This is a genomic window from Modestobacter sp. Leaf380 (assembly GCF_001424485.1).
Taxonomy (GTDB): domain Bacteria; phylum Actinomycetota; class Actinomycetes; order Mycobacteriales; family Geodermatophilaceae; genus Klenkia.
Genome location: NZ_LMQC01000002.1, coordinates 57,672 through 106,563 on the forward strand (window position 1 = coordinate 57,672; position 48,892 = coordinate 106,563).

Annotated in this window: 46 protein-coding genes (1 of these 46 running past the window's edge); 23 read left to right on the forward strand and 23 right to left on the reverse strand. The window is 73.9% G+C overall.

The genetic code is table 11. The features are described 5' to 3' along the window. The 4 genes in view from ASG41_RS04340 to ASG41_RS04355 are tightly spaced (each overlapping or abutting the next) and all read left to right on the forward strand, a layout consistent with a single transcriptional unit that may run on beyond the window. A protein-coding gene (locus ASG41_RS04340) for a tripartite tricarboxylate transporter substrate binding protein (RefSeq protein WP_056290524.1) crosses the window boundary here: on the forward strand, positions 1 to 444 show its 3' portion. Its footprint begins 594 nt before the window's first position; the window shows 444 of its 1,038 coding nt (coding positions 595-1,038); its start codon lies beyond the left edge, outside the window; the stop codon is at positions 442 to 444. Then, positions 441 to 974 carry a tripartite tricarboxylate transporter TctB family protein gene (locus ASG41_RS04345; protein ID WP_056290528.1) on the forward strand — a complete coding sequence of 178 codons (534 nt, stop codon included), beginning with the start codon at positions 441 to 443 and terminating at the stop codon, positions 972 to 974. Before ASG41_RS04340 ends, ASG41_RS04345 begins: the two co-directional genes overlap by 4 nt. After that, on the forward strand, positions 967 to 2,625 hold the full coding sequence (locus ASG41_RS04350; protein ID WP_200938719.1) for a tripartite tricarboxylate transporter permease: 1,659 nt from the start codon (positions 967 to 969) through the stop codon (positions 2,623 to 2,625). Before ASG41_RS04345 ends, ASG41_RS04350 begins: the two co-directional genes overlap by 8 nt. Further along, positions 2,622 to 3,011: a universal stress protein gene (locus ASG41_RS04355; RefSeq protein WP_056290531.1), complete on the forward strand. Its 390-nt coding sequence runs from the start codon at positions 2,622 to 2,624 to the stop codon at positions 3,009 to 3,011. The genes ASG41_RS04350 and ASG41_RS04355 overlap by 4 nt, the downstream gene beginning before the upstream one ends. Before the next feature lie 43 nt (positions 3,012 to 3,054). Here the strand turns inward: ASG41_RS04355 and ASG41_RS04360 are convergent, their stop codons facing one another. Together ASG41_RS04360 and ASG41_RS04365 are read right to left on the reverse strand one after the other, a co-directional pair. Further along, positions 3,055 to 4,389, reverse strand: coding sequence for an ATP-dependent 6-phosphofructokinase (locus tag ASG41_RS04360; RefSeq protein ID WP_082556562.1), 1,335 nt, complete (start codon positions 4,387 to 4,389; stop codon positions 3,055 to 3,057). Positions 4,390 to 4,518: 129 nt separating this feature from the next. Continuing rightward, complete coding sequence (locus tag ASG41_RS04365) at positions 4,519 to 5,205, reverse strand: HAD family phosphatase (protein ID WP_056290534.1); 687 nt, start codon at positions 5,203 to 5,205, stop codon at positions 4,519 to 4,521. Positions 5,206 to 5,340: 135 nt separating this feature from the next. Between ASG41_RS04365 and ASG41_RS04370 the strand changes: the two genes are divergently transcribed. The 3 genes from ASG41_RS04370 (at position 5,341) to ASG41_RS04380 (ending at position 9,017) form a co-directional block, all read left to right on the forward strand. Continuing rightward, on the forward strand, positions 5,341 to 6,882 hold the full coding sequence (locus tag ASG41_RS04370) for a sugar ABC transporter ATP-binding protein (RefSeq protein ID WP_056290536.1): 1,542 nt from the start codon (positions 5,341 to 5,343) through the stop codon (positions 6,880 to 6,882). Continuing rightward, on the forward strand, positions 6,879 to 7,874 hold the full coding sequence (locus ASG41_RS04375) for an ABC transporter permease (protein WP_056290539.1): 996 nt from the start codon (positions 6,879 to 6,881) through the stop codon (positions 7,872 to 7,874). The genes ASG41_RS04370 and ASG41_RS04375 overlap by 4 nt, the downstream gene beginning before the upstream one ends. A 144-nt stretch (positions 7,875 to 8,018) precedes the next feature. After that, on the forward strand, positions 8,019 to 9,017 hold the full coding sequence (locus ASG41_RS04380) for a sugar ABC transporter substrate-binding protein (protein WP_056290542.1): 999 nt from the start codon (positions 8,019 to 8,021) through the stop codon (positions 9,015 to 9,017). A 69-nt stretch (positions 9,018 to 9,086) separates the two neighbouring features. Here ASG41_RS04380 and ASG41_RS04385 read toward each other — a convergent pair whose 3' ends face one another. Genes ASG41_RS04385 through ASG41_RS04405 form a run of 5 tightly spaced genes read right to left on the reverse strand, consistent with a single transcriptional unit; the run spans position 9,087 to position 13,165 of the window. Further along, a complete protein-coding gene (locus tag ASG41_RS04385; RefSeq protein WP_056290545.1) occupies positions 9,087 to 9,950 on the reverse strand; it encodes a MurR/RpiR family transcriptional regulator in 864 nt (287 codons plus the stop codon). A 32-nt stretch (positions 9,951 to 9,982) separates the two neighbouring features. Then, positions 9,983 to 10,945 carry an NAD(P)-dependent oxidoreductase gene (locus tag ASG41_RS04390; RefSeq protein ID WP_056290549.1) on the reverse strand — a complete coding sequence of 321 codons (963 nt, stop codon included), beginning with the start codon at positions 10,943 to 10,945 and terminating at the stop codon, positions 9,983 to 9,985. After that, complete coding sequence (locus tag ASG41_RS04395; RefSeq protein ID WP_200938720.1) at positions 10,942 to 11,901, reverse strand: shikimate dehydrogenase; 960 nt, start codon at positions 11,899 to 11,901, stop codon at positions 10,942 to 10,944. Before ASG41_RS04395 ends, ASG41_RS04390 begins: the two co-directional genes overlap by 4 nt. Before the next feature lie 5 nt (positions 11,902 to 11,906). Then, positions 11,907 to 12,560 (reverse strand): bifunctional 4-hydroxy-2-oxoglutarate aldolase/2-dehydro-3-deoxy-phosphogluconate aldolase, encoded by a 654-nt coding sequence (gene eda / locus ASG41_RS04400; protein WP_056290553.1) that lies wholly within the window; start codon positions 12,558 to 12,560, stop codon positions 11,907 to 11,909. Beyond that, positions 12,557 to 13,165 carry a glucose-6-phosphate isomerase family protein gene (locus ASG41_RS04405; RefSeq protein ID WP_056290556.1) on the reverse strand — a complete coding sequence of 203 codons (609 nt, stop codon included), beginning with the start codon at positions 13,163 to 13,165 and terminating at the stop codon, positions 12,557 to 12,559. Before ASG41_RS04405 ends, eda begins: the two co-directional genes overlap by 4 nt. A gap of 136 nt (positions 13,166 to 13,301) precedes the next feature. Here ASG41_RS04405 and ASG41_RS04410 point away from each other — a divergent pair, with 136 nt between their 5' ends. The 4 genes from ASG41_RS04410 to ASG41_RS04425 are packed head-to-tail and all read left to right on the forward strand — an operon-like array spanning position 13,302 to position 17,130. Beyond that, the gene (locus tag ASG41_RS04410; RefSeq protein ID WP_056290559.1) at positions 13,302 to 14,033 is read left to right on the forward strand and encodes an SDR family NAD(P)-dependent oxidoreductase; all 732 of its coding nucleotides are present in this window, start codon (positions 13,302 to 13,304) and stop codon (positions 14,031 to 14,033) included. An 18-nt stretch (positions 14,034 to 14,051) separates the two neighbouring features. After that, positions 14,052 to 15,545 carry a xylulokinase gene (gene xylB / locus ASG41_RS04415; protein WP_056290562.1) on the forward strand — a complete coding sequence of 498 codons (1,494 nt, stop codon included), beginning with the start codon at positions 14,052 to 14,054 and terminating at the stop codon, positions 15,543 to 15,545. Continuing rightward, positions 15,542 to 16,489, forward strand: coding sequence for a phosphotriesterase (locus ASG41_RS04420; protein WP_056290565.1), 948 nt, complete (start codon positions 15,542 to 15,544; stop codon positions 16,487 to 16,489). Before xylB ends, ASG41_RS04420 begins: the two co-directional genes overlap by 4 nt. Positions 16,490 to 16,530: 41 nt before the next feature. Then, on the forward strand, positions 16,531 to 17,130 hold the full coding sequence (locus ASG41_RS04425) for an SGNH/GDSL hydrolase family protein (protein ID WP_056290568.1): 600 nt from the start codon (positions 16,531 to 16,533) through the stop codon (positions 17,128 to 17,130). On the opposite strand, the gene ASG41_RS25035 is transcribed toward ASG41_RS04425, so the two are convergent. The 3 genes from ASG41_RS25035 to ASG41_RS04435 all read right to left on the reverse strand — a co-directional run bounded on the left by ASG41_RS25035 (position 17,127) and on the right by ASG41_RS04435 (position 21,550). Beyond that, a complete protein-coding gene (locus ASG41_RS25035) occupies positions 17,127 to 17,258 on the reverse strand; it encodes a hypothetical protein (protein WP_255352958.1) in 132 nt (43 codons plus the stop codon). The two genes, ASG41_RS04425 and ASG41_RS25035, sit on opposite strands and share 4 nt — an antisense overlap. Positions 17,259 to 17,612: 354 nt before the next feature. Beyond that, positions 17,613 to 19,478, reverse strand: a complete 1,866-nt coding sequence (locus ASG41_RS04430; protein WP_056290571.1) for a hydantoinase B/oxoprolinase family protein — start codon at positions 19,476 to 19,478, stop codon at positions 17,613 to 17,615. Next, entirely contained in the window at positions 19,475 to 21,550 is a 2,076-nt protein-coding gene (locus ASG41_RS04435) for a hydantoinase/oxoprolinase family protein (protein WP_056290573.1), read from the reverse strand. Before ASG41_RS04435 ends, ASG41_RS04430 begins: the two co-directional genes overlap by 4 nt. 71 nt (positions 21,551 to 21,621) lie before the next feature. Here ASG41_RS04435 and ASG41_RS24105 point away from each other — a divergent pair, with 71 nt between their 5' ends. The 4 genes from ASG41_RS24105 (at position 21,622) to ASG41_RS04450 (ending at position 24,843) form a co-directional block, all read left to right on the forward strand. After that, complete coding sequence (locus ASG41_RS24105; RefSeq protein WP_200938721.1) at positions 21,622 to 21,918, forward strand: DUF6882 domain-containing protein; 297 nt, start codon at positions 21,622 to 21,624, stop codon at positions 21,916 to 21,918. An 84-nt stretch (positions 21,919 to 22,002) separates the two neighbouring features. Then, entirely contained in the window at positions 22,003 to 22,443 is a 441-nt protein-coding gene (locus ASG41_RS24110; protein ID WP_200938722.1) for a hypothetical protein, read from the forward strand. After that, positions 22,440 to 23,378 (forward strand): diiron oxygenase, encoded by a 939-nt coding sequence (locus ASG41_RS04445; protein WP_056290576.1) that lies wholly within the window; start codon positions 22,440 to 22,442, stop codon positions 23,376 to 23,378. Before ASG41_RS24110 ends, ASG41_RS04445 begins: the two co-directional genes overlap by 4 nt. Positions 23,379 to 23,394: 16 nt before the next feature. Further along, the gene (locus ASG41_RS04450; RefSeq protein WP_056290580.1) at positions 23,395 to 24,843 is read left to right on the forward strand and encodes an FAD-dependent oxidoreductase; all 1,449 of its coding nucleotides are present in this window, start codon (positions 23,395 to 23,397) and stop codon (positions 24,841 to 24,843) included. A 37-nt stretch (positions 24,844 to 24,880) separates the two neighbouring features. Here the strand turns inward: ASG41_RS04450 and ASG41_RS04455 are convergent, their stop codons facing one another. The 9 genes from ASG41_RS04455 to ASG41_RS04495 all read right to left on the reverse strand — a co-directional run bounded on the left by ASG41_RS04455 (position 24,881) and on the right by ASG41_RS04495 (position 35,407). Further along, positions 24,881 to 25,702, reverse strand: a complete 822-nt coding sequence (locus ASG41_RS04455) for an SDR family oxidoreductase (protein ID WP_056290584.1) — start codon at positions 25,700 to 25,702, stop codon at positions 24,881 to 24,883. Positions 25,703 to 25,717: 15 nt separating this feature from the next. Next, complete coding sequence (locus tag ASG41_RS04460; RefSeq protein ID WP_056290587.1) at positions 25,718 to 27,442, reverse strand: class I adenylate-forming enzyme family protein; 1,725 nt, start codon at positions 27,440 to 27,442, stop codon at positions 25,718 to 25,720. A 205-nt stretch (positions 27,443 to 27,647) separates the two neighbouring features. After that, a complete protein-coding gene (locus ASG41_RS24115) occupies positions 27,648 to 28,904 on the reverse strand; it encodes a hypothetical protein (protein WP_200938723.1) in 1,257 nt (418 codons plus the stop codon). Positions 28,905 to 29,035: 131 nt separating this feature from the next. After that, positions 29,036 to 29,395, reverse strand: coding sequence for a DUF1707 domain-containing protein (locus ASG41_RS04470; protein ID WP_056290597.1), 360 nt, complete (start codon positions 29,393 to 29,395; stop codon positions 29,036 to 29,038). A 64-nt stretch (positions 29,396 to 29,459) separates the two neighbouring features. Further along, the gene (locus ASG41_RS04475) at positions 29,460 to 30,146 is read right to left on the reverse strand and encodes a carbon monoxide dehydrogenase subunit G (protein ID WP_056290599.1); all 687 of its coding nucleotides are present in this window, start codon (positions 30,144 to 30,146) and stop codon (positions 29,460 to 29,462) included. Further along, complete coding sequence (cutA, locus tag ASG41_RS04480) at positions 30,143 to 32,554, reverse strand: aerobic carbon-monoxide dehydrogenase large subunit (protein ID WP_056290604.1); 2,412 nt, start codon at positions 32,552 to 32,554, stop codon at positions 30,143 to 30,145. Before cutA ends, ASG41_RS04475 begins: the two co-directional genes overlap by 4 nt. Continuing rightward, the gene (locus ASG41_RS04485) at positions 32,551 to 33,069 is read right to left on the reverse strand and encodes a (2Fe-2S)-binding protein (protein ID WP_056290606.1); all 519 of its coding nucleotides are present in this window, start codon (positions 33,067 to 33,069) and stop codon (positions 32,551 to 32,553) included. The genes cutA and ASG41_RS04485 overlap by 4 nt, the downstream gene beginning before the upstream one ends. Continuing rightward, positions 33,066 to 33,935, reverse strand: coding sequence for a xanthine dehydrogenase family protein subunit M (locus ASG41_RS04490; RefSeq protein ID WP_056290609.1), 870 nt, complete (start codon positions 33,933 to 33,935; stop codon positions 33,066 to 33,068). The genes ASG41_RS04485 and ASG41_RS04490 overlap by 4 nt, the downstream gene beginning before the upstream one ends. After that, positions 33,932 to 35,407: a uracil-xanthine permease family protein gene (locus tag ASG41_RS04495; RefSeq protein WP_056290612.1), complete on the reverse strand. Its 1,476-nt coding sequence runs from the start codon at positions 35,405 to 35,407 to the stop codon at positions 33,932 to 33,934. The genes ASG41_RS04490 and ASG41_RS04495 overlap by 4 nt, the downstream gene beginning before the upstream one ends. Before the next feature lie 181 nt (positions 35,408 to 35,588). Between ASG41_RS04495 and ASG41_RS04500 the strand changes: the two genes are divergently transcribed. Both ASG41_RS04500 and ASG41_RS04505 read left to right on the forward strand, forming a co-directional pair. After that, on the forward strand, positions 35,589 to 37,082 hold the full coding sequence (locus tag ASG41_RS04500) for an FdrA family protein (RefSeq protein WP_056290615.1): 1,494 nt from the start codon (positions 35,589 to 35,591) through the stop codon (positions 37,080 to 37,082). Then, complete coding sequence (locus ASG41_RS04505; RefSeq protein WP_056290619.1) at positions 37,079 to 38,488, forward strand: DUF1116 domain-containing protein; 1,410 nt, start codon at positions 37,079 to 37,081, stop codon at positions 38,486 to 38,488. The genes ASG41_RS04500 and ASG41_RS04505 overlap by 4 nt, the downstream gene beginning before the upstream one ends. A gap of 86 nt (positions 38,489 to 38,574) precedes the next feature. Here ASG41_RS04505 and ASG41_RS04510 read toward each other — a convergent pair whose 3' ends face one another. Then, the gene (locus ASG41_RS04510) at positions 38,575 to 39,396 is read right to left on the reverse strand and encodes a mycofactocin-coupled SDR family oxidoreductase (protein WP_056290622.1); all 822 of its coding nucleotides are present in this window, start codon (positions 39,394 to 39,396) and stop codon (positions 38,575 to 38,577) included. A gap of 162 nt (positions 39,397 to 39,558) precedes the next feature. Between ASG41_RS04510 and ASG41_RS04515 the strand changes: the two genes are divergently transcribed. The 4 genes from ASG41_RS04515 (at position 39,559) to ASG41_RS04530 (ending at position 42,514) form a co-directional block, all read left to right on the forward strand. Next, a complete protein-coding gene (locus ASG41_RS04515; protein WP_162245529.1) occupies positions 39,559 to 40,125 on the forward strand; it encodes a TetR family transcriptional regulator in 567 nt (188 codons plus the stop codon). 32 nt (positions 40,126 to 40,157) lie between these two features. Beyond that, complete coding sequence (locus ASG41_RS04520) at positions 40,158 to 40,952, forward strand: SDR family NAD(P)-dependent oxidoreductase (protein ID WP_056290628.1); 795 nt, start codon at positions 40,158 to 40,160, stop codon at positions 40,950 to 40,952. Positions 40,953 to 40,986: 34 nt separating this feature from the next. After that, entirely contained in the window at positions 40,987 to 42,021 is a 1,035-nt protein-coding gene (locus tag ASG41_RS04525; RefSeq protein WP_200938724.1) for an isopenicillin N synthase family oxygenase, read from the forward strand. 70 nt (positions 42,022 to 42,091) lie between these two features. After that, entirely contained in the window at positions 42,092 to 42,514 is a 423-nt protein-coding gene (locus ASG41_RS04530; RefSeq protein ID WP_056290633.1) for an organic hydroperoxide resistance protein, read from the forward strand. Positions 42,515 to 42,562: 48 nt separating this feature from the next. Here the strand turns inward: ASG41_RS04530 and ASG41_RS04535 are convergent, their stop codons facing one another. Genes ASG41_RS04535 through ASG41_RS04545 form a run of 3 tightly spaced genes read right to left on the reverse strand, consistent with a single transcriptional unit; the run spans position 42,563 to position 45,536 of the window. Then, a complete protein-coding gene (locus ASG41_RS04535) occupies positions 42,563 to 43,666 on the reverse strand; it encodes a ring-opening amidohydrolase (protein WP_056290635.1) in 1,104 nt (367 codons plus the stop codon). Positions 43,667 to 43,701: 35 nt separating this feature from the next. Beyond that, positions 43,702 to 44,658: a carbamate kinase gene (locus ASG41_RS04540; RefSeq protein ID WP_056290638.1), complete on the reverse strand. Its 957-nt coding sequence runs from the start codon at positions 44,656 to 44,658 to the stop codon at positions 43,702 to 43,704. A gap of 56 nt (positions 44,659 to 44,714) precedes the next feature. Continuing rightward, positions 44,715 to 45,536: a PHP domain-containing protein gene (locus tag ASG41_RS04545; RefSeq protein ID WP_056290641.1), complete on the reverse strand. Its 822-nt coding sequence runs from the start codon at positions 45,534 to 45,536 to the stop codon at positions 44,715 to 44,717. Positions 45,537 to 45,616: 80 nt separating this feature from the next. On the opposite strand from ASG41_RS04545, the gene ASG41_RS04550 reads away from it, so the two are divergent. Together ASG41_RS04550 and ASG41_RS04555 are read left to right on the forward strand one after the other, a co-directional pair. Further along, complete coding sequence (locus ASG41_RS04550; RefSeq protein ID WP_056290644.1) at positions 45,617 to 47,857, forward strand: ATP-dependent DNA helicase RecQ; 2,241 nt, start codon at positions 45,617 to 45,619, stop codon at positions 47,855 to 47,857. Between the two features lie 57 nt (positions 47,858 to 47,914). Beyond that, on the forward strand, positions 47,915 to 48,544 hold the full coding sequence (locus ASG41_RS04555; RefSeq protein WP_056290647.1) for an alpha-ketoglutarate-dependent dioxygenase AlkB: 630 nt from the start codon (positions 47,915 to 47,917) through the stop codon (positions 48,542 to 48,544). The last annotated feature ends 348 nt before the right edge of the window (positions 48,545 to 48,892 follow it).

Sequence of the window (48,892 nt, forward strand, 5' to 3'; positions counted from 1 at the left end):
GTGCCGATCAGCGACCTGAACTACGTGCCCTTCTCCGGTGGTGGCGAGTCGCTGGCCGCGTTGCTGGGCAACAACGTCTCCGCCGGCATCTCCGGGGTCAGCGAGTACGCCGAGCAGATCGAGGCGGGCACGCTGCGCGCCCTCGCCGTCTCCGGTGACGAGCGGGTCGAGGGCATCGACGCCCCGACCCTCACCGAGGCCGGCTACGACGTCGAGCTGTCGAACTGGCGTGGCGTGGTGGCCCCGCCGAACATCAGCGACGAGGCCCGCGAGCGCCTGCTCGCCGTGATCGAGGCGACCGTCGAGAGCCCCGCGTGGGCCGAGGCGCTGGAGACCAACGGCTGGGAGGACACCTACCTGGCCGGCGAGGAGTTCGAGACCTTCCTCGACGAGGAGCAGGCCCGGATCTCCGACGTCCTGGACGAGCTGGGTCTCACCCAGTGACCCACGCTCTCCCGGAGCAGGCCCCGGCCGCGCCCGAGCGCGCCCGGGTCTGGCCCGAGTACGCCTTCCCCGCGGGTCTGCTCGCGCTGGGCGTCTTCACCCTCGTCGACGCCGCCACCATCGCGGTGCCGGTCTCGACCAACACCGTCGGCCCCCGGGTCTTCCCCTACGCGGTCGGGGCGCTGCTCGTCCTGGCCGCGGTCCTCGTCGGGCTCGGCGTCCGCCGCGGTGAGCGGGCCGAGATCGAGGACGGCGAGGACGTCGACACCACCGCCGCCACCGACTGGCCCACCGTGGCCAAGGTGGCCGCGGCCTTCATCGCCCTGGTCGTGCTCGTCGAGCCGGCCGGCTTCCCGATCGCCGCGACCGTGCTCTTCGGTGCGGTGGCCTGGTCCCTCGGGGCCCGACCGCTGCTCCGCCCCGTCCTCGTGGGGGCCCTCATCGCGGTGACCCTCCACGTCCTCTTCACCCAGGTGCTCGGCGTGTTCCTGCCCGCCGGCCCGCTCGAGGGAGTGCCCGGCTTTGGGTGACATCGGCCTGCTCATGGACGGCTTCGCCAACGCGCTGCAGCCGATCTACCTCGTCTACGCCCTGATCGGCGTCACGCTGGGCACCGCGGTCGGCGTGCTGCCCGGCATCGGCCCGGCCATGACAGTGGCCCTGCTGCTGCCGTTGACCCTGACGCTGGAGCCCACCGCGGCGTTCATCATGTTCGCCGGGATCTACTACGGCGGCATGTACGGCGGGTCGACGACGTCGATCCTGCTCAACACCCCCGGTGAGTCCGCCTCGATCGTCACCGCACTCGAGGGCAACCGGATGGCCAAGGCCGGGCGGGGGGCCGCGGCACTGGCCACGGCCGCCGTCGGCTCCTTCGTCGCCGGCACGATCGCCACGATGCTGCTGACCCTGGTGGCGCCCACCGTGGCGCGGCTGGCCGTCCAGCTGTCCCCGGCGGACTTCGTGGCGCTGATGGTCGTCGCCTTCCTGACCGTGGCCGCCATGCTGGGCACCTCGCCCAGCCGCGGCCTGGCCTCGCTGGGACTGGGCCTGTTCCTCGGCCTGGTGGGCACCGACAGCCTCACCGCCCAGCAGCGCTTCACCTTCGGCATCCCGGCCCTGGCCGACGGCATCGAGGTGGTCGTGGTGGCGGTCGGCGTCTTCGCCGTCGGCGAGACCCTCTTCGTCGCGGCTCGCCTGCGCCGGGGCCCCGTCCCGGTGATCCCGGTCAGCGGGTCGTGGATGACCCGCGAGGACTTCCGCCGGTCCTGGCCGGCCTGGTTGCGCGGGACGGCCATCGGCTTCCCGGTCGGGACGATCCCCGCCGGTGGCGCCGACGTCTCGACGTTCCTGTCCTACTCCGCGGAGCGCAAGCTCTCCAAGCGGAAGTCGGAGTTCGGCAAGGGCGCCATCGAGGGCGTCGCCGGTCCCGAGGCCGCCAACAACGCGGCCGCGGCCGGGGTGCTGGTGCCGCTGCTGACGCTGGGCATCCCGACGTCGGCGACGGCGGCGGTCATCCTGGCCGCCTTCAACAGCTACGGCATCCGTCCGGGCCCGCTGCTCTTCGAGAACGAGCCCGAGCTGATCTGGGCGCTCATCGCCAGCCTGTACATCGGCAACGTGATGCTGCTGGTGCTCAACCTGCCGCTGGTCGGGCTCTGGGTGCGCCTGCTGCAGATCCCCCGTCCCTACCTGTACGCGGGCATCCTCACCTTCGCCGCGCTGGGGAGCTACGCCGTCGGTGCGTCGACGACCGACCTGGTGCTGCTCGGGCTGCTCGGCCTGCTGGGTTGGGCGATGCGGGTCTTCGGCTACCCGATCGCCCCGGCGGTGATCGGCCTGATCCTCGGCCCGATCGCCGAGGAGCAGTTCCGACGGGCGATGCAGATCAGTCAGGGCGACCCCACGGCGCTGGTGACCAGCCCGTTCGCGGCCATCACGTACTCGGTGCTGATCGGGCTGTTCGCGCTGTCCTGGTGGCTGCGCCGCCGGCAGAGCCGGCTGGCCGCCGAGGTCCTGGGCGACGACGACGTCGTCCCCGCGACCGAGGCCCTGCCCGCCGGTGAGGTCGTCGACCGGGAGGGCAGCGGGGAGCCCCAGCCCACCGGCGTCCTCCCGGTGGCCCTGCTCGACCCCCCGGCCGGGACGACCCCGGACGACGAGAGAGGAGACCGACGGTGACCGTCGTCGTCGGCTACACGCCGCGGCCGCAGGGCCGGGCCGCGCTCCGGGTCGGCATCGCCGAGGCGCGGGCGCGCGGGGAGGACCTGTACGTGCTCAACGTGTCCTCGGGTGCCTCGCTGTCGGACCCGACGTACGCCACGGAGGAGCAGTGGGCCGAGGTGGTCGAGGAGCTGCGCGCGTCCGGGGTGGAGCACCGGGCCGAGCGGCACGTCGACGGGCGCGGCGGCGCCGAGGAGGTCACCCGGGCCGCGGCCGAGCACGACGCGACCCTGGTCGTCATCGGCATCCGGCACCGCACCGCCACGGGCAAGATGCTCTTCGGCAGCGATGCCCAGCGGATCCTGCTGGACGTGGACTGCCCGGTCCTCGCGGTCAAGGCCTGAGCACCCGGCCGGCTCGGTCACCCCGGGCCGGCCGGGCCCCGGCTCAGACGTGGACCGGCTGCCCCGTCGCCTCGAGCACCGACAGCCACAGGTCACCGCGGGGGTCGACCTGGTTGCGGGTCCGGGTGACCAGCGGGATCGGCAGGTTGACGAAGCGGCCGTGCCAGCGCCCGGCGACGGCCGCCGTCCGGCCGGCCATGGCGGCGTGCACGGCGGCCTGGGCCAGCCGGGTGCAGTAGACGGAGTCGTGGCTGTTGGCCGGCACGCTGCGGATGGCGTACCCGGGGTCGACGTAGCGCAGCTGGAACTGCTTGCCGACCGAGGCCAGGTGCGCGGTGAGCTTGTCGCGCAGCAGGGTGCCGATGTCGTGCAGCTTGGCGTTGCCGGAGGGGTCGGTGGCGCCGGTGCCCTGGAAGAGCTCCTGCCCGGCGCCCTCGGCGACGACGATCAGCGCGTGGTTCTGCCGGTCCAGGGTGCGTTCCACGTGCGCCAGCACCCCGCGCTCGCCCTCCAGCGGCATCGAGACCTCGGGGATGAGCACCAGGTCGACGTCGTCGCTGGCCAGTGTGGCGTAGGCGGCGATGAAGCCGGAGTGCCGGCCCATCAGCTTCACCAGGCCGACCCCACCGGGGTGCGAGCGCGCCTCGGTCGCGGCCGCGCGGATGGACTCGGCGGCCCGCCCGAACGCGGTCTGGAAGCCGAAGCTGCGGTCGATCCAGGGGATGTCGTTGTCGATCGTCTTGGGCACCCCGACGACGGCGATGGGCAGCCCACGCCGCTGGGCCTCCTCGGCGATGGTCTGCGCCCCGCGCAGCGAGCCGTCGCCGCCGATGACGAAGAGCACGTCGATCCGGCGCAGCCGCAGGGTCTCGACCATCACCTTGGGGTCGTGCCCACCGCGGGAGGTGCCCAGCACGGTGCCGCCCTGCTGGTTGATCCAGCGCACCGACTCCGGGGTCAGGACCATCGGCTCCGCGCCCGAGGGGGTGAGCCCCTGGTAGCCGTCCCGGAAGCCCAGCACCTGGGTGACCCCGTAGTGCTCGGCGAGCTCGTCGACGAGCCCGCGGATGACGTTGTTGAGCCCCGGGCACAGCCCGCCGCAGGTGACGATGCCGACCTTGGTGCGCTTGGGGTCGAAGAAGAGCATCCGGCGGGGGCCGCCCGGCTCGAACGTGGGCAGCTCCTCCACCGGGACGCCGCGCTTCATCGCGACCCCCAGCGTGCCGTCGACGAGGACCCGGTCGTGCTCGCCGACGTAGTGCATCGACTCACCGCGTTCCAGCAGGCCACCGTCGAGCGGGGAGTGCACGGTCAGCTCGCCCAGCGTGCGCACCGCCAGGTCGGCTGCCGTCAGCTCGAGCTGTTCCACCGTGTCCACGGTGCCAGTCTGCCCGGCGACCAGCCTCCTGTGACACCCGCCTCGCCCGTGACCTGCACGAACGAGGTGGACGTCCCAGACGTCTGACCCGCTGGTGGGCGTCCGCGGCGCGCCTCGCCGACGGGCTGCTCAGGCCCCCGGGGACGGCGTCGGTGGCCACCCGTCCTCGAGGTCGGCCAGCGTCCGCCCGGACAGCGAGGCCCACGTGCGGACGACGGGCCGCTCGTCCGGGCCGGCGCCGCCCAGGCGCACCACGCGGCAGCCCGCCGCGACCGCCGACTCGGTCCCCGGGGCGGAGTCCTCCACGGCGGTGCACCGCTCCGGCGACCGGCCCAGCAGGCGGGCGGCGAGCAGGTAGGGCTCGGGGTCGGGCTTGGGGTGGGCGACGTCGTCGCCGGTGACCACCACGTCGAAGAGGGCGCCACCGGAGGCCTCGGCCGCCGCGGCCGCGACGGCGTCGGCGATGGCGGCGGGGGAGGAGGTGACCAGTGCGGTCGCGTGGCCGGCCGTCCGGCACTCCTGCACCAGCTCCAGGGCGCCCGGCATCCAGGGGACGCCCCGGGCCACCTCGCCGGCCACCGCGCCGACGAGGACGGCGAGGACCTCCTGCGGGGTCATCGCCACCCCGGCCCGGGTGAGGGCCGCCGCCGTCCGGGCCGGGCTCTGCCCCACCGTGGCCGCGCTCTCCGCCGGCCCCCAGGTGACGCCGTGGGCGCGTGCCAGCTGCTGCTCGGCCGCCGCCCAGGAGGGCTCGGTGTCCACGAGCGTCCCGTCCATGTCCCACAGGAACGCCGTCCCGGTGCTGCTCACGCGCATGGAGGGACGGTACGCCCTGCGTAGCGAGACTACGTCCGGCACTCCACGACAGGCCTCCAGGGCCACCCTCCTTGCGGTTTGTGGCGCGCGACACCTATCGTTAGGTAGTCCGACTACATCGTGGAGGGAGCATCCGTGACCCAGGCACTGCGCGAGCACCCCCAGGGTGCCGCCGTCCCGGCGTTCGCCCTCCGCGGGGTGGGCAAGTCCTACCCCGGGGTGACCGCCCTGGCCGACATCGACCTCGAGGCCTTCCCCGGGGAGGTGCTGGCCATCTGCGGTGCCAACGGCGCCGGCAAGTCGACGATGGCCAAGATGATCGCCGGGCAGGAGCAGCCCTCCACCGGCCGGGTGGAGATCGCCGGGCGGTCCACGCCGATCACCAGCCCCGCCGACGCCGAGAGCGCCGGGGTCCTGCTGATGCACCAGGAGCCGCTGGTCATCGAGGACTTCACCGTGGAGGAGAACGTCTGGCTCCGCCGGATCAGCTCCGCGGGGTCCAACCGCCCCTGGCGCCGCCTGCGCCGGGGCAGCGACCCGCGCACCCGCGGGGCCCTGGACGCCGTCGGGCTGACCGACGTCTCCCCCGACACCCCGGCCCGCGAGCTGGGCCCGGGCCCCCGGCAGATGCTGGCCCTGAGCCGCACGCAGGTCGTCGAGCACCGGGTCCTGCTGCTGGACGAGACCACGGCGTCGACCACCGAGGAGCACTTCCGCGACGTGCTGGACCTGGTGGACCGGGAACGGGCCGCCGGGGTGTGCGTCGTGTTCGTCTCCCACCGGATGGACGAGGTCTTCGCCATGGCCGACCGGATCGCGGTCATGCGCAGCGGCCGGCTGGTCGACGTGCTGCGCACCGCCGACACCACCCCCGGCGCGGTCATCGACCTGATGATCGGGGAGTCGGTGGCCGCCCTGGAGCCGCTGTCCCTCCCCGTCCGCCCCGACGAGGAGCCGCTGCTGGAGGTCGAGGACCTCGCGGCCGGCTCCGCGCGGGAGGTCACCCTCCGGGTCGGGCCCGGCGAGGTCGTCGGCGTCTACGGCCTGGTCGGCAGTGGTCGCTCGTCGGTGGCCCGCTCGATCACCGGGCACCAGCCCCGGCTGGCGGGCCGGGTCCGCCTGCGCGGCCGGGACGTCGACGCCCGCAGCCCGCGGGCCGCACTGCGCGCCGGGCTGGCCTACCTCACCGAGGACCGCCGCCGCGAGGGCTTCGTCCCCGCCTTCACCAACGGCGAGAACATGACGCTGTCCACCCTGCCGGCCTTCGCCACCCGGGGGGTGCTCCGGGGCGGCGCCGAGCGGCGCCGCGTCCAGCAGCTGATCGGGGAGTTCCAGGTCAAGGGCGGCCCCCGCACGCTGACCCGGACCCTGTCCGGGGGCAACCAGCAGAAGGTCATCCTCGCCAAGTGGCTGGAGGCCGCCCCCCAGGTGCTGGTCCTGGACGAGCCGACCAAGGGCATCGACGTCGGTGCCCGCGCCAACATCTACGAGATCGTCCGGGCCCTCGCCGCGCAGGGGCGCGGCGTCCTCGTCGTCACCAGCGAGGCCGAGGAGGCCCTGGTGCTCTGCAACCGCGTGCTGATCATGCGCGACGGCCGGCTCGTCGACGAGTTCCGGCCCGCCACCAGCACCACCGACGACCTGATCCGTGCTGCCCTCGGAGGAGACACCGCATGACCGACGTGACCGCTGCCCCCTCGCGGCGGCCCTCCCCGGGCCGCGCCGGGTTCGGCCGCTGGGCCAAGGAGCAGTACCCGCTCTACATCCTGCTCGTGCTCCTGGTCATCGCCGGGTTCAGCAGTGACGCCTTCTTCACCTCGCGCAACCTCACCAACCTGGTGCTGCAGACCTCGGTCATCGGCATCGTGACCCTCGCCCAGTTCCTCATCGTGCTCACCGGCGGCATCGACATCAGCGTCGGCTCCGTCGTGGGCCTCAGCGGGGTGCTGGCCGCCGGGCTCTTCAGTGGCAGCAGCGTCGTGCTCGCCGTCGTCGTCGCCATCGCCGTCGGCGCCCTCATCGGCACGCTGAACGGCTACCTGGTCGCCTTCCGCGGGCTGGAGCCCTTCATCGTCACCCTGGGCATGCTGGCCCTGGCCCGCGGCCTGGTCTACGCCTACACCGAGGGCAGCCCGGTGCGCCCCGAGGCCGAGGACTTCCGCAGCATCGCCACCGCCACGGTCGCCGGGTTCCCCGTGATCGGCCTGATCTGGCTGGGGCTGGCCGTCGCCATCGCCTTCCTGGCCCGGGGCACCGTCTTCGGCCGCCGGGTCTACGCCGTGGGCAGCAGCAAGGACGCCGCCCACGCCTCCGGGGTCCCGGTCAAGGCCACCCTGGTCGCCGTCTACGCGATGGCCGGGGTGATGGTCGGCTTCGCCGGCTTCCTGCTGGCCTCCCGGGTCGGCGCCGGCACCCCGACCGCCGGCAACCTCTACGAGCTGGACTCCATCGCCGCCGTCGTCATCGGCGGGGCCGCGCTGGCCGGCGGGAAGGGCCGCGTCTTCGGCGCGGTGGTGGGGACGCTGATCTTCGCCGTCATCACCAACCTGCTGGTCCTGCTCAACGTCTCCACGTTCCTGCAGGACGCCTTCCGCGGCGGCCTGATCCTGCTCGCGGTGGTCCTCACGACCTTCCGGTTCTCCCGAGGGGGCACCGGCTCCCGGCGCTGACCGCCGTCCCCCGCGACCGGGGCGCCACCCCGGTCGACCCCGTTCCCACACCCGCACCGCACCTCGCTGCCGGGTGTGCCCGAGCTGTACCCGCGACCTCCCGCACCACCCCCCGGCACCACCCGTCAGAGAGGCACAGATCCCATGAACCGACGCATCGGCACCGCCGTGGTCGCCGCGAGCGTGCTCGCCCTCACCGCCTGCGGCAGCGTGGGCGACAGCGACAGCAGCAGCGGGGGGAGCGCCGACTCCCCCGAGGACGTGACCATCGGCTTCCTGCAGCGCCAGCTGGACGCGCCCTACTACTCGGCCATGCAGGCCGCGGCCGAGGACATCGCCGAGGAGCAGGGCTTCACCCTGCTCTTCCAGAACGCCAGCGGTGACCCCGTCACCCAGCTGGACCAGGCCCAGACGATGCTCTCCCAGGGCGCCGACGTGCTGGTGGTCAACGCCATCAGCCCGGAGACCGAACGCTCCCAGCTCGAGGCCCTGGCCGACCAGGTGCCGCTGCTGTTCATCGACACCGGCATCCCCGAGGTCGGCGTCACCTCGGTCGGTTCGGACAACGCGGCCATCGGCCGCGACTCCGGCGAGATCGCCGCGGAGCGCTTCGAGCAGGGGCAGACGGTGAGCCTGGCCGTCATCAACGGCGGACCCAACGACGAGATCGTCGGGCCGGCCCGCCAGCAGGGCTTCATCGAGGGCCTGGAGTCCGCCGGCCTGACCGTCGACGTCGTCGCCGAGGCCACCGGCAACTACTCCCAGGACGAGGCCGTCCCGGCCACGGAGTCGGTGCTGGCCGCCAACCCCGACGTCGACCTGGTGCTCGGGCTGAACGACGCGATGGCCCTGGGTGCCCTCACGGTGCTGCAGGACCAGGCCAACACCACGACCCTCGTCGCCGGCGTGGACGGCCAGAAGGAGGCCATCCAGGCGATCCTGGACGGCGGGTGCGAGGGCCAGTACGCCGCCACCGGGCTGAACTCGCCGTCCGCGGCGACGGAGCGGGCGCTGGAGATCGCGCTGCAGCTGGCCACCGGTGAGGCCGAGGCCGGCGACTTCGAGGCCGAGGAGTTCATCGAGGGCGCGGGCGTCGGCTGCGACAACGCCGAGGAGTTCTACGACGAGAACAGCGTCTTCTGACCGCTGCCTCCCCACCGGGACGGGCCGCCCCCTGCGCGGGGGGCGGCCCGTCCTGTCGTGTGGGGGGCGTCAGGTGAGCCGGCGGAAGGCGGCCAGCTGCTCCTTCATCGAGGCCAGCCGGGCGGCGTGCGCCGCACCGCGGCGCAGGGACACCGCGGTCGCCAGCACGTCGACGATCACCAGGCTGGCGATCCGGCTGACCGTGGGGGTGTCCCGGTCGGTGTCCTCGAAGGTCTTCACCGCGATGGTCACGTCGGCGATGCCGGCCAGCTCGCTGGTCTCGTCACCGGTGATGGCCACGACGGTCGCCCCGTTGTCCCGGGCCCGGCGGGCGATCTGCAGGATCGTCGACGTCGAGCCGGTGTTGCTCACCACCAGGAACACCTGGCCGGGCTCGGCCAGGGCGGCGGCCATGAACTGCTGGTGGGAGTCCGAGGGCACCGAGCACGGGACGCCGAAGAGCACCGCCTTCTGCTCCACGTCCAGGGCGATCACGCCCGAGGCGCCCAGCCCGGCCACCGTCATCGAGGTGGCGCCGAGGATGGCGTCGATCGCGGCACCGAGGGAGACCGCGTCCAGGTAGCGGCGGGTGCGGTCCAGGCTGCTGATGGTGTGGTCGAAGACCTTGGTCGCCAGCTCGCTGACGCTGTCCTCGGCGGAGATGGCGGACAGCGTGGAGGGCAGTCCGAGGGCCAGGCTCTGGGCCAGCGCCAGCTTGAACTGCTGGAAGCCGTCGAACCCCAGGCTGGTGCAGAACCGCATGACGGTCGGCTCGCTCACCCCGGCCGCCTCGGCCACGGCCGCCATGGTCGAGGCGACCACGAACGCCGCGTCCTCGGAGACGGTGTTGGCCACCTGGCGCTCGGAGGGACGCAGCGAGGGCAGCATCGTGGCGATGTGCTCCAGCAACGGGACCCCTGGGTCGAAGGGCATGTCCACTCCTGATCCGGTGCCGGCGGCTGGGTCTACTCCGGCGGCCCGGAGTCCAGCATGACCAGCAAGTTCACCACGGACTGCTCGGTGGCCCGACGCACGCTGGCGTCGGTGTACCCGCCCAGGTGCGGGGACAGGATCGTCCGCTCGTGACGCAGCAGGGGCGTGAGGGCCGGGGGCTCGGACTCGAAGGCGTCCACGGCGTAGGCGGACAACCGGCCGGACTCGAGGGCGGCCAACACCGCGGCGTCGTCGACCAGGGACGAGCGGGCGGTGTTGACCAGCACGGCGCCGGTGGGGACGGTCGCCAGCTGGGCGACCCCGACCAGCGCCGTCCCGTCGGCGGGCGGCGGGGCGTGCAGGCTGATGACGTCGGACCCGGCGAAGAGCTCGTCCAGTGCGACCTGGCGCGGCGCGCCGGGCCCCTCGGGCACCCGGGCGAACGGGTCGCTGACCAGCACCCGGGCCCCGAAGGCGGCCGCGAAGCCGGCCAGCGTGCGCCCGATGGCCCCGAAGCCCACGACACCGACCGTCAGGTCGGGGAGCTCGCGGCCCGGCGTGCGCGCCCACCCGCCCTCACGGAGCACCCGGTCGGCCAGCGGCAGCCCGCGCAGCCCGGCCAGCACGTGTGCGAAGGCCAGCTCCGCGACGCCGCGGGCGTTCGCGCCCCGGGCGGTGGCCACCTGCACGCCCCGGCGCTCCGCGGCGGCGGCGTCGATCGCGTCCGCGCCGGCGCCGTTGCGGCTGATCGCCCGCAGGTCGGGGAAGGCGGCGAGGACCTCGTCGTCGATCCGCTCGACGCCGGCGACCCAGCCGACCACGCCGTCCGCCACCTCGTGCAGGTCGGCGGCCGTGGGCTGTCGCCCCGGCGGGCCGGACACGAGCTCGTAGCCGGCCTCGGTGAGCGGGCGCAGGGCGGGCAGCGTGGCCACACCTGCCGCCGTCATCGACCGGGGGGTGACCAGCACCCGTCCCCGGCTGGGCAGGTCGCTCACCGGGTGGTCGCCGCGATCTCGGCGAGCCGGTCGAAGCGGGGGCCGCTGGTGGGGATCTCGACGTCGAACACCTCGGCGATGACCTGGGTCCAGCCGTGCAGGAAGTACGTCCAGCCGTCCTCGACGGTCAGCGCCCGGTCCTGCTGCTGGGCGCGGGCCTGCTCCAGGAAGACCAGGTCGCCGCGGTAGTTCAGCTCCCACACCAGGGCCCGCTCGGGGAACCGTGCGCCGGCGCCCAGCGGGGAGCCGGGGGCGTCCTTGCCCAGCCCGGTGGCGTTGACGACCAGCGCCCCCGGGCCGAGCCCGGCCAGCACGTCGTCGTTGTCGCCGGCGCCCTGCACGGTCACGGTGCGCAGCGGGACGTCGGGCGCCACCTGGTGGTGGACGTCGGCCAGCACCGACAGCCGGGCCGACCCGCGGTCGGACACCACGACGCCGGCCGGCCGGGCCGCGCCCCGCTCGGGCCGGCTCAGGTGCCAGTCCATGGCGATCGCGGAGCCGCCGGCGCCCATGACGAACACCTCGCGGGGCTCGCGCGCGAAGAGCTCCGGGGGTGCGAAGGAGTCGATGGCCAGCCCGGAGGACCAGGGGTCCTTGGCCGAGGCGCGCAGCCCGCCGCCGCGCTTGGACAGGCAGCTGACCTCGCCCATCAGCCGGGCGAGCGGGTCGACCTCGGCGAAGTGGTCCCGGGCCGCCTCGTACAGGTCGATCTTGTGCGTGGTCACCAGGGCGCCCAGGCTCAGCGGGTCGGCCGCCAGGAAGTCCACGACCTCCCGGTACTGCTCGGCCGGGGCGTGAGGGGTGATGTCGATGCCCACGAGCTCGACGTCGCCCAGCCCCAGCTCGACGGCCCAGCGGGGGAAGACGGTCCGGATCGAGGAGGACCCGGTGGTGACGCCGATGAAGTAGAACGTGGGCCGCTCCGCGGGGACCAGGTCGCCCGGGGTGCGGGTCACCGGGGTCACGCGGGCGCCCCGGGTGAGTCGATGTGGGTCCGCGCGGTCCGGGCCAGGGCCGTGATGCCGGTGAAGTCGCCGGCGTCGACCAGGGCCCGGGGGGCGATCCAGGTGCCGCCGACGGCGACCACCTCGGGGACGCCGAGGTACTCGGGGAGGTTCTCCAGCCGGATGCCGCCGGTGGGCATGAACCCGACCCCGCTGGCCCGCAGCGGGGCGGCCAGGGAGGCCAGCGCCGCGGCCCCGCCGGACTGCGCGGCGGGGAAGAACTTGACCAGCCGGTGCCCCGCGTCGACCGCGGCCATCACCTCCGAGGCCGTGACGGCGCCCGGGACGAAGGTCAGCCCGGTCGCCGCGGCGGCGGTCTCCAGGGCTCCCGTGCGGCCGGGGGAGACCAGGAAGCGGGCCCCGGCGGCGGCGGCCCGGTCGACGTCCCCGGGGGTGAGGAGCGTGCCGGCGCCCAGCAGGAAGTCCGGCAGCTCGGCGGCGACCGCGGCGATGGCGTCCAGGGCGGCCGGCGTGCGCAGGGTGACCTCCATGGCGGGGAACCCGCCGGCGGTCAGCGCCCGGGCCAGCGGCACGGCGTGGTCGGCGTCGCTGATCTCCACGACCGGCACGACCCGCAGCGCCCGCAGGGCCGGCGTCACGTCGGCGCTCACGAGCCGGCCCGGTAGCCGCGGTGGGCCGGGTTGGTGCGGACGGTCCAGCCCTCGCCTTCGCCGTCGGCGACGACGAGGTCGCGCATGCCGCCGGCCTCGCTGATCACGCCGTAGTCCTGGCCGGCGTCCGCGGCGTAGCAGAACAGCGTCACGAAGGGCTCGGTGCCGACGTTCACGCTGCGGTGCACCCAGTGGCCGGGCACGTCGACGGCCTGGCCGGCGCGCAGTTCGACGGCCTCCGACCGGCCGTCGAGGGTCTCCAGCAGCATGACGCCGTGGCCGCTGAGGCAGTGGTAGAGCTCGGCCCGGTCGGCGACGGCGTGCAGGTGCCCACGGGTGACGGCGAACTCCTCGCCGTAGCGGCCGGGCAGCAGCGTGCTGGTGCCGACGATGAGGGCGCCGGGCTCGGAGCCGTAGCGGTGCTCGTGGACGTCGTAGACCAGCTGGTCGGCGCCGTCCCGCGCCAGGGCGGCTGCGTAGGCGTCGGGGTCGGCGTAGACGCCGTCCATGTCGCCCAGGTGCTTGCGGTAGACCCGCGTGGCGCCGGTCATCCGACCGTCGACGGCGATCTCGATGCGGGCCGGGGTGCTGATGGTGGGACTCACGCTCTCCTCCTCGGGTCTGTAGTCAAACTACACAGACTCAGGGGGAGATGGCCAAGACCGGGGCTGGGCGTTCGCCGGATCACACTCTGATGGGCTTAGGATGTAGTCTGCCTAACCACATCGCGGAGGAGCAGGGATGACTGCGAGCTTGAGCGGACGACGGGTCGCCGTCACCGGAGCGGCCGGCGGGATCGGCACGGCCATCGTCGAGCGACTGCTGGCCGAGGGTGCCGAGCCGGTCGGCCTCGACGTCACCGGCCTGGACCGGCTGCCCGCCGGGGTCCCCGGCTTCCAAGCCGACCTCACCTCGCCGGAGTCGATCGCGGCCATCGTCGCGCAGCTCTACGCCGAGGACGGGCGACCGGTCGACCTGGTCAACTCCGCGGGCATCGTCGAGGACGACGTCGCCGCCGAGACCATGCCCGTCGAGCAGTTCGACGCCGTCTACGGCGTCAACATCCGCGGCGTCTTCATCGCCTCGCAGGCCTTCGGGCGCGAGCTGCTGGCCCGCGGCGGCGGGTCGATCGTGAACATCGCCTCGATGAGCGGCAACGCGGTCGTCAACCACCCGCAGAAGCAGAGCGCCTACAACTCGTCCAAGGCCGCCGTCAGCGCGCTGACCCGGTCCCTGGCCGTCGAGTGGGGCCCGCGCGGCGTCCGGGTCAACACCGTGTCGCCCGGTTACGTGGACACCCCGCTCAACCACCTCAAGGCGCACATGCACGAGCTCTGGAAGGCCGACACCGTCCTCGACAGGTTCGCCACCCCCGCCGAGGTGGCCGGGGCCGTCGCGTTCCTGCTGGGGCCCGACGCGGGCTACTTCCTCGGCGCCGAACTGCTCATGGACGGGGGGTCGTCGCTGCGCTGAGCGCGCGACGGAGACCAGATGATCATCGCCCACGACCTCGGGACCACGGGGGACAAGGCCACCCTCGTCGACCACGACGGCCGCCTCGTCGCCTCCGTCACCGCGGCCTACCCGGTGGACTTCGGCCCCGGGGGCAAGGCCGAGCAGGACCCCGAGGACTGGTGGGCGGCGGTCTGCCGGTCCACCCGGCAGCTGCTCGAGCAGACCGGCACCCCGGCCGGGGACGTCGACGTCGTCACCTTCTCCGGCCAGATGATGGGCGCCGTCCTCGTCGACGACGCCAACCGCAGCCTGCGCCCGGCCGTCATCTGGGCCGACACCCGGGCAACGGCGCAGGCCGAGGAGCTGGTCCGGCGGGTCGGCCTGGAGCGCGGTTACGCGATCACCGGGCACCGGCTGAACGCCACCTACACGCTGCCCAAGATCGCCTGGCTGCGGCAGCACGAGCCCGAGGTCTTCGCCCGGGCCGCCGCCGTCCTGCTGCCCAAGGACCACCTCGTCGCCCGGCTCACCGGGGTGCGGGTCACCGACCCCTCCGACGCCTCCGGGACCAACGCCTACGACCAGGGTGCCGGGACGTGGTCCGCCGAGCTGCTGGAGGCCGCCGGCGTGCCGGCGTCGCTGCTGCCCGAGATCGTGCCCAGCACGACCGTCGTCGGCACGGTCACCCCGGACGCCGCCCGGGCCACCGGGCTGGCCGCCGGCACCCCCGTCGTCATCGGCGGCGGGGACGGCCCGATGGCCGCCCTGGGCGCGGGGATCGTGGACGCCGACTCCGGCGCCTACGCCTACCTGGGCTCCTCCTCCTGGGTGTCGGTGGCGTCGGCGGCCCCGGTGCTGGACCCGCAGATGCGGTCGATGACGTTCAACCACGTCGTCCCCGGCGCCTTCGTGCCCACCGCCACCATGCAGGCCGGTGGGGCGTCGCTGCAGTGGGTCACCGACGTGCTGGCCCCCGGCCAGGCCGACCGGTACGAGCGCCTGCTGGAGGCCGCCGAGGTGGAGGCGGCCACCGACGGGCTGTTCTTCCTGCCGCACCTGCTCGGTGAGCGCTCCCCGTACTGGAACCCGCGGGCCCGCGCCGCCTTCGTCGGCCTGCAGGTCCACCACGGCCGCGGGCACCTGGTCCGGTCGGTCCTGGAGGGCGTCGCCTTCACCCTGCTCTCGGGCCTGCGGGCCTTCACCGACGCCGGGGTGCCCGTCACCGGCGTCGACGCCATCGGCGGTGCGGCCCACGCCGAGCTGCTGCTGCGCGTCTTCGCCGACGTGTGGGGCGTGCCGGTGTCCTCCCGGGACCTCGTCGACGAGGCGACGTCGGTGGGGGCCGCCGTGGTCGGCGGCGTCGGGGTGGGCGTCTTCGCCGACTTCGAGGTCGCCCGCACGATGTCCCGCCGGACGTCGCGGCGGGAGCCCGACCCCGAGCGGTCCGCCCGCTACGCCCAGGCGCACCCGCTGTTCACCGACGCCTACCGCCGGCTGGAACCCTGGTTCGAGCAGGTCGCGCAGCGGTGACCCCCGCCGTCCGCACCGTCCTGGGCGACGTCGACCCCGCCGTCCTGGGCGTGACGGACTACCACGAGCACCTCTTCCAGGTGTCCCCGTTGCTGGCCGGTGACGAGCTGGAGGACGAGGCGCGCTCCGGCGAGGAGGCCGCGACCCTGGTGGCGGCGGGCACCACCGCCATGATCGAGGCCACCCCGAGCGACCTGGGTGCCCGGCCCGACGCCGTCGCCCGGATCAGCGCCGCCTGCGGGCTGCACGTCGTGCACACCACCGGGGCCCACCACTCCGGGCACTACGCCGCCGGGCACCCGCTGCTCGGGCGCACCGTCGACGAGCTCACCGCCCGGTTCACCGCGGACGTCCACGAGGGCCTGCGACTGCCCGACGGGGCGCTCGCCCGGACGCCGGGCGGGGCGCCGGTGCGGGCCGGGATCGTCAAGGGCGCGGCCCGCTACTGGTCGGTGGACGACTTCGGCCGCCGCGTCCTCACCGCCTGCGCGGGCACCGCCCTGGCGACCGGCGTCGCGGTGATGGTGCACCTGGACCACGGCTCGGCCGCCCACGAGGTGCTCGACCTGCTCGCCGCGGACGGCCTGCCCGCCGACCGGGTGGTGCTGGCCCACGTGGACCGCAACCCCGACCCGGGGCTGCACGCCTCGCTGGCCCAGCGCGGCGCCCACCTGGGCTACGACGGCGCGGCCCGGCACCGGGAGGCACCGGACTCCGTCCTGCTGGCCTGCCTGGAGGCCACCGTCGACGCCGTCGGCGCCGACCGGGTGCTGCTGGGCGGCGACGTCGCCCGGGCCTCCCGGTACCGCGCCTACGGCGGCATGCCGGGCCTGGACTACCTGCCCCGCCGGTTCTCCCCGCGGGTGGCCGCCGCCCTCGGCGACGACGTGCTGCACGCGATCACGGTCACCAACCCGGCCCGGCTGCTGCAGCTGTCCGCCTGAGCACCCGGAACAGCAGTGCACCGGTACCCGTTCTCCGTGGTGTGAGCCTCTCCCTCGTCGTCCTCGGCGACTCCATCGCGTTCGGCACCGGCGCGGCCGTGCCCGCGGACGCGATCGGCCCGCGGCTGGTCCGGGCCCTGGCCGAGGACGGCGTGGACGCCGCCCTGCAGGTGGTCGCCGTCCCCGGGGCGACGTCGGCCGGGCTGGCCACCCAGGTCCGGCAGGTCACCCGGGCGCACCTGGCGCTGGTCGTCGTCGGCTCCAACGACCTGACCCGGCTCGTGCCGCCGGCCACCGCGGCCCGCCAGCTCGGGGACGCCGTCCGCGACCTGCGGCTGCTGGGCGCCGACGTGCTCGTCGTCCCCGCGCCGGACCTGTCCACCGTGCCCTGGGTGCCGCCGTCGTTCCAGGCGATGGTGTCCACGGCCAGCGGGGAGCTGCGCCGTCAGCAGACCGAGGCGGTGCGGGCCGCCGGGGGAGTGGCCGTGCCCATCGGGGAGGAGCTGGGCCAGCGGTTCCGCGCCCAGCCGGCGCTGTTCTCCGCCGACCGGTTCCACCCGTCGTCCTCGGGCTACGCGCTCATCGCCGAGGCGCTGCTGCCCGTCGTCCGGTCGATCGCCCGCGCCCGGGACGCCGCCTAGCCCTGCGGCTCCCCTTCCTCGGCCTCGTGGGCCTTGAGCTCGCGGGTGGCCATGCCGCCCTCGCCGCCCTCGTCGCGGGGGCCGGCGTGCAGCTGGGTCTCGGCGTCGTCCTTCTCGGGCTCGGTCACCCCGACAGCCTCCCCGCCCCGCGCCGCCGCCGCAGCCGGAACCCGGCCCCGCCAGGTGGCTGAGCCACCCAGCTGGCGGTCCAGCCACCGTCTACCGCGGTCCGTCCCCCAGCTGGGCGGCTCAGCCGCGCAGCGYGAGGACGCCGGCGCCGCGCCAGGTGGCTGAGCCACCCAGCTGGCGGTCCAGCCACCGTCTACCGCGGKCCGTCCCCCAGCTGGGCGGCTCAGCCACTCAGCGCGACGACGGCGCAGACGTGCACGACCACGGCGCAGACGCCTACGACGACGTCGCACCACGACGACGGCGCCGGCCCCCACGGTGGGGGACCGGCGCCGTCGGGGAGCGGGGAGGGCTCAGAGCACGTCGAACTCGTTGAACGCCGCCCCGCCGGACAGGGTCGCGTAGCCCGGGCCGCGGTCGAAGAACGGCTCGTCGCCGGTCCGCTCCGCCCGCATCGAGGCACGCAGCTCGTCGGTGGCGGTCAGGTCGGCGTCGCCCTCGTCGTCGACGACGACGCCGTAGTCCCGGCGGGCGCCCTCGACGCTCACCTTGAGCCAGGCGATGTCCTGGAGGACCTCCTCGACGGGGCGCTCCAGCGGGTCGCCCCAGCCACCGCCACCCGTCGTCCGGACCCGGACGACGGTGCCGGCGGTCAGCGGCTCGGCGTCGGCGAGCGCGTCGACCTCGTGCTCGTCGGGGCCGCCCGGGTCGACGGTGATCTGGAACGGCCGGCCGGCCTTGCCGCCCTTGACGCCCCAGCAGGCCAGGATCGAGCGGTCTGCGATGGACATGAAGTGCGCGTCGCGGAGCACCCGGATGTGCTTCTCGTAGCCGCAGCCGCCCCGGTAGCGGCCGGGGCCGCCGGAGTCCAGCGCGAGGCCGAGGGCCTCGATGCGCAGCGGGAAGCGGCCCTCGGTGAACTCGGTGGGCAGGTTCCGGCTGTCCGGGACGACGTGGATGGTGTCTTCGCCGTCGGCGTAGTAGCGGCCACCCGACCCGCCGCCGAGGACCTCGCGCATGAGGTAGGACTCGCCGTCGGCGTCGGTGCCGTAGACGCCGGTGTAGCGGATCGTCTCCTGGTCGGCGGGCATCCGGCCGCCGGTGGCCTTGGCCAGCACCCCGGCCAGCACGCCCAGCAGGCGCAGGATCACGAAGGTGCGGGCGTTGGTGGGGGCGGGGAACACCGGGGTGAGCAGCGTGCCCTTCTCCGGGAAGCGCATCTCGATCAGCGGGACGACGCCCTCGTTGACGTCGAGCTGGGCCATCCGCTCCGGGGTGGCGGCCAGGTTGCGCAGCACCGGGGCCAGCCACTTCTTGAGGAAGTTGCCGTCGGAGTAGTCGCCGCAGTGGTTGATCGGGCCCTTGGCCTGGGGGCCGGTGCCGGTGAAGTCGATGACCAGCGGGACCTCGGCGGTGGAGTCCATGGTCAGCGTGATCCGCTGACGGTGCAGCATCGGCTCGTCGACGCCGTCGTGCTCGGCGTAGTCCTCCCAGACGTAGGTGCCGTCGGGGATCTGGGACAGGATCTCCTTGCGGTAGACCTCGGTGGAGTTGCTCAGGATCGCGTCGAAGCAGGCCTCGACCGCCTCCACCCCGTACCGGTCGAACAGCTCGCCGAGCCGGCGGGCGCCGGACAGGCAGGCCGAGCACTCGGCGTCGAGGTCGGCGGCCAGCGAGTCGGGCATCCGCGAGTTGCGGGTCATGATCTTGAGCGCGGACTCGTTGGGCACACCGCGGTCCCACAGCTTGATCGGGGGGACCATCAGGCCCTCCTCGAACATCGAGGTGGCGGCCGAGGGCATCGAGCCGGGCACCGCGCCGCCGATGTCGTCGTGGTGGCCGAAGGCCTGCACGAAGGCGACCACCTGGGGGCGGCCGTCGACGTCGGCGAACACGGGCACGGTGACGCACAGGTCGGGCAGGTGGCCGATCCCGCCCTCGGAGAGGTAGACGTCGTTGTGGAAGAAGACGTCACCCACGTTCATGGCGTCGATCGGGTAGTCCCGGACGACCGGCTGGACCAGCGCCGAGTAGGACCGGCCGGTGAGCTTGCGCAGCTGCCGGTCGTGGATCCCGGCGCGGAAGTCGTGCGCGTCGCGGATCATCGGGGAGCGGGAGGTGCGGCCGATCGCCGTCTCGACCTCCATCTCGATGGCGGCCAGGGTGCCCGCGACGATCTCGACGAGGACGGGGTCGGCGGCGGTCTTCGGAGCGGTCACAGCGCGGCCTCCTTGGTGAGCAGCAGGTTGGCGTAGGAGTCGACGGTGGCCACGAAGCCGGGGTGCACCGGGACGGTGGAGCCGAACTCCTCGACGATCGCCGGCCCGACGACGACGTCCCCGGGCTGCAGGTCCGGCCGCCAGTAGGTCGGGGTGTCCAGCCACTCGTCGAACCACACCGGCCGGGAACCGGAGACGGCGTCGGCGACCGACCCCTCGGTGCGGTCCGGCAGGGCGACCAGGTCCGGACGGCGGATCGGGCCGATGCCGCTGACCCGCAGGTTCACCCACTCCACGGCCTGGCGGGGGTCGAGGCTGAAGTCGTAGCCGTAGAGCTGGCGGTGCGCGGCGTGGAAGGCGGTGGCGACGTCGTCGAGGACGGCGGCGTCCGGGGTGCCCTCGGCGACCGGCACCCGCACCTCGAAGGCCTGCCCGACGTAGCGCAGGTCGGCGGTGCGCTGCATGCGCTGCTCGGCGCGGCCGAAGCCCTCGCCGTCCAGGGCGCGGGCGGCCTGGTCCTCCAGGGCGGCGAAGGCGGTGCCCACGGCGTCGGCGTCCAGCGCGGTGTGCCGGGTGACCATGGTCTGCACGTAGTCGTTGCGGACGTCGACGGTGAGCAGCCCGAACGCGCTGACGTTGCCCGGGTTCGGCGGCACCAGGGTGCGGGGCAGGCCGAGCACGTCCATCAGCCGGCAGGCGAGCAGGGAGCCGGAGCCGCCGAACGTGGTGAGGGTGAAGTCCCGGACGTCGAGGCCCTTGGCCACGGTGACCTGGCGCAGCGCGTTGGCCTGGTTCCAGGCCGAGATCTCCAGGATGCCGGTGGCCGCGGCCTCCAGCGTCAGGTCCAGCTTCCCGCCGAGGGTCTCCAGGCCCCCGCGGGCGGCCTCGACCGACAGCGGGATCTCACCCCCGAGCAGGTGCGGGGGGATCCGGCCGAGGACGACGTGGGCGTCGGTGACGGTCGGCTCCGGGCCGCGGCTGGGGTAGCACATCGGGCCCGGGTCGGCGCCGGCCGAGCGGGGGCCGACCTTGAGCGTGCCCTCGGGGGACAGCCAGGCGATGGAGCCGCCGCCGGCGCCGACGGTCACGACGTCGATCATCGGGATCTTGGACGGGTAGTCGCCGACCGTGCCCTCGGTGGTGAGCGCGGGCTCGCCGTCGATGACCACGGTGACGTCGGTGGAGGTGCCGCCGCCGTCGCAGGTCAGGATCCGGTCGAAGCCGGCGGTCTGGGCGATGAGCGCGGCGCCCAGGGCGCCGGCCGCCGGGCCGGACAGCATGGTGGTGATCGGCTGGTGCACGACCTCCTCGGCGCTGAGCACGCCGCCGTTGCTCTTCATCACGTAGAACGGCACGCCGGGGGCCAGGGTGTCCAGCCGGTGCCGGATGTTGGTGACGTAGGCGGCGACCTTGGGCTTCACCGCGGCGTCGACGAGCGTGGTCACCGAGCGCTCGTACTCGCGGTACTCGCGCAGCACGCCGGAGCTGATCGACACGACGCACTCGGGGTGTTCCACGTGGAGCACGTCGAGCATGGCGCGCTCGTGGGCGTCGTTGGCGTAGGCGTGCAGGAAGCAGACGCCCACGGTGGTGATGCCCGCGTCGGCGAAGAACCGGGCGGCCGCGACGGCCTGCTCGCGGTCGAAGGGCCGCACCTCGGCACCGGTGTGGTCCAGCCGGCCGCCGACGGTCTTCACCAGGTCGGCGGGCACGATGCGCGGCGGCTTGACCCAGAAGTAGGAGTTGCCGTAGCCGTCGGGCACGGACTGCCGAGCGATCTCCAGCACCGACGCGTAGCCCTCGGTGGTGATGAAGCCGATCCGGTCCAGCTTGCCCTCGAGCAGCTGGTTGGTGGCCACCGTCGTCCCGTGGCTGACCGCGGTGACGGCGCTGCCGTCCAGGCCCAGCATGCCCAGCACCTTCTCGACGCCGGCCAGGAAGCCGTCGGCGGGGTCACCCGGGGTGGAGGGCGTCTTGGTCGTCGTGGTGGCGCCGGTCTCCTCGTCCACCGCGACCACGTCGGTGAAGGTGCCGCCGGTGTCGATGCCGATGCGTACGCGCCTGCTCGTCATGGGATTTACCTTAGTGGTGAGACATCTGCAGCGGAAGGGTCCGGGCGGTCCCACCCTGTCAGGGTGTCGGTGTGACGCTCACCCTCGCCGACCTGTGCAACGACGCCGCGCTGCTGTCCTTCGAGACGCAGCTGCACCTGGCCGAGGTGGTCGGCGACCGGCGCTGGGACGTCGACCTCGCCACCGGCCGCTTCGTCTTCGGCGGCGGCACCGGCGAGCACGTCGGTGAGCTCGTCTGCACCCGGGTGCACCTGCTCGGGTCCGCGGCGCCCGGTCCGCGGTCCTGGCTGTGGTCCTGGGCCTCCCAGGGCTGGTCGGACGACGTCACCGACCTGGCGCGCTGGCTGCGCGGGTTCGGCGAGCAGTAGGGCGTCCGCGAGCTCGCCGAGCCCGAGGTCGCCTTCGCCGACGTCCCCGGGGACGACGACCCACTGGTCGTCGGTGCGGTGCTGATGGACGCCGCCAAGGCCGCGGCGGGCCGGTGGGCCGGGTACAGCGGCCCCGTCGGCGGCGACACCCGGGCGGCGTTCCTGCTGGAGCACCCCTCCTTCGTGCTGCCGGCACCGGAGGGCGTGCGGGTGGTCCGGGTGCTCAGTGAGGGCCTGATGGGCGCGCCGCTGCTGACCGACCACCGGCGCGCCGTCGCCGCGTACGCCGCTGCGCGCCCGCTCGCCTGGAGGTGGGCCCCGGACGGCGCGGCGGTGGAGCTGTCCTGCCCCGGTGCGGCCATCACCGTGCGCTTCGACGAGCTGGGTCGCATCGGGGGCATCGCCAGCACGCTGGGCCGAACCCGTGTCGTGGGGTTGCAGGTACCGACGCCGTCCGTCATGCTGTTACCCGTGACCGACGGTCACACGCACTCTTCCCCGACAGCGGAGGAACGCCAGCCATGACCAGCACCCTGCCGAACCCGACCACCGACCAGCTCGGCGCCGTCTTCAGCGCTGACGTGCGGGACGGCGAGGAGGTCTCGCGCCGGCTGCTGGACTCGGCCGCCCAGCTGTCCTACGACCCCACCACCGAGGTCGACTGGGACGCCGAGCTGGACCCGGCCCACCACGGGTTGAACCCGCAGTGGAGCACCCTCTACGGCACCGCGCTGTGGGAGGAGATGACCGAGCAGCAGCGCGTCACGCTGACCCGGCACGAGGTCGCCTCGATCATGAGCACCGGCATCTGGTTCGAGATGATCCTGCAGCAGATGCTGCTGCGGGAGCACTACGCCGCCGACACCTCGCGGGCGGACTTCCAGTTCGCCCTCACCGAGATCGCCGACGAGTGCCGGCACTCGATCATGTTCGCCCGGGCCTGCTCGAGGATGGGCATCACCGGCTACAAGCCCAAGCGCAGCGGCATCGAGCTGGGCCGGTTCTTCAAGACCACCGCGAACGCCGAGACCGCGTTCGGTGGCGCGCTCGTCGCCGAGGAGGTCCTCGACGTCATGCAGCGCGACTGGATGCGCGGTGAGGACGTGCTGCCGATGATCCGCACCACCAGTCGGATCCACGTGGTCGAGGAGTCCCGGCACATGACCTTCGCCCGGCAGGAGATGCGGGAGTCCCTCGCCGGCGTCAACCCGGTCCGCCGCCGCATCTCCGCGTTGGTCATCGCCATCGTCACCCAGGTCGTCGTCACCAACCTGGTGCACCGCGACGTGTACGCCGCCGCCAGCCTGGACACCGACCGCGCCGTCCGCGAGGCAGCCGGCAACAAGCACCACCAGGCCATGATGCGCACCAGCAGCCGGCACCTCATGACGTTCCTGGGCGAGTGTGGTCTCCTCACCGCCCCCGCGGTGCGGATCTACCGCTCGCTGCACATGCTCTGAGCCCAGGCGTCCCGTCATGGCCTTCGCCATCACCCAGAACTGCTGCAGCGATGCCTCGTGCGTCTCGGTGTGCCCGGTCAACTGCATCCACCCCACGCCCGACGAGCCCGGCTTCGGCACCACCGAGCTGCTGCACGTCGACCCGGCTACCTGCATCGACTGCGGGGCCTGCGCCGACGCCTGCCCGGTCGACGCGATCGCCCCGGTCTGGCTGCTGCGCCCGGACCAGCTGGTCTTCGCCCAGGTCAACGCCGAGTACTTCACCCTCCCCGACGCCCCGGCCAGCCCCGTCTGGGACCCGCCACGGTTCCCCGGAGTCGACCTGGCCGCCATCGGCCGGCTCGACGTCGCCGTCGTCGGCACCGGCCCGGCCGCGGTCTACGCCACCCAGGCCGTGCTGCGCGCCACCGACGCCCGGGTCACCCTGATCGACCGCCTGACCACCACCGGCGGGCTGGCCCGCTACGGCGTCGCCCCCGACCACCCCGGCACCCGCCGCGTCCTGGAGAGCACCGCCGCGGTGCTCCGGCACCCCCGGGTCACGCTGCGCGCCGGGGTCGAGGTGGGCCGCGACGTGACCCCCGCCCAGCTGGCCGCCGAGTTCGACGCCGTCCTCTACGCCACCGGTGCCGCCGGCGACCGCTCGCTCGGCGTCCCCGGCGAGGACCTGCCCGGCAGCGTCGCCGCCCGGTCGGTCGTGCACTGGTACACCGGCCACCCCGAGGCCGCGCCCGTCGACCTCGCGCAGGTGGAGCGGGTCGTCGTCGTCGGCACCGGGAACGTGGCGCTCGACATCGCCCGGATGCTCACCGGGGACCCCGGCCGGCTCGCCGGCACGGACACGGCAGCCGCTGCGGTCGCGGCCCTGCGGGCCAGTGCGGTCCGCGAGGTCGTGCTCGTCGCCCGCCGCAGCGCCGTCGACGCCGCCTGCAGCCGATCCGAGCTGCGCGCACTGACCCACCTGTCCGGGGTGCAGGTCCAGCTGGCCGGCGAGCCGCCGGTCGGCGCCGAACCCGGCACCCTGGGCGCGCTCTTCGCCGACCTGGACCGCTACGCGGGCGACCTCGCCGCCGCGCCCGCCCCCGGGCGTCGCATCGTGTTCGCCTTCGACCGCACGCCCGAGGCGGTGGTCGGTGACGGCCGGGTCGCCGGCTTGCGGGTCCGTGACGTCGACGGCGACACCACGACGGTGACCGCCGACCTCGTCGTCCGGGCGATCGGGCACGTCGGGGTGGAGCTGCCCGGCCTGCCGCACGACCCGGCGACGGGCCGGGTGCCCAACGACGCCGGCCGGGTCACCGGCGCCGACGGCCGGCCGGTGCCGGGCACCTACGTCGTCGGCTGGGCCAAGCGCGGCCCCTCGGGCGGCATCGGCGCCAACCGCTCGGACGCCGAGGAGACCGTGCAGGCCCTGCTGGCCGACGCCGCCGCCGGCCTCGTCGGCCGCCCCCGACCCCGCCGCTGAGCCCCCCTGCACGGTCCTGCGGTCTGGGGCCGGGGCGTCAGCCCTGGGCGAGGTCGGCCACGTGCTGCCACTGCTCCCAGTTCGCCAGCCGGGACTCGTAGTCGGCCTGGGCGATCTGGATCGGCAGGCTGCCGAAGAACACCCGCAGCGGCGGCTCCTCGGCGTCCACGACGGCCAGCACGGCGGCGGCGGAGGCCTGCGGGTCGCCCGGCGCGCTCATCCGCGACGCCCGCTGCTCGGCCGCCTTCGCCCGGAACGCGTCGTAGGCCGGGTTCGCCTGCGCGTGCTTGGCCGACGCGCCGCCCCAGTCGGTGGAGAACCCGCCCGGCTCGATGATCGTGACCTTCACGCCGAAGTCGGCGACCTCCGCGGCCAGCGCCTGGCTCATGCCCTCCAACGCCCACTTGCTCGCGTTGTAGATGCCGATGTTGGGGAACGCGGAGACCCCGCCGATGCTCGAGACCTGCAGCACGTGGCCCGAGCCCTGCTCGCGCAGGAAGGGCAGTGCGGCCTGGGTGACCCACAGCGCGCCGAACACGTTGGTCTCGAACTGGGCGCGGGCCTCGGCCTCGGAGATCTCCTCGATCATCCCGAACTGGCCGTAGCCGGCGTTGTTGACCACCACGTCCAGGCGGCCGAAGTGGGCGTGCGCCCGCTCGACGGCGGCGAACACGGCGGCCCGGTCGTCCACGTCGAGCTGCACGGGCAGCAGACGGTCGCCGTACTGCGCGGCGAGGTCCTCCAGGGAGGCGGTGTCCCGGGCGGTGGCGGCGACGGAGTCCCCGCGCTCGAGGGCGGCGGCGGTCCACTCGCGGCCGAAACCGCGGGAGGCGCCGGTGATGAACCAGGTCTTCGGCATGTCCGGTGCAGCGCCTCAGGCCGGCGTGGTGTTCCGCTGCGGGAGCAGTGTCTGCCGGGCACGTTCGGCGAGCAGGAACGTCCGCGGCCGCCCGGACGGCGTCACCGGCACGTCGTCGGCGTCGATGGCGAGCACGTGCCGGGGCACCGCGTGGCGGGGCAGGTGCTCCGCGCACCAGGCGACCAGCCCGGCCTCGTCGACGACGGCGTCGGGTGCGGGCACCACCCAGGCCACCCCGACCTCGCCCATCCGGTCGTCGGGCAGCGGCACCACGTGGGCCCGGGCCACCGAGGGGTGCGCGGCGAGTGCGGCCTCGACGTCCCCGGGGACGACCTGCTCGCCCCCGCACCGGTAGACGTCCTTCACCCGGCCGGTCAGCCGCAGCCAGCCCTCGGCGTCCACCGTGCCCAGGTCGCCGGTGCGCAGCCAGCTGTCGGCGGTGAAGGCCGCGGCATCGGCGGCGGGGTCCTCGAAGTAGCCCTTGACGACGCCGGGGCCACGGGCCAGCAGCTCGCCGACCTCACCGGGCGCCAGGTCGGCGCCGGTCACCGGGTCGCACGTCCGGTAGACCACGAGCCGCCGGTCCAGCGCCGGGTCCCCGGCCACGCCGGCGTCCCGGACGCGGCCGTTGGTGGTCCGTCGCCGGTCCGGTGGGTCCTCGGGACGGGTGCAGGCGGTGGTCGCCGTCGTCTCGCTCTGCCCGTACCCGGTGACGACCTCGACATCGCCGAACACCGCGTCGATGTCGTCCCAGAGGCCGGCGGGGGCGACCCCACCGGAGCAGAACAGGTGGGTGAGCGAGGAGGTGTCGTGCACGGCCGAGTGGAGCTCGGCCAGCACCGCCAGGGTCGTCGTGGGGATCAGCAGCGCGTCGTCGCAGCGGTGTTCCTCGATGGCCGCGACCGTGCCGGCGGCGTCGAAGGACAGCTGGGCGACGAGTGCGCCGCCCACGAACGGCACCGTCAGCAGGCCCTCGACCAGCCCGTACACGTGGTGGAGCGGCAGTGCGGACGTCAGCCGGTGGGCGTCGGCGAAGGCCCGGCCGTACACGCTGGAGTACGCCGCCCGCAGGAGCATGTCGTGGGTCAGCGGGACGCCTCGGGGCCGGCCCGTCGTCCCCGAGGTGGACAGCAGCACCGCCGTGGCCTGCGGGTCCGCGGGGGTCTCCTGCTCCGCCGGGGCGGTGCGGCCCAGCTCTGCGAGCGTAGTGGCCCCGGCCCGGGGCAGCGCCTGGCCGGTCTCGAACACCACCACGTGCCGCAGCTCCGGCAACGCCGTCCCGCCGCCGCCGGACTCCCACCCCGGGGCGAGCTCGTCGAGCACCGCGAGGTGGTCCCGGCCGCGGGAGGAGTCCACGACCACCAGCGCCACGGCGTGCCAGCGCGCCAGTGCGGAGCCCAGCACCGCCGTCGGGCTCGCGGCGTCGACGAGCACCGCTGTCGCGCCGAGCCGGGACAGCGCGTGGACGACGACGGCGAACTCCGCGTGGTTGGTCATCGCGACCGCGACGTGCTCCCCGGGCTGCACGCCGAGCCCGGCGAACCCGGCGGCCAGCCGGCGGGAGCTCTCCACGACGTCGGCGTAGGTCCACCGCACCCGGTCGGTGATCAGGAACGGGCGGGCGCCGAACTCCGCGGCGGCGGCGTCCATCGCCCCGGACAGCGTCCGCGGCACCCAGACCGGGAAGCGTTCCTCCAGGGCGGCCCGACGCTGGGCCGGGGGGACCGGGTGGCGGGTCATCGGGGGCCTCTCGTCCGGTCACGTGTGCCTGGACCCGGGGCGGCGCGCCCGGGGCGTCGGCGGGCCCCCCGGACACCGTCGACGTGACGAGTGAACACCGGTGACCGGGCCGACGTCACGCGCCGTGCGTGGCACGGCCCGGCACAGGCCCCGGACGCGACGGACGCCCCCTCCCGGTGGGGAGGGGGCGTCCGTCAGGTGCGGGTCAGCGCTGCTGCTGGCCCTCGTCCGGGTCGACCCGGGGCAGCTGCTGGGTGCCCGGGTCGTCATCCCGGTAGGTCGGGACCGGCGGCTGCTCGTAGGCCTGCTGCGGGTCCGGGACGGGGATGGCCTCGGTGGAGTAGGCCTGCGGCTGGCCGTACTGCGGCTGGTCGCCGTAGGACTGGCCGTACTGCTGCTGCCCGCCGTAGGACTGGTCCCCGTAGGACTGCTGGCCGTACTGCTGGCCGTACGCCTGGGCCTGCTGGCCCTGCTGACCCTGGCTGCCGTACTGCTGCTGGCTGTCGTAGGACTGCTCGCCGTAGGACTGCTCGCCGTACTGCTGGGCAGGTGCCCACTCACCCGGCTGGCCGCCCTGCGGGCCGGTGTCCGGGGTGGCCGTGTGGCCCTGCTGCTGGGCCGGGGCCCAGCCGCCCTGGTCCCGCGACTGGTCCTGCGGCCGGTCCTGCGACGAGGTGACCGGAGCCTGCTGGCCGCCGAACGCGGTCGCGCCACCGGACTGCTGCTCCGCGGAGGACTGCGGGCGGTACTGCTGGGCCTGCTCGCGGACGGCCTGGCCGGCCGGGCGGGCGTTCTGCGCGGCGCTGCGCATGGCCGGCGCCTCGGACTCGACCTTGCTCAACGCGTTCTCCCAGCGCTGGCGCATCGGGACGATGCCACCACCACCCACGGCCACGACGACGACGCCCACCAGGGCGGCGAGGGTGGCGTAGAGGACGGCGTTGACGACGTTCTGGGCGATCTCCAGCTGGTCGAGCGCGGCGATGACGCCCAGCGCCAGGACCACGGTGGAGGCGACGTTGGCCAGCAGCCGGCCGTAGGACAGCGAGCCCAGGCTGTTCTGGACCAGCAGCCTGACCCCGGCGGCGATGGCCGCGGCGATCACCAGGATGAGGATCGCGACGAAGACCTTGGGCAGGTAGCCGATGATCGCCGAGAGGTAGTCGCTGATCGGGTTCTGGCCGAAGACACCGAACGCCGTCGACAGCACGAAGAGCATGACCGCGTAGAACACGATCTTCGCCAGGATCTGCGAGGCGTCGTACTGCGAGTTCGCCAGGGCCTTCTTGATCCCACCGCGCTCGACGGCCCGGTCGAAGCCGACCTTCTCGAGGACCTTGACCAGCAGCTTCTCCAGCGCCTTGGCGATGAAGTAGCCGATCGCCAGGATGATGAGGAAGAGCAGGAGCTTGGGGAGGAACGCGACGACGTTGTCGAGTGCGTTCCGGAACGAGTCGCCCATGGGCGGGTGCCTCCGTCGGTGCGGGCGCCGTGGTTGGCGTCGAGGTGATCACTGCCCGGTGATCGACTCCGGCAACCCCGTGACGCCCAGCTGATCCGGTCCCGTTCCGGTCGGAGGCCGTGCGGGACGGGTCAGCGGGGGCGGCCGATGCCCAGCCCGTGGAGCGTGGCCGGCACCGCGCCGGGGGGCAGCTGCCACACCGACCACGGGTGGACCAGGTCGCCGGTCCCCGGGCAGACGGCGAGCCAGCTCACGACGTCGGCAGCTCCCCGAGGCCCCAGCTCCCCGAGGCCCCAGCTCCCCGGGGCCCCAGCTGACCGCGTCCAGCTCACCGCGTCCAGCTCACCGCGGGTGCGGGACGCCCAGGTCAGCCGCGCCCGGTCGTCGGACTCGCGCAGGTCCAGCCGGCCGGCCCCGACGGCCCGCCGCAGCCAGCTCTCCCCGAGCGCCCGGTCGGCGTCGGACGCCCGCAGCTCCGACGTCGGCAGCACCTCGCCCGTGCCCCGGGGTGCTGGCAGGGACGACCGTCGCCGTCAGCAGTCCCGGGGCGCAGGATCAGGGCCGGCGGCCCAGCAGGTAGCCGATGACGACCCCGAGCAGGGTCAGCACTCCGCCGCCGACGGCGGCCAGGGCCAGCTCGGCCGGGGCCGTGCCGGTGGAGCTGCCGGTGGCCATCGGTGCTGACCGGGCGGGGCCCTGGTGTCCGCCTGCGGGCGCAGGCGAGCCGGTGACCGCCGCGGTGTCGCTGACCGCCGCGGCCGACGGGGTGACGTTCGCGTTCGCCGGGGCCTGCACCGCCGGGGCCGTGCCGGTCAGCTCGGCGTCGATCGCGGAGAAGAACTGTCCGGCCAGCCGCTTGGCGACCCCGGTGATCATCCGCTGGCCCACGCCGGCCACCGCGCCGCCGACGACGGCGTCCGCGTCGTAGCGCAGCCGGGTGCCGCCGTCGACGGCCTCCAGGGTGATCGGCACGGTCGCGCGCACCGAACCGGGACCGCCCGAGCCCGAGGCGTGCATGACGTAGCGGGTCGGCTCGTCCTTGTCGGTCAGCTTGACCTCACCGGCGTACACGCCCCGGATCGCGCCGACGCCGACCGAGACGGTCATCGCGTACTCGTCCTCGCCGGTGCGCTCCAGGCCCTGGCAGCCGGGGATGGTGCGGGCGAGCACGGCCGGGTCGGTGATCGCGGCCCAGACGGCGGCCGGGGGAGCGGACAGGGTGGCGGTGCCGTCGAGCTTCACGCGGGGACTCCAGTGGTTGCGGCGGGGACGCGCTCGGCGTCGGGGGAGCGGACCAGGTCGTAGAGCTCGGTGGGCGAGATCGGCATGGCCGCGATCCGCCGGCCGACGGCGTCCTCGATGGCCGAGGCGATGCACGCCGTCCCGGGGATGACGCCGGCCTCGCCGGCGCCCTTGAGGCCCAGCGGGTTCAGCGGGGACGGGGTCTCCTGGTGGTCGATGACCACGTCGGGGACCTCGCTGGCGTAGGGCATCAGGAAGTCCATGAAGGAGGCGTTCTGCAGCTGCCCGTCGGCGTCGTAGGCCATCCGCTCGTAGAGCGCACCGCCCACGCCCTGGGCGACCCCGCCGTGGACCTGGCCCTCCACGATCATCGGGTTCACGATGTTGCCGCAGTCGTGCACCACGGCGTAGTCGACGACCTCGATCTCCCAGGTGGTCGGGTCGATCTCCACCACCGCGGCGTGTGCCCCGGAGGCGAAGGTGGACCGGATCGGGGAGTAGTAGTCCACGTGCTCCAGGCCCGGGGCGTCGCCGACGGCGACCGGGGGCTTGGAGTCGTCGCCGGGCCCGGCGAACTGGGTGGCCTGCCGGGCGGCCTCGTCGAAGGCGTAGCGCAGCGGGTTGGACAGCACGGCCACGGTGCGCAGCGGGATCGCCGTCCCCGGGGTGCCCTTGACCTGGACGACGCCCTCGTCGATCTCCAGGTCGTCGACGTCGGCCTCCAGCACCTCGGCGGCGATCCGCAGCGCCTTGGCGCGGACGCCGCGGGCGGCCAGCGCGATGGCGTTGCCGCTCATCACCGCGGCGCGGGAGGCGAAGGTGCCCACGGCGTAGCCGAAGCGCCGGGTGTCCCCGGTGGTGACCTCGACGTCCTCGATGGGGACCCCGAGCTCGTGCGCCACGATCTGGGCGAACGCGGTCTCGTGGCCCTGGCCCTGCGAGGTGAGCCCGGTGGAGACCAGCACCTTGCCGCTGCCGAGGACCTGCACGTGCCCGCCCTCGTAGGGGCCGGGGCCGGTGCCCTCGACGTACATGGCCATGCCGATGCCCAGCTGCTTGCCGCGGCTGGCGGCCTCGGCCCGGCGCTCCTCTGCCCGGTCCCACCCGACGAGCGCGATGAGCTTGTCGAGCAGGCCCTCGTAGTCGCCGGAGTCGTAGATGACCGGCCGGCCGTCCTGGAACGTCAGGTGGTGGTCGTAGGGGAACTCGTCCTTGCCGATCAGGTTGCGGCGGCGGACCTCGGCCCGGTCCAGCCCGAGGTCCTGGGCGATCCGGTCCATGGTGCGTTCCATCGCGTAGCAGCCCTGTGGGCGCCCGGCGCCGCGGTAGGGCGTGACGATGACGGTGTTGGTGTAGACGCTGTCGATGCGCACCCGGTAGACGGGGATCGCGTACGGGCCGACCAGCTGGGTCGCCGTCACGATCGGCACGATGATCCCGTAGGGCGTGTAGGCGCCGTTGTCGTGCCAGCCGCGGACGTCGAGGGCGGTCACCCGGCCCCCGTCGTCGTAGCCGACGGTGATCTCCTGGCGCTGCTGCCGCTCGTGGGCGGAGGAGATGAAGTGCTCGCGGCGGTCCTCGGCCCAGTGCACCGGCTGGCCCAGGGCGATGGCGGCCATCGGCACCAGCAGCTCCTCGGGCCACGGGTGCACGATCTTCACGCCGAACCCGCCGCCGACGTCGGGGGCGACGACCTCGACCTTCTCCAGCGAGAGCTGCAGCTTGGCCGCGATCGCGGCGCGCACCGAGGTGGAGGCCTGGGTGGAGGTGTGCACCCGCAGCGAGGAGTCGTCGCGGTTCCACACCGCGTGCACGCCCTTGCCCTCCATCGGCATGCAGGCGCTGCGCTCGATGTACTGGGTGAAGCTCAGCGTGTGCGTCGAGGCGGCCAGGGCGGCCTCGACGTCGCCGGTCTCCTGGTGGTGCCGGGCGGCGACGTTGTCGGGCACGTCCTCGTGGACGGCGTGCACGGCCTCGCGTGCGGCGTCCACGCCCACGACGACCGGGAGTTCCTCGTAGGCGACCGCGATCCGGTCGCAGACGTCCTCGGCGACGTACCGGTCGGTGGCCACGACCATGACCACGGCCTCGCCCACGTGCTGGACGACGTCGCGGGCCAGTGGGTAGCCGGTGCGGGGGGCGGTGAGCTGGGGGTGCGGGATGAGCACGGGGAGCGGCTCGGCCATGGGGCCGACGAGGTCCTCGTAGGTGTAGATCGCGACGACGCCGTCGACGTCGAGGGCGGCGTCGACGTCGATGCCGGTGATCCGGGCGTGCGCGTAGGGGCTGCGGACGAAGGCCGCCGCGAGCGCGCCGTGCCCGATGTCGTCGGTGTACCGGCCGCGGCCGGTGATCAGCCGCAGGTCCTCGCGCCGACGGACCGGCTCGCCCATGAGCTTGGTCGTCACGCGCCGTCCCCGTCCTTCATCAGGCCCGCGGCGTGCCGGCAGGCCTTCTTGATGTTGGCGTAGCCGGTGCACCGGCAGAGGTTGCCGCCGACGATCTCGTCGACCTCGTCCTCGGTGATGTCGGTGGTCCGGTCCCGCGCCTCGAGGCCCGCGGCCATGGTCATCAGGAAGCCGGGGGTGCAGAACCCGCACTGCAGGGCGTGGCACTCGCGGAAGGCCTCCTGCACCGGGTGCAGGACCTCACCGCCCCGGCCGTCGTCGCGGGCCAGGCCCTCGACGGTGGTGACCGCCTTGCCGTCGACCTGGACGGCGAGCACGAGGCAGGACCGGACGGGCGTGCCGTCGACGAGCACGGTGCAGGCACCGCACACCCCGTGCTCGCAGCCCACGTGGGTGCCGGTGAGCTGGAGGTCGTGCCGCAGCGCGTCGGACAGCAGCCGGCGGACGGGCACGGTCGTTTCACGTGACACACCGTTGACGGTCACGGAGATGGTGCGCTCGGTGGAGACGCTCATCGGTTCTGTGCCTCCTGTGCGGCGCGGGCGAGGGTGCGTTCGGTGAGCACGCCGACGAGCAGCCGGCGGTAGTCGGCGCTGGCGTGCAGGTCGCCGTCGGGGTCCACGAGGGTGCGGGCCAGGTCGCCGGCGGCGGACCAGTCGGCCTCGTCGACGGTCCGGCCGGAGACGGCCTCGGTGAGGTCGTGCACCTCGGGCACCAGCCCGACGGAGATGTAGGAGGCCCGGGCGGAGACGACCCTCGAGGACTCGTCGAGGGTGACGGTCACGCCGGCGCCGCAGACGGCGTAGTCGCCCTTGCGGCGGGAGACCTCCTCGAAGGCGGTCCCGGTGCGGGCCGGCAGGGCGGGGAAGAAGGCCTCGGTGACGACGGCGGGACCGTGCACGGAGGTCTCCAGGGGGCCGACGAAGAAGTCGGCCCAGTCGACGGCGGAGCTGCCCTCCGGCGTCGCGACGGTGACGGAGCCACCGGTCAGCGCGAGCACGGAGGTCATCTCGCCGGAGGGGTCGGCGTGGGCGATCGAGCCGACGGTCGTGCCGCGGTTGCGGATCGCGGGGTGGGCCACGTTGGCGGTGGCCCGGGCCAGCAGTGGCTGGACGGCCGCAGCGCCGGCGTGGTGCAGCAGCGTCGCGTGCCGCACCAGGGCCCCGACCCGGACGCCGTCGTCGCTCACGGCGACGACGTCCAGGTCGGGCACCCGGTTGATGTCCACGAGGGTGGTCGGGGAGGCCAACCGCATGGACAACAGGGGGAGCAGCGACTGCCCTCCGGCCATCACCTTGGCGCCCTCACCCTCGCTCTGGAGGACGGTGAGCGCCTCGCTCAGCGAGGTGGGGTCGGCGTAGCCGAAGGGTGCCGGTTTCACTTGTCGCGCATCTCCCTGTCCATGGTGCGGGTGGTGTTCGTCCGCTCGTCCAGCGAGGACGGGTCGGCACCGCCGTCGGCGGTGTGCGAGCCGGTGGCCCCCAGGGCCGGGCCGGTGCCGTGCCGGAAGCCGTCCTCGGCCAGCAGGGACTCCTTCATCTCCCGCGGCGCCAGTGCCCGGGCGACGTGCCAGCCGCCGACGGCGACGATCGTGCCCAGGGCGATGCCCGACAGGGAGAAGTCGTCGGTGATCTGGAGGTTGACGTTGCCGATGCCGATGATGATCCCGGCCGCGAGCGGGACCAGGTTGATCGGGTTGGCGAAGTCGACCCGGTTCTCCTTCCAGATCTTGGCGCCCAGCAGGCCGATCATCCCGTAGAGGACGACGGTGATGCCGCCGAGCACGGCGCCCGGCGTCGCGTTGACCACGGCACCGAACTTGGGCACCAGGCCGAGCACGATCGCCACGATCGCGGCCACGTAGTAGGCGGCCGTGGAGTAGACCCGGGTGGCGGCCATGACGCCGATGTTCTCGGCGTAGGTGGTGGTGGGGGACCCGCCGACCGAGCTGGCCAGGACCGTGCCGACGCCGTCGGCGAAGACGGCGCGGCCGAGCACCGGGTCCAGGTTGCGCTTGGTCATCTCACCGACGGCCTTGACGTGCCCGGCGTTCTCCGCGACCAGCGCGATGACGGCGGGCAGCACAAGCAGCGAGAAGTTCACCGAGAAGCTGGGGGCGGTGAAGGTGGGCAGCCCGAACCAGTCGGCCTGGCCGATGCCGTCGAGGTTGACCCGGTCGTGTGTGGTGATGGCGCCGGCCCCGGCGTCGAAGGAGGTGATCTGGCCGGCGGTGGCGTCCAGCAGCAGCGACAGCAGGTAGCCGAAGACCAGGCCCAGCAGGATGGAGATGCGCGACCAGAACCCGCGCAGCGCCAGCGACACGACGATGACGAAGGCCATGGTGGCGAAGGCGACCCACTGGTCCTGCGGCCAGTAGGTGCCTGCGGCGACCGGGGCCAGGTTGAAGCCGATCAGCAGCACGACGGCGCCGGTGACGGCCGGGGGGAGCACCTTGTTGACCACGACGGGGCCGGCGGTCTGGATGACCAGGCCGACGATCGCCAGCACGATGCCCGAGACCAGGATGGCGCCCACGACGTCGCCGGAGTCACCGCCACCGGCGCGGACCGCCGCGACGCCGCCGACGAAGGCGGCGGAGGTGCCCAGGTAGGAGGGCACCTTCCCCTGCACGATCAGCAGGAAGACGATCGTCGCGATCCCGCTCATCATGATCGCGAGGTTGGCGTCCAGGCCCATGATCAGCGGGAAGACGAAGGTCGCACCGAACATGGCGACGACGTGCTGGGCGCCGATCCCGACGGTCAGCGGCCAGGACAGCCGCTCCTCGGGGGCCACCGCCTGGCCGGGCGGCGGGGTCTTCCCGTCGCCGTACAGCTTCCACCCGAACGCCATGGTTCCTCCTGCTCGTGACGGCAACTCGCCGCAGCCCGCGGGCTCGATCCCACCGGGAGCGGTCACTGTGACACCGACCACCGACATCACGGAAGTACCTCAGCGCTAAATGTTCATGCCGGGATCATTGCACCCACATTTCTCTCACCGCTGAGAGACTTCCGCCTGTAGCGTCCCGCTCGTGAGCGCTCCCCCCGCCGTCGACGGCGACGCCCAGGTGACCACGCACGTCTCCCTCCGCAGCGGCGTCTACGCCGACTCGGTCAAGCTGATGCAGGTCTCGCAGGCCATCGGCGCGCGCCCCGGCGTCACCGCCGTGCTGGTCGCGATGGCCACCCCGCTGAACCTCGAGCTGGCGGCCGGCATGGGCCTCTCGCCCGACGGTCCGGCCACCCCGGACCAGCTGCTGATCGCCCTGCGCACCACCGACGACGCCGAGCGCGACGCCGCCGTCGCCGCGGTCGAGGCCGCACTGGCCGCCCGCGAGGAGCGCGGCTCCGCGCAGGCCGTGCCCCCGCGCACGATCGGCTTCGCGCTGGCCGAGGCGCCGCAGGAGTCGGTGCTGGCCATCGTCAGCGTGCCCGGGCAGTACGCCGTCGCCGAGGCGATGGACGCCGTCGCCGCCGGCCGCAGCGTGCTGGTCTTCAGCGACGGCGTCCCGGTCGAGCACGAGGTCGCCCTCAAGCGCGCCGCGCACGACGCCGGGGTGCTCATCATGGGCCCCGACTGCGGGACGGCGATCGTCTCCGGCGTCGCGCTGGGCTTCGCCAACGTCGTCCGGCCCGGGCCGGTGGGCCTGGTGGCGGCCTCGGGTACCGGTGCGCAGCAGGTCAGCTGCCTGCTGGACACCGCCGGGGTGGGCGTCTCCCACGTCCTCGGCGTCGGCGGCCGCGACCTGTCCACCGCTGTCGGCGGGCTGGCCACGCTGGACGCGCTGCAGATGCTCGAGGAGGACCCCGCGACCGAGCGGGTGCTGCTGGTGTCCAAGCCGCCGGCCCCCGAGGTCGCCGAGCGGGTCGCCGCCACGTCCGCCGCCCTCACCACCCCGGTCTCCAGCGCGGCCCTGTCGGCCGACAGCCCGGACCTGACCGCCGCGGTCGAGGCGCTGCTGCGCGAGATGGGCGTCGCCGTCCCGACCTGGCCGACCCGGCCGGGTGCGGACCGGTCCGTCCCGGCCGACGCCGTGCTCAAGGGCTTCTACTCCGGCGGCACGCTCGCCGACGAGGCCATGCTGGTGGCCGCGCCCGTGCTGGGCGACGTCCGTTCCAACACCCCGCTGCGCCCCGAGCTGCACCTGGGCGCCGACTTCGCCGCCCGCGGGCACGTCGTCGTCGACTTCGGGGACGACGCCCTCACCGTCGGCCGCGCCCACCCGATGATCGACCCCACGCTGCGGCTGGAGGCGATCTCGGCCCTGGCCACCTCCGGGGAACCGGCCGTGCTGCTCCTCGACGTCGTGCTGGGCCACGGCGCCGACCCCGACCCGGCCGGCGCCCTCGCCCCGGCGATCGGCGCGCTCGAGCTGCCCGTCGTCGTCGCCCTGGTCGGCACCGAGGGCGACCCGCAGGGCTGGTCGGCGCAGGCCGACGCCCTGGCTGCCGCCGGTGCCGCCGTCTTCGCCTCCAACTCCGCTGCCACCCGGCACGCACTCGACCTGATCGGGGCCTCGAAGTGACCAGCCTGCTCACCGGCCCGCCCGCCGTCGTCGCCGCGGGCGTCGACGTCTTCTCCGACGCGCTGCGCGTGCAGGGCGTCGACGTCACCGACGTCGACTGGCGTCCTCCGACGATCGGCTCGGCCGACGACCTGACCCAGCTGGCCCTGGACCCCCGCCGGGCCGCGGCCAACCGGACCGCCGTCGAGCGGGTGCTGGCCGCCGGCTCCGTGCTCACCGACGTGCTCCCCGCGCACGAGGTGATCGGCCTGACCGGCCGCACGCTGCTGCACTCCGGCCCGCCGCTGACCTGGGAGACGGCCTCCGGCCCGATGCGCGGGGCCCTGATGGGCGCCTGCCTGTTCGAGGGCTGGGCGGAGACGGCCGAGGAGGCCGAGCAGCTGCTCGCCTCGGGCGGGGTCGAGCTGGACCCGTGCCACCACCACCGCACCGTGGGGCCGATGGCCGGGGTGACCAGCCCGTCGATGTGGATGTGGTGCCTCACCGACCCCGCCGACGGCCGGCAGGCCTTCTCCAACCTCAACGAGGGCCTGGGCAAGGTGCTGCGGATGGGCGCCTACGGGCCGGAGGTGGTCGAGCGGCTGCACTGGATGACCCGCACGCTGGGCCCGGTGCTGCAGGCCGCCGTCCGCAGTCGGTCGGAGGACCCGCTGGACGTCAAGGCCGTGCTGGCCCAGATGCTGCAGATGGGCGACGAGGGGCACAACCGCAACCGGGCCGGCTCGCTGATGACCCTGCGCGACCTGTCCCCGGCGATCGTCGAGGTGGACGCGCCCTCGGGGGACATCGCCGCGGTGCTGCGGTTCATCGGCGGCAACGAGCACTTCTTCCTCAACCTGGGCATGCCCACGGCCAAGCTGGCGATGGACGCCGCCCGCGACGTCCCCGGCTCGACGCTGGTCACCGTGCTGGCCCGCAACGGCACCGAGTTCGGGGTGCAGACCGCCGGCACCGGCGACCGCTGGTTCACCGGCCCCGCCCAGACGCCGGTGGGCCTGTTCCTGGGCGACTACGGCCCGGACGACGCCAACCCCGACATCGGCGACTCCGCGATCATGGAGACCTACGGAATCGGCGGTTTCGCGATGGCCGCGGCGCCGGCGATCGTCCGGTTCGTCGGCGGCACGGTGCCCGACGCGCTGGCCACCACGGAGCGGATGTACCAGATCACCATGACCGAGAACCCGGCCATGCAGATCCCGGTGCTGGGCTTCCGCGGCTCCCCGACCGGCATCGACGTGCTCAGCGTGGCCCGCACCGGCTGGCTGCCGCAGATCAACACCGGCATGGCCGGCCGGGTCGCCGGCACCGGCCAGGTCGGCGCCGGCCTGGTGCAGCCGCCGGTCGAGTGCTTCCAGGGCGCGGTCGCGGCGCTCGCCGAGGAGTCCCGCACCGCCCTCGCCTGACGCCCCCGCCCGACGCTCCGGCATGGGATCCCTCGCATACGGCGGAACCGCGCGGCCGTATGCGAGGGATCCCATGCCACGGCGGCTCAGCGGATGAGCGTGCCCAGGTCCACCGGCAGCTGGATCCCGGTCACGTGCCGGGCCTCGTCGCTGGCCAGGAAGGCCACCGCGTTCGCGATGTCCTCGGGCTGGGAGACCTGGTCGGGCAGGGCCTGCATGAAGATCGGCGCCAGGGTCTGGGCGTTGGCGGCGATCAGCGGGCCCAGGTCGTCCACGGTCATGCCGGTGGCGACGCCGTGCGGGTGCACCGTGTTGACCCGGATGGAGTGCTGTGCCAGCTCGTTGGCCAGCGACTTCGCGTACCCGACGACGCCGTGCTTGGTGGCGGCGTAGGCGGACAGGAACGGCAGCCCGCGCAGGCCCGCCACCGAGCTGGTGATCACGATCGACCCGCCGGTGCCCTGGGCGAGCAGGGTGGGGATGGTGGCCTTGGCGGTGTGGAAGACCCCGGTCAGGTTGACCGCGACGGTCTCCTCCCACTGCTCCAGGGTGATCTCCCAGCTGTTGCCGGCCGAGCAGATCCCCGCGTTGGCGACGACGACGTCCAGGCGCCCCAGCTCGGCGACGCCCTCGTCGACGGCTGCCTGGACGGCGGCGAAGTCCCGGACGTCGGCCTGGCGGGCCACGATCCGGCGGTCCATCGCCTCGACCATCCGGACGGTCTCGGCGAGGTCCTCCGGGGTGGAGCCGGCGTAGTGCGTGGTGGCGGGCTGGGCGCAGACGTCGATCGCGATGACGTCGGCGCCCTCACTGGCCAGCCGGACGGCGTGCGCCCGGCCCTGGCCGCGGGCGGCTCCGGTGACGAAGGCGACCTTGCCCTCGAAGCGGCGGGCGGTGGGGGTGGTCATGGGGTCTCCTCGGGGTGCGGGCGGGTTGCTGGAGGTGGTTGTCGCCGGCAGGGCCGGTCACGACCCGGTCCGTCTCGCCACCGGGTCCTCCAGACGAGTTGGTTGCACTCAGTGCAACGTGAGCGTCGTCACCGTAGCGCCTGTCCGGCTAGCGTGGCCGCCGTGCCGACGCCGGTCCGTGAGCAGCAGCGCCGCGACAGCTGGGCCGCGGTCCAGGCAGCGGCGTTGGCGCTGGTGAGCGAGCGCGGCTTCGACGCGGTCACCGTCGACGACGTCGCCGCGGCGGCGGGTGTCTCCCGCCGGACGTTCTTCAACCACTTCCCCACCAAGGCGGCCGCGCTCTTCGACCCGCACCCCGACGACGCCGAGGCCCTGCAGCAGCTGCTGGCCGACGCCGACACCTCGGCCGGGGTCTGGTCGGCGCTCCGTCGGGTCTGCCTGGACTTCGTGGACGCCCAGACGGTGGCGCTCCCGGTGCGCCGCCGGCTGGTGGGCGACCCGGAGCTGGACGCCTACCACCGGACCGCGCACCTGCACGTCGGCCAGGCCGTCGAGAGCTGGACCGCCGCCCAGCTGCCCGACGACCCGTTCACCGCACAGCTGGTGGCCGAGACCGCGGCCGCCGTGCTGATGACGGCGTTCCTCGCCTGGGACCCCGCCGACCCACCGCAGCGCTTCGCGGAGCTGGTCGCCCGCGGCTTCGACCTGGTCGGCACCGGCTTCGCCTGACACCCGGGCCCGGGGTGCGCCAGGGTGGGGGCATGCGACTGGACCTCACCGGCAGGACCGCCCTCGTCACCGGCTCCTCCCAGGGCATCGGCCTGGCCATCGCCACCGGACTGGCCTCGGCCGGGGCCGCCGTCGTGCTCACCGCCCGGGGCGAGGCCAGACTCGCGGCCGCGGCCGACGAGGTGCGCGCCGCGGTGGAGGGCGCCGACGTCACCACGGTCGCCGCCGACGTCAGCAGCGACGCCGGCACCGCCACGCTGCTGGCCGCCGTCCCCGACGTCGACGTGCTGGTCAACAACCTGGGCGTCTTCGGTGCCCAGCCCGCCCTGGAGGTCCCCGACGACGAGTGGCGGCGGTACTTCGAGGTCAACGTGTTGACCGCCGTCCGGCTGATCCGGTCCTACCTGCCCGGCATGCGCGAGCGCGGCTGGGGCCGGGCGCTGCAGATCGCCAGCGACTCCGCCGTCGTGACGCCGGTCGAGATGGTCCACTACGGCGTCTCCAAGACCGCCCTGCTCGCGGTCTCCCGCGGCTTCGCGAAGGAGGCGGCCGGCTCCGGCGTCACGGTGAACTCCGTCATCGCCGGCCCGACGCACACCGGCGGCGTCGAGGACTTCGTCTACTCGCTGGTGTCGCGGGACCTGCCGTGGGAGGAGGCGCAGCGGGAGTTCATGCGCCTGCACCGGCCGCAGTCGCTGCTCCAGCGCCTGATCGAGCCCGAGGAGATCGCGGCCATGGTCGTCTACCTGGCCTCACCGCTGGCCTCGGCCACCACCGGCGGCGCGCTGCGGGTCGACGGCGGCTACGTGGACTCGATCCTGCCGTGACACCGGCGCAACACGGGTGCGTCAGCCTGGCGGGGTGAGCTTCGAGGTCCCCGTCGTCGACATCTCGCCCTACGTCACCGGGGTCGGTGACCGGGCGGCCACCGCCGCCGCGATGGACGCCGCCTGCCGGACCGTCGGGTTCGTGCAGGTGGTCGGCCACGGCGTCCCGACGGCGACGGCCGAGGGCCTGGCGGCCGCCATGGACGCCTTCTTCGCGCTGCCCGCGGAGGCCAAGGACGCCGTCCGGACGCCGCCGGAGGTCAACCGTGGCTACAGCCCGCCCAAGAGCGAGTCCCTGTCGCTGAGCCTGGGCGTGGAGTCCGCGGCCCGGATGAACGACTTCTTCCAGGCCTTCAACGTGGGTGCGTCCCAGGAGACCTACCCCGACTCCCCGGGCCTCCCGTTGCCGGACTACGCACCCAACACCTGGCCCGACGTCGCGGGGTTCCAGCCCGCCGTCGACGCCTGGTTCGCCGAGGCCGCCCGGGTGGCCCGCACCCTGACCCGGGTCTTCGCCGACGCCCTCGACCTCCCGGCGGACTTCTTCGACCGCATCACCGGGCACTCCCTGGACGTGCTGCGGATGAACGACTACGCGCTGCCCGAGGGCACGATCGACCTCGACGGCGAGCTGACCGGGATGGGCGAGCACACCGACTACGGCATCGTCACCGTGCTGTGGGCCGACCAGGTGCCCGGTCTGCAGGTCCTCGGTGCCGACGGCGGCTGGCACGACGTCTCCCCGGTCGACGGCGCCCTGCTGGTCAACCTGGGCGACGTCACCGCGCGGCTGACCAACGAGCGGTGGACGTCGACGCTGCACCGGGTGAAGCCGCCGATCGTGGACGGCCGGATCCGCCGTCGTCGCTCCGCCGCGTTCTTCCACGACGGGGACGTCGACGCCGTCATCTCCGTGCTGCCCTCGTGCGTGGCCCCGGGGGAGACGCCGAAGTACCTGCCGGTCACCGTGGGCGAGCACGTGGCCGCCAAGCTGCGCGGCTCCCGGGCCGGGGTGGTCAACACCGCCGCGGGGCGGGAGGCCGCCCGGGTGCTGGCCGCACGGGGCTGACCGGCGGGAACACCGGGCCGGTCCGGTGTCTTGCTCCTGGGGACAGCCCGACCACCACCTGGAGGACACCGTGCCCGCCGTCTACACCGCCATCGCCACCGCGACCGGGGAGGGCCGCAACGGCCACGCCCGGTCCTCCGACGGACTGGTGGACGTCGACCTCGCCACCCCGGTCGAGATGGGCGGCGCCGGTGGCGCCACCAACCCCGAGCAGCTCTTCGCCGCCGGCTACGCGGCCTGCTTCCACTCGGCGCTGAAGGTCGTGGCCAAGCGCCAGGGCGCCACGCTGGCCGACTCCGCGGTCACCGCCGAGGTCGGCATCGGCCCGAACGACTCCGGCGGCTTCGGCCTGGAGGTCGCGTTGCACGTCGAGCTCGGTGGCATCGACCAGGCGGCCGCGGAGGCCCTCGTCGAGGCCGCGCACCAGGTCTGCCCGTACTCCAACGCCACCCGCGGCAACATCCCGGTCACGCTCGAGACCACCGTCGCCTGAACGACCACCGGCCCGCCACCTCGACGAGGTGACGGGCCGGGTCCTTTCTCAGGCCTTGACGATGGCGGCGACGGGGCCGCCGCCCGAGGGGCCCTGGTGCACGGCGGCGACGGAGACGAAGACCGCCGGGTCACCGGTCACCGAAGCGGCGACGCCGCCGACGGTGGCCTTGATCTGGCGGTGCCAGAACACGTCGGAGTCGTCGAGCATCGCGTTGCGACGGCCGCGGACGTAGCCGGTCGGGTCGGCCTCGCACTTGAGGAACACGTTGACCAGCTTGTCGCCGAGGTCCGAGGTGTGCGGACGCTCGGGGAGCTCGAGGCCGGCCTCGCGGATGGCGTCCCAGATGCCGTCGGTGTCCAGCGCGTCCTTCATGACCGAGTGGCCGATCCGGTAGGCGCCGCCGTGCCCGCGGGCGTTGCCGACGACGACGATCTGCGCCTGGTCCAGCTCGACACCGGAGGAGCAGGAGGCGACGGCGGAGAACAGCGAGAAGTCCCGCATGACCTGCTTCTGCTCGGGCAGCTCGATCTCGCCCAGGGCCAGGGCGATGCCCAGCGCGGTGGTGCCGTTGGAGAGGTCCATCGAGCCGTGCGGCTCGTCGTAGTAGGTCTCCTGGCCGCGGGACTTGGCCTCGCGGATCGTCTCGATGGTCAGCAGCGGGGTCTTGGTCTGCACGTAGTGCACGTCGGCGGGGTCGGTGATCCCGGCCTCGGCCATCGCGCGCCGCACGCCCTCGGCGACCTTCTCGACCATGGTGATGCGGCCGATGTCCTCGGGCAGCAGCACCTCGCTCATCGCGAAGCCCACGGTCAGCCGCGGCTCGTCGGTCTTCTCGACCGAGTCCTCGGGCAGCGTGGCGAAGATGGTGGCGTGCGGGCTGATGACGCCGTCCGTGCCGCCGGACCACACGATCGGGATCTGCTTGACCTCGGCCTCGCTGCGGGTGCCCTTGGCCATGAGCACCTCGCGGAAGGCCCGGTCGGCGATGATCCGGGTGTAGTCGTTGACCCCGCCGTTGCCCTCGGTCTTGCCGATGACGGCGACCACGCGGTCGGCGTCCATGACGCCGGACTCGATGAGCTTGGCCAGCTCCGAGGCGTCACTCACGTTGTGCAGCGGGACCTTGCGGACCTCGATCGGTGCGGGCACGGCGTTCTCCTTCTCGGGGGTGGGACGGGGGATGGTCAGCGAGCGGTGACGCTGGTGCCGACGTCGTCACCGGCGACGGCGTCGGCGATGTGCTCGAGCGAGGTGACGACGGAGCGGGTGCCGCCGACGTCGGCGAAGCGGAGTGCGGCCTCGACCTTGGGGCCCATGGAGCCGCGGGCGAACTGCCCGGCCGCGGCGTGCGCGCGCAGCTCGTCGGTGGTGACCCGGCCCAGCGGGCGGGCCTGCGGGGTGCCGAAGTCGACCATCACGTGGTCGACGTCGGTGGCGATGACCAGGGTGTCGGCGCCGAGCTCGGCGGCCATCAGCGCGGCGGTGAGGTCCTTGTCGATCACGGCCTCGACGCCACGCAGGGCTGCGCCGTCCTTCCCGTCGTCGACGACCGGGATGCCCCCGCCGCCGGCGCAGACGACGACGAACCCGGCCCCGGCCAGGGCACGGACGGCGGGGGAGTCCAGCACCGAGCGCGGCTCGGGGGAGGCGACGACGCGGCGCCAGCCCTTCTCGCCGCGGTCCTCCCAGGTCTGGCCGAGGTCCATGAAGCGCTGGGCCTGCTCGCGGGGCAGGAACCGGCCGACCGGCTTGGTGGGCTCGGAGAACCCGGGATCGGTCCCGTCGACCAGCGTGCGGGTGACCAGCGCGGCGGTGCGCTGGGCGAGCCCACGGGCGGCGAGGGCGGCGTCGAGCTCGTCGACGACGGTGAAGCCGATCGTGGCCTGGGTCTGCGCGACGTTCCAGTCCAGCGGGACCGGCGGCACCTCGTGGGCGGCCAGCTCGTTCTTGACCAGCAGGTTGCCCACCTGCGGTCCGTTGCCGTGGGTGACGACGACCTCGACCCCGGTCGCCACCACGTCGGCCACGTGCCCGGCGGCAACGGCGATCGCGGCGCGCTGCGCGGCGGGGGTCGCCGACCCGTCGGGGCCGGTCATCGCGTTGCCGCCGAGGGCGATCACCACGCGGCGCTGGGAGGTCATGCCGGGACCCTAGCCCGATTTCCCTTAGTGGTGAAGTAGTTCACTCCACCGACACATCACCGGCGCCAGAAGTCGAAGCGGTCCCGCCCGGGCCGGAAACCGGCGGCCTCGACCACGTCCACCGCCAGGTCGAACCGCTGCCCGACGGAGGTCGGGGTGTGCGCGTCGCTGCCGAAGCTCACCGCCTCGCCGCCCTCGTCCCGGAACCAACGCACCAGCTCGACCGAGGCCAGCGGGCTGGTGGTGTTCACCTCGAGTGCGCGGCCGGTCTCGGCCAGCGCCCGGAACACCTCGCGGTACTCGGCCTCGAAGGGGAGCTCGGCGTAGCGGTCGCGCCCGCCGGGCCAGTAGCGACGCGGGAAGTCGACGTGGGCCAGCACCTGGAAGACGTCGCTGGCGCGGACCATCGCGGCCATCTCGGTCAGGTACCGGCGCATCGTGGCGTCGGCGCCGGAGGAGGTGAGCATCCTGCTGACCCCGATGAGCCGGTCGCCGTCGGTGAGCGAGTGCAACGACCCGAGCACCCGGTCCACCGGGGCGGCGGCCAGGTGCGCCGCGATGCTGGAGGCGAACAGGTGCGGTTCTCCGGCTTCCACGCCGGAGACGACCCGCAGGTCGGGGAAGCGCTCCCGGCACTCGGCGATGGAGGCGGCGTAGGCCTCGACGTCGATCGGGCGCTGGTTGGCGGGGTGCCGGTCCACCAGCCCGTCCCGGCTGGCCCGGTCCTCGGCCGCCCAGACGGTGAAGTCCAGGTGCTCGGTGAACGCCACGGCCGGCAGGCCGATCGCGACCGCCCGCTCGCAGGACTCGACCATCGAGGACCAGGGCCCGGTGTCCCACGAGAACTCCGAGTGCACGTGGTTGTCGGGAGGCAGCATCGGGGGTCATCCTCTCCCGTCGTCCACAGGTGGCGCACGCCGGGCCGGGGATGTCGGAGGCAGTGCCTAGGGTCGGTCCCATGAGCACCGCTGTGGCACCGGGAGAACTCGCCGACGAGGCCCTCGGGGTGCTGCGCGAGCTCACCGGCCGACCCGACGCCGTCTTCCGTGAGGGCCAGGACGCCGCGGTCGCCGCGCTGGTCGAACGGCACCAGCGGGCCCTGGTCGTGCAGCGCACCGGGTGGGGCAAGTCCGCGGTCTACTTCGTCTCCACGGCCCTGCTCCGGCGCCGCGGCGCCGGCCCGACCCTGCTGGTCTCCCCGCTCCTGGCCCTGATGCGCGACCAGGTCGCCGCCGCTGCCCGGGCCGGGATCAAGGCGGTCGAGATCTCCAGCGCCAACGCCACCGAGTGGGACGACGTCGCCGCCCGCCTGGCCGCCGACGACGTCGACGTGCTGCTGGTCTCCCCGGAGCGGCTCACCAACCCACGCTTCCGGGACGAGCAGCTGCCCGGCCTGGTCGACCGCTGCGGTCTGCTGGTGGTGGACGAGGCGCACTGCGTCTCCGACTGGGGGCACGACTTCCGGCCCGACTACCGCCGGATCCGCGAGCTGCTGGGCCGGCTGCCGGCCGGCACGCCGGTGCTGGCCACCACCGCGACGGCCAACGAGCGGGTGGTCGCCGACGTCGCCGAGCAGCTGGGGTCCGGCGGCGTCGACGTCACCACCGTCCGCGGACCCCTGGCGCGGGACTCGCTGCGCCTGGGCGTGCTCCGGCTGGACACCGACCGGGCGCGCCTGGCCTGGTTGGCCGCCCACCTGGAGGACCTCCCGGGCAGCGGGATCGTCTACACGCTCACCGTCGCCGCGGCCGAGGAGACCGCCGCGCTGCTGCGGGACGCCGGCCACGAGGTCCGCTCCTACACCGGCCGCCTCGACGACGCCGACCGCAAGGACGCCGAGGAGGCCCTGCGGGAGAACCGGGTGAAGGCGCTGGTCGCCACGTCCGCATTGGGCATGGGCTTCGACAAGCCCGACCTGGGCTTCGTCGTCCACCTGGGGGCGCCGTCCTCGCCGGTCAGCTACTACCAGCAGGTCGGTCGTGCCGGTCGCGCCGTGGAGCACGCCGACGTGCTGCTGCTCCCCGGCCCCGAGGACATCGCGATCTGGCAGTGGTTCGCCACGTCCTCGATGCCCCGGGAGGACCACGCCGCCTCGGTCCTCACCGCGATGGCCGACGGCAAGGCGTGGTCGGTGGCCCGGTTGGAGACCGTCGCTGACGTCCGCCGGTCCCGGCTCGAGCTGCTGCTCAAGGTGTTGTCCGTGGACGGCGCGGTGGAGCGCGTGCAGGGCGGGTGGCGCTCGACCGGCGTGCCCTGGGTCTACGACGCCGACCGGTACGCCCGCGTGACCCGCACCCGGGAGGCCGAACAGCGCTCGATGCTGGCTTACGCGAAGCCCGTGGGGGAGGCCGAGTGCCGCATGGCGTTCCTGCAGACGGCGCTCGACGACCCGACCGCCGCACCGTGCGGGCGGTGCGACGTGTGCGCAGGGCCCTGGTACGCCACGGACATCCCGGCCGGTGCGTCAGCCGCCGCCACCGCACGGCTGGACCGACCCGGCGTCGAGCTGCCGCCGCGGGCCCAGTGGCCCACCGGTGCCGACCGGCTCGGCGTAGACGTCAAGGGCAAGATCGCGCCCGGTGACCAGGTGCTGCCCGGCCGTGCCGTCGCCCGGCTCACCGACCTGGGGTGGGGACAGCGCCTGCGCACCCTGCTCGGCGACGACGGCGTCGGTGGCGTGGCCTCGTTGGCCGACGACCTCGAGGCGCCCCCGCTCGAGGAGGACCCGGACGCCGCCTACGACGTGTCGCACCGGGTGATCCGACCCGGGGTGGCCAACGACGCACCGCCCACCGAGGAGTTGATGAGCGCGTGCGCCCGGGTGCTCGGCGCCTGGGACTGGGCCGACCGGCCGGTCGCCGTGGTCTCGGTCCCCTCGCGACGCCGGCCGGGTCTGGTCCGCGGCGTCGCCGAGGGGCTCTCCCGCCTGGGTCGGCTCCCGTACCTGGGGGAGATGACCCTCCAGCACGGCGGACCGACCGGAGGACCGGGCGGCAACTCCGCGTTCCGGCTGGCCGGGGTGTGGCAGCGGATCACCGTGGGGGACGAGTTGCGGGGGCGCATCTCCGGTCTGGACGGGCCGGTCCTGCTGGTCGACGACCTCGCCGACTCGCGGTGGACCGTGACCGTGGCCGGGCGCGAGCTCCGCAGGGCCGGGGCGTCGGGCGTGCTGCCGTTCGTCCTGGCGCTCTCGGCCTGACACACCTCCGTCCACAGGGTTTCGCACACCTGTTCGAAACTCCCGTAGCCTGTGGACATGTCTGTGGCTCACCAGCCCTCGATGTGGGACGTCGCCGAGTCGGCCGAACTGACCCCCCTGGCCGGGCGGGTGGCCCGCCACCGGTTGGGCGCCGGCGCCTGGGTGGACCACCTGTCGGGGTGGGTGAGCGGCTCCGACGAGGTGCTCGAGGTCCTGCTGGGGGACATCGGCTGGCGGGCCGACCGGCGCCTGATGTACGACCGGGAGGTCGACGTCCCCCGGTTGCTCCGCTGGTACGCCGGCGGCGAGGAGCTCCCGCACCCGCTGCTCACCCGGGCCCGGCTCGCCCTGGACGCCCACTACGCGCCGGAGCTCGGGGAGCCCTTCGTGTCGGCGGGCATGTGCCTGTACCGCGACGGCCGCGACTCCGTCGCCTGGCACGGCGACAAGATCGGCCGAGGTCGCAGTCAGGACACGATGGTCGCGATCGCGTCCTTCGGGTCACCTCGAACGCTGGCGCTGCGCCCGGTGGGCGGCGGGGCGTCGGTCCGGTTCACGCTCGGCCACGGGGACCTGGTCGTCATGGGCGGCTCCTGTCAGCGCACCTGGGAGCACTGCATCCCGAAGACGAGCAAGCCCGTCGGACCCCGGGTGAGCGTCCAGTTCCGCCCTCGCGGGGTGGCCTGAAGGGCTCGTCCGCCCTGCTCAACCCTGGTGTGGGGCCCTGCCGCAGGAGGGCCTGGACCCCCCTCTGGGCACCCCCCTGCAAGGCCCTCTGAGAGCCGTGTATGGTTCTCCCTGCACCGCGAAACACCGGGTCGGACACAGTCCGAACTGCGAGAGTCAGCCCCCGGGTTGACAGCCTCGGATCGTGGAGTAACGTGTAGCAGCCGCCAAGAACACGATGGCCGAAAGGCCGGGGCTCTTGCGCGTCCGCTCCTTGAGAACTCAACAGCGTGCCGAAAGTCAGTGCCATATGTTCAACCCCAGTCACGGGGTGCCTTCGGGTTTGCCGTGATGGGTTCCTTTGGTTGA

Excerpts from the sequence above, each read along its gene's own strand:
- ASG41_RS04380 (WP_056290542.1), top strand. The coding sequence starts at position 8,019 with ATGAACCGACGCATCGGCACCGCCGTGGTCGCCGCGAGCGTGCTCGCC.
- ASG41_RS24110 (WP_200938722.1), top strand. The coding sequence starts at position 22,003 with ATGGACGCCGCCAAGGCCGCGGCGGGCCGGTGGGCCGGGTACAGCGGC.
- ASG41_RS04450 (WP_056290580.1), top strand. The coding sequence starts at position 23,395 with ATGGCCTTCGCCATCACCCAGAACTGCTGCAGCGATGCCTCGTGCGTC.
- ASG41_RS04445 (WP_056290576.1), top strand. The coding sequence starts at position 22,440 with ATGACCAGCACCCTGCCGAACCCGACCACCGACCAGCTCGGCGCCGTC.
- ASG41_RS04460 (WP_056290587.1), bottom strand. The coding sequence starts at position 27,442 with ATGACCCGCCACCCGGTCCCCCCGGCCCAGCGTCGGGCCGCCCTGGAG.
- ASG41_RS04545 (WP_056290641.1), bottom strand. The coding sequence starts at position 45,536 with ATGCTGCCTCCCGACAACCACGTGCACTCGGAGTTCTCGTGGGACACC.
- xylB (WP_056290562.1), top strand. The coding sequence starts at position 14,052 with ATGATCATCGCCCACGACCTCGGGACCACGGGGGACAAGGCCACCCTC.
- ASG41_RS04410 (WP_056290559.1), top strand. The coding sequence starts at position 13,302 with ATGACTGCGAGCTTGAGCGGACGACGGGTCGCCGTCACCGGAGCGGCC.
- ASG41_RS04495 (WP_056290612.1), bottom strand. The coding sequence starts at position 35,407 with ATGGCGTTCGGGTGGAAGCTGTACGGCGACGGGAAGACCCCGCCGCCC.
- ASG41_RS04455 (WP_056290584.1), bottom strand. The coding sequence starts at position 25,702 with ATGCCGAAGACCTGGTTCATCACCGGCGCCTCCCGCGGTTTCGGCCGC.
- ASG41_RS04435 (WP_056290573.1), bottom strand. The coding sequence starts at position 21,550 with ATGACGAGCAGGCGCGTACGCATCGGCATCGACACCGGCGGCACCTTC.
- ASG41_RS04550 (WP_056290644.1), top strand. The coding sequence starts at position 45,617 with ATGAGCACCGCTGTGGCACCGGGAGAACTCGCCGACGAGGCCCTCGGG.
- ASG41_RS04365 (WP_056290534.1), bottom strand. The coding sequence starts at position 5,205 with ATGCGCGTGAGCAGCACCGGGACGGCGTTCCTGTGGGACATGGACGGG.
- ASG41_RS04385 (WP_056290545.1), bottom strand. The coding sequence starts at position 9,950 with ATGCCCTTCGACCCAGGGGTCCCGTTGCTGGAGCACATCGCCACGATG.
- ASG41_RS24115 (WP_200938723.1), bottom strand. The coding sequence starts at position 28,904 with ATGGGCGACTCGTTCCGGAACGCACTCGACAACGTCGTCGCGTTCCTC.
- ASG41_RS04375 (WP_056290539.1), top strand. The coding sequence starts at position 6,879 with ATGACCGACGTGACCGCTGCCCCCTCGCGGCGGCCCTCCCCGGGCCGC.
- ASG41_RS04555 (WP_056290647.1), top strand. The coding sequence starts at position 47,915 with ATGTCTGTGGCTCACCAGCCCTCGATGTGGGACGTCGCCGAGTCGGCC.
- ASG41_RS04520 (WP_056290628.1), top strand. The coding sequence starts at position 40,158 with ATGCGACTGGACCTCACCGGCAGGACCGCCCTCGTCACCGGCTCCTCC.
- ASG41_RS04540 (WP_056290638.1), bottom strand. The coding sequence starts at position 44,658 with ATGACCTCCCAGCGCCGCGTGGTGATCGCCCTCGGCGGCAACGCGATG.
- ASG41_RS04510 (WP_056290622.1), bottom strand. The coding sequence starts at position 39,396 with ATGACCACCCCCACCGCCCGCCGCTTCGAGGGCAAGGTCGCCTTCGTC.
- ASG41_RS04485 (WP_056290606.1), bottom strand. The coding sequence starts at position 33,069 with ATGAGCGTCTCCACCGAGCGCACCATCTCCGTGACCGTCAACGGTGTG.